Here is a 57,163-nt window from a genome sequence, read left to right as displayed (position 1 = left end):
AAACCTTCTACCAAGGTGAGATCCGGCATTGGCATCAGCTCTTCGATGCGGCGTGCCATGTGCGGCCAGCCATGGGAATCAGTGCGTCTGCATGGGAAGAAGCACAGCGGTTCATGGGTCCGGAGCAAGCGTCGATCGTCGTTGCTGCCATGCTGGAACGCTTCGCCGACATAAGATCGCCTGGTGGATACTTGCGAGCTCTGACTGCCAAAGCTGCGGCAGGCGAGTTTTCCTGTGGCCCAATGGTCATGGCATTGATTGGCCGGCGGAACGCGGCTTAACAGCTGTTAAACTCCGATCTCGTGCGGCTGGCATGGCATAACTTAACAGCTGTTAAGTAGGCTCTCGGCACACAAACGGTGTTCGAGAGAGAAAAGTTAGGGGGTTGAGGTGTGGCGGTATTTGAGATCGTGAAAGTGGCTTTCGCCTTCGTCCCGGCGAAGCTCTGATGACGAGGGAATCCCGATCATCATGGTAAAACCTCAGCTGGTGACCATCGCTGCTAGTAGCGCAAAGGCGGCTAGCCAAGAACATACAGAGCGTTGCGCTGCAGCCAACCTAGCAGTTGCGCGCCTCCGCGGCCCCTGCCCTTTTCGATGTCTGAGATCTGATGATGAATACCCTCAACAATTGGCTCTACGCTATCCGGCGCCTGCTGACGGCGATTTGGGTCTTGGCCTCGGATATTCGCTTGGCCTTCATCGGTGCTAATGCCTGAGAGGTAGGTTGTGGATGTCTGTTGCATGATATCGTGGCTACGGGCCGTAGCGCACAAGGAGCAGACGATCGATGGTTGCCAAAACCGTTTGACCAAGGGCTCGATCCTCGAATTCCCGCGCGCGGGGAAGGGGGAGCCGGTAACTTCTCAGTCACTTCGATAATGGCGACATGGCCAACGAGGCAATCGGTTCCTCAAGCGCAGCAGCTGGTTGCCAGCGGTCCCGCGTTCCGCTGATTTGGTCGTAGTGGACGACGAGGACATCGCAGAACAGCGGTTGCAACTCAATCTCTTGATTTCATGACACCCGAACTCTTCAAAAGAGTGCATTGATGTTGGCTGCGGAATGATCTGATCCGTCAGATGGAGGAAAATGATTTAATAACAATAGGTTATTGCGTTTTTTGGTATTCGCGATGAGAAATCATGCCCATAACAGCCTTCATCGACATGATTTCCCTTTCCAGGGTGCCGATCCGCTACATCGACGGGAAGCCAAAGCATCAGCACGCTTTACGAAGAAGTTGGCAGTTGCGGGCCGATTGAGCGGTCTGGGCTATCTCGTGAAGAAGGAACCGCCACAGGTCTAGCCGATGGGCCCTGTGGAAGTTCTGATCCCGTCGTACCAGTACAGTTCGGTGGCGGTTGGGTGTTTCATGGGTTTGGTCCACGAAAAGTGAAAGTGTTCTTCGGGTTTTGTGACTGACGGATGAGGGCCTTTGGGGTCCCTCAGATGGGTCCGGGCCGGATTCCGGTCTGTCTTTCCTGATGAAGGGCATTCCGATGCAAACAGGTGTCTTGCGCGTGTTGCGCGCGACCGCTGCCTCCTGGTGGCGGCATAGAGAACTACGCCGAACTGGCCAGACGGGGCTGGCGAAGCGGCTCGAAAGCGAGACCGTCATGCGTGATCTCGGCCATCTGAAGCAGGCGGCGTTATTGCCAAACGCGCATGTGATCTGCGGGGAGGGTGGGACGTTCCTTCATCTCGGCTGGACCACAGTGTCGACTTTCGCGCCGATCGAACGCTTTCCCTTGGCCGCTCTTGCGGTCGCACGAGGGACCCCGTTCATCGATATCCGACCCGTCACCGATGTCATCGCATTCGCGAACTTGCCGCGGGTGGCGCGGGACAGATCTGTCGACCCTGACCATTCAGGTGCCGGCCAGTCTGTCTCGCTGACCACCTACATCGACATGGTCGAAGCCCTCGGTGCCAGGATCGCCAACGATCCGCGGCCCTGTCGGTCAATCTGATCCCCAATCTTCTCACCACCACACGAAAGGACGCCCGCCATGGCCCGATCCCGCACGCCCAAATTCGATGCCTCCGAGGTCATCACGAACGAAATCATCCGCATCATCGAGCGCGGCGTCCTGCCGTGGCGCAAGCCCTGGACCGCAGGTGGCAGTTCTCGCCCCCTGCGCGTGGGCGGGGAACCCTACCAGGGGGTCAACAACTTCCTGCTGACCATGCGCACCGTCATGGCGGGCCATAGCTCGCCCTTCTGGATGACGCTGCCGCAGGCCAATGCGTTGGACGCGAAGGTGCGCAAGGGCGAGAAGTCCTCTGTCGTAGTCTACTACGGTCAAAGCCGGAAAGACGCCGGCGGCGAGGACGACCGCAGCGACGGCGATGATCACTCCGAGGAAGCCCGTATCTTCCGCTTCCAGAAATCCTACCGCGTGTTCAACGCTTGCCAGATCGAGGGTCTGCCCGACAGTTTCTACCCCGACCCGGAGCCAGTGCCTGAACATCCACCCTCCGAACCCATCCCGCATATGCAGGTGTTTTTCGACGCCATCGACATCACGACCGTCTTCACGGGGACGGAAGCATACTACCTGCCGCCCGTGGACAAGGTGTTCATGCCGTCGATCGCGCGTTTCGAGAACCCGCGGAATTTCTACGGGGTCTGGGCGCATGAGCTCGCCCATAATGCCGAGGTTCGGATTATGCCGCGCCGGCCCTCGCAAGCCGTTGCGCAATTGGAAGTTCAGAGCCGTATGTCGGCATAATACAAGAACAACAAACAGCGGTCGTTCGCACAGAGCGCAGCGAATTCGAACTAAGAGCCAGCCACGACATTGAGAAATTTTTCGGAATCCCCTTCAGAAGGTGAATTGTTGCAGGTTGCCGCACTGTCAATTGGCAAGGGCGTTGAATACACCGACGGGGTCCATGCCGATCATCTGGGGCGGTTCGGTGCAACGCGCTGCGACTGTATCGCGGTACCTGCGATAGCCGGGAAGATGGCCAAAGGGTTGCGCACCGGTGGCGCTATCGACGAGATGCACGAAACTCAACCCGTCCGCGAGCAGGTAAGCCTCGTAGATGAGGCCGGGCGGACGTTCGATTGCCAACTCTTGGAATAATGCGCGGAGTAGAGCGATATTCTCCTGCACCTCGCCGGGTCGCAGCTTGTAGCGGATCATAACCTTAGGCATGGGCTTTTCCACGAACCTGCAGGAGAGCCGAACTCCAGGAAACGAGTTGATCCAGCATCGCATGCACCTGCTGCGTGTGGACCTCGGCGGGCTTGAAGACGGAGTAATTTTCGAAATCGGTATAAAGCGACATGCCGACCTCTGGAACGACTGTTGCGACCTTCAATTCGGCCAGAGCTAGGCGTAGCTGCGCGGTTGAACGCACGCCGCCGTTCGACCCATAGCTTATGAAGCCAGCCGCCTTGTCGTTCCATTCCGCGTGAAGATAGTCGAGCGCATTCTTAAGGGCGGCGGGAATACCAAAGTTGTATTCGGGTGCGATCAGGACATATCCGTCAAAACGCGAAATCGTATCCGACCATCTTTTGGTATGCGGCTGAGTGTACTCCCTGCCCATCCGCGCCGATGCAAGCGCCGAGAACGGTTCGTCAAGCAGGGGCAGGCCGAAATCGGCAATGTCGATCATCTCGAATGAAGCGTCGGTACGAGACCCCGCAATTTCGGTTGCCCATTTTGCGACCGCCAGTGCGTTCCGACCGGGCCGCGTGCTGCCGACGATGATGCCGATGATGGGGTGTGCTTGGTTCATTGGAGCCTCCGATAAAAACAATACCGTATATCTATCTCTGTTCGCTTTATTGGATTAGTATGGGAAATTTGACATCTTCATCCAAAATATTGGATTATAGGGTATGAATATCGAAGAGCTTAAAGATTTCGTCGCAGTTGTCCGCGCGGGGTCGTTTGCCGCTGCGTCGGAAGAGACGGGTGTACCGAGGTCGACGCTATCGAAACGCGTCCAGATGCTTGAGGCATCATTTGATCTTCGCTTGCTCGAACGCAGCACGCGAAAGTTGCGCCTGACGCCGGATGGCGAATTGCTTCTGCCACGCGCGCTCCAACTAACCGCCGAAGCGGATGAGCTTGAGAGGTTGATGCGGGATCGCAGCTTGGAGCCACGCGGCCGGCTGCGTGTCTCCGTCCCGATGATGTTGGGACAGGAATTGCTGGGCGGGCTTGCGGCTTCTTACACCGCACGCTGGCCCGAGACGGAAATCGATGTTGTCTTCACTGACCAGCGTTCCGATCTGATCGACGACGGGTTCGATTGTGCTGTCCGTATCGGACCCTTGCCGGATTCCGACTGTATCGCCCGACCTCTGGCATGGTCGCACACGATCCTGGTCGCCAGTCCGAATGTTATTGCGGAACGGACTTTGCCGGATGAGCCGGAAAGCCTTTTGGATTGGCGGACGATCTCGTTCGCGCCGCGCGGTGCTCCGGTTCCGTGGTTGCTGGAAAATGGTGACCGGCGGGCTGATCTGAAACCGCGAAGTACAATCACCCTGGGTTCGCTACACGCCGTCCGCGAGGCGGCCATTGCCGGCGGTGGCATCGCGTTGATCCCGGCTCTTGTGGCCGCAGACGCTCTGAACCAAGGGGCGCTGGTTCAAATCATGCACAGATGGCAGGGTCCGGCGTCCGGTATTTTCATCGTCTATCCTTCACGTCGCCACGTCTCCGCTCGCTTGCGCGCATTCATCGACCTGTTGGAGTCCATCCTTACAGAAACAATGCCGAGAGCTTCGGGCGGTGCACAATCCGTAGCGGAAGATGATTAGCCGTCGGCGACAGTCCAAGCAGATGGCAAGCCACGCGGAAGTTGCATAACTTTGGTAATGACTGCTTCGTCCCGCATCCTGTAGTTTAGGCATGGGCCTATGAGCGTCTGCTTTGTTGATCTGCCATAAGCACAACCTTCAACCAATTGAAGGGAATGCTTATGAAATCTCAACCATCTCGCAGAGTCCAACCTCTGCCAAGCCTGATCAACCATGCCGAGCTCTTCGGCGAATGCATCCAAGACGAGGGATATAGCAAGGGCTCAGTCGTCAAGTACAAGTCGAATGCTTTAGCTCTTTGGGAAGCCCTATTGTCGGTCAAGCTCAGTCCTGCTGACCTTACAGATGAAATCATGGACAATCTTGCAGCCCCGATCGTCGAGGCTGCGTCGGCGAAGGACAAGAAGCACTGCCTGTACCGTCTGAACCGGTTCAGGGACTATTTGATCGAGAACGCATCTGCCCCTGTGCGTCCAGTTCCACCGCTCGACATGTCGCCAAGGGCAGTACTGAAACGCGAATACGAAACCTACCTCCGCGATCAACGAGGCCTGTCCACGGACACCATCTACCACTGTCTGCGGTTCTACGACCGGTTCCTGACTGCGAAGTTTGGTCCCGATCTGGGCGATTTGAACAGCATCATGCCCGACGATATCTCGGGCTTCATTCTTCGCTTGCGGGAGGCGCAAAACGCGCCGCGTGACAAAACCGGCCCGTCGCATCTGCGCAATCTCTTCCAGTTCTTGTTCTGGAGCGGCAAAACGGAACGCAATCTAAGCAGTGCTGTGCCGAAGGCAAAACAACCAAAACCGACAGGTGTTCCGAGATACCTTGAGCCAGAGGAGGTAAACCGCCTCATAGAGGTCGTGCGCGACCACAAGAAAACCGGTCGGCGCAACTATGCGATGCTGATGCTAATTGCGCGTCTGGGCCTTCGGGCACCGGAAGTTACGGCCATTGAACTGGACGACATCGACTGGCGCGCCGGTGAAATCCTTATCCGTGGGAAACGGCAGTTGCATGATCGGATGCCCATGTCGGCAGAAGTAGGCGAGGCGATTGTCGATTACATCAAGAATGAACGTCGCGGCCCGGACCGTGCCCTATTCGTATCGGTGAAACCGCCGTTCAAGCGGTTCAAGGATGCCCAAATCCTGCGCTGGATATTGCGCGACGCCTATGACGCAACTGGTATCAGTCCACCACAAGCCTACGTCGGTAGCCACATTCTCAGGCACAGCCTCGCGACTGATATGCTGCGAAAGGGAGCATCACTGGCCGAGATCGGCGACGTTTTGCGTCACCGTTCCCCGCTGACAACGACGATTTACGCGCAACATGATGTGGATGCCTTGCGCTCCATCTCGCGGCCTTGGCCCGTCTCGGGAGACGCACAATGAAGACGCTTACTCAACGACTTGACGAATACCTCGCCCTTCGACGTTCGATGGGGTTTGATCTCTCATTTGACGAGCGCGTGTTGCGCAAGTTCACGAGGTTTGGCGATGAGAACGGGTTCCAATGCATCTCGACGCCCTTGTTCCTCGATTGGAAGGCGAACTACGGCAGTGCGGATAACAACACATGGGCTCATCGCCTTGGTATGGTGCGCAGGTTTGCCTTCTGGCTTGCAGAGCACGATGACCAGACCGAGGTTCCATCCAGTCAGCTTGTCACCGGGCGATATCGAAGGCGGGTGCCATACATTTACGCACCGATCCAGATTGCAGAAATCGTTGCAGAAGCTGGTCAGCTACCGTCACCTTATGGTCTCCGCGGCGCTCTTTGGCAGACCCTGTTCGGTTTGATCGCGGTGACGGGCATGCGCGTGAACGAAGCTTTATCCCTGGAACGACATGACGTCGATCTGGTCCAAACCCTACTCACACTCAGAAACACAAAAAATGGCAAAGACCGGCAACTTCCCATCAACAATGACACGGCCAATCGGCTGGCTGGCTACGCAAAATTGCGAGATCGTTTGGTAACGCAAGAATCGAGCATGTTCTTTATCAAGGAAGATGGTGAACCAGCAGGAGATTGTGGGGCACGTTACAACTTCGCGCAGGTCAGCAAGAACATCGGGCTTCGGTCACCGCAAGCCTTCAACAGACATGGCCACGGGCCACGTATCCATGACTTGCGGCACACATTTGCCGTTCACACCATTTTGGACTGGTTCCGGGATGGCCGGGACATCGAAGCCGAAATGTACAAGCTCAGCACTTACCTCGGCCATTCTGAGCCAAAGCACACATTCTGGTACATCGAGGCGGTGCCCGAACTGATGCAGCTTGCCGCGGCACACGCCGAGCAGCGCGTTCTGGAGGGCACGTCATGATCGCGACCTATCCCTTACCTGCCTACGTGCAGCGGTTCTTCACGGAGCGGCTGTTGACCCAGATGCAGGCGAGTCCGAACACGATTGCCAGCTATCGCGACACCTTCAGGCTCTTGTTGAAATACGCGGCAGCAGAGACCAAACTACCGCCGACTGACCTGCATGTGGCTCATATCGATGCTGATATTGTCGGTCGGTTCTTAACGTTCTGTGAGGATGAACGCGGCAACAGCGCCCGAAGCAGGAACACACGGCTTGCGGCCATTCGCTCGTTCTTCAAATACGTCGCGGGCAGTGAACCCCATTTGCTGCATCACTGCCAGAAGGTGCTGGCTATGCCATCCAAGCGGCACGAAAAACGTGTCGTGGACTTCCTGAACCGAGGCGAAATGGAATTGTTGCTGAAGGCGCCTGACCAGTCGACGTGGTTCGGGTGGCGCGATTGGGTTCTGCTGCTTACACTGCTGCAAACTGGCCTGCGCGTATCGGAACTGATCAGCTTGCGCATCGGCGATGTCGAGCTCGGAACCGGAGCGCATCTCAGATGCATGGGCAAAGGCAGAAAAGAACGCGCGACCCCTCTCCGTGCAGATAGTCGGGAAGCGTTGCGGGCGTGGCTTGCTCAAATTGGCGCCGAGCCAAACGATCCACTGTTCGCGACGATCCGCGGTAAGCCTTTAAGCCGCGATGCAGTCGAAAGGATCGTTCGGAAGCATGCGGCCACCGCTGCCTCTGAAAATGCGACGTTCAGATTGAAGCGCGTTACGCCCCATGTTCTTCGCCACACGGCCGCGATGCAGCTTCTGCAGAGCGGCGTGGATCGAACAATCATCGCGCTTTGGTTGGGCCATGAGTCGATTGAGACGACACAGGTCTACATCCATGCCGATATCGAACTAAAGGAACGGGCGATGGCTCTGACAAAGCCGGTTGATCAGAAGACTGGACGATACCGGCCGGGTGACGAGCTCTTATCGTTCTTGGAAGCGCTCTGAATTATGCCGACACACCGCGCTGATCTTCCCACTGTGCAGCTGTCAGTGAGGATCGGCGCGGCATAATCCGAACCTCGGCATTATGACCCTTATGCCGACATCGGCATAACACTCATGCCACCAAGGCGCGCCATCGACTGAACCGCGACTACGGTCTGTCACGTTTCGGCAACACGGCCTATGCCCGCGAAGAGATCGTCGCCGAGCTGACCTCGGTGTTCCTTGGCCAGACGCTCGGCTTTACCGCCCATACGCTCGAGATGAACGCGGCGTATCTCTACAATTGGCTGCGCGTTCTGCGCTCGGACAAGGGCGCCATCTTCAAGCACGCCGCGGACGCGCAGCGCGCCTGCGACTACCTGATCGCACGGTCGGAGGCGGGAAGGGCAGGGCGCAGCGCCGAGGCCGCCTGACCACAGGGAGAACGGAGAAGCCCATGTCACGCAAGGAGCCCAAGACGCTGCGGGTGGCCTGCTTCGAAGATGGCCGCCGCAAGATCATCACCTTCAAACGCGGTGCCTATTGGTGGAGCCCATCCGAGGGCGCCTATCCACTCTCGGCAGCGCTCGAGACCATCAAGGAACAGGGCGGCTGGATCGAAACCATCCCCAACCCGAATTACAGACCCAAGGGGCTGTTCGGATAGGGCGCCTTCGGCCTCGATTCATCCGCCGTGCGGAAAAGGAAAAGTGAGCTTCGGATTGGGTGTTTCAACTTCTCAAAGGAGAACCCCATGTCCATGACCGCACAACCCCAAACAGACCGCCCTGATCCGAGTGTGATCGCGGCGCAGAACGACGCGTTTCGCAGGCTCGCATGCCTTGGAGTACCGCTCGCGCAGCCCATCCAGGGCCGAATGCATGTCACCCGCGCGCTTATGGAGGCCGGTGACGGCTTCATGGCCGAGGCGGTGAAGGCCACCGGTGAGTTTGCCACGTTCGAGCCTGAGAATGATCCCGAGGGCTGGCACGATTTCGGGGCGGTCGAGATCCGGGGAGAGACCGTGTTCTGGAAGATTGATCTCTATGAAGCAGACTCGGACTTCCGCTACGGGGCTGAGACCCCGGACAATCCTGCCACCACCATGCGCGTTTTGACCATCATGCTGGCGCGCGACTGGTAGAAGGGCAGGGGACGCCTCCCCCTGACATCTCAGACGATGAAGGCCCGCTGCCCCCAAAAAGGCAAAGCGGGCCTTTTGTCGTGGTGATCCCCGAAGCCGGGGATTGGTCACGCGCATGAACGCGCGGGCCGCTCCAAATCCATCGAGAAGGATATCCCATGACCGCAAGCTTCAAACCCGTCTCCGTCGCCATCGGCGATCTGGTCCCGCATCCCGCCAATGTGCGCAGCAATTCGCCGGAAACCTACGACCCCGAGAACATCGCACACCTGAAAGCCAGCATCGCCATGCTGGGACTGCTCCAACCGCTGCTGGTCCAGAAGCTCGACGGCAAATACGCCGTGCTGGCGGGTGGGCGTCGTCACGCCGCGCTGAAGGAGCTGATCTCGGACAAGGCCGCAAAGGGGTTCACCACGAAGACCAAGGTCGATTGCCGCCTCGTGCCGGATGATTGTGACGTCACCACGGCGCTGTCGCTCGCCGAGAACATCACGCAAGCGCCGATGAATGCCATCGACGAGTTCGAGGCCTTCGCGCGGATGATGGAGGTCGACGGCCAGACGCCTGGGACCATCGCGAAGACATTCGGCACGACCGTCGCCGCCGTGAAGGGTCGGTTGCGCTATGGCCTGATTCACCCCGACATCCGCGCGGCTGCCCGGGCCAAGACGATCACGCTCGACACGATGAAGGCCTTTGCGGAGCATCCGAGCCAGGAGGTGCAGCGCGAGGTCTTCGAGGCACTCACCAAAGAAGACAGCTATCTGCAGGCCTATACTGTCCGTCAGGCGCTCAAGTCCCGCGGCGTGCAGGTCAGCGACGATATCGGGGCCTTCGTGCGTGAAGACTACGAGGCGAGGGGCGGCGCTGTCGCAGCTGACCTTCTGGAAGAGCATTCGGTGCTCGAGGATGCGGCGCTGGTCGAGACCATCCTGCTCGAGAAACTTGGGGCTGCCGCTGAGGAGGCCTGCGCAAAACTTGGCTTTGCCTGGGCCGATGCGATGGTCCGCTATGATTACGCGACCATGGCGGACTATGGCCGCGTCTATCCCGGCCCAATCGAGCCGGATGAGGCTGCCCAGAAGCGCATCGACGAGATCACCGCCGCGCTCGAGCAACTCCAGCTCGAGATGGAGGATGAAGGGCTTGAGGACGACGCATACAACGCCCTCTACGACCGTGTGGACACGCTGGAGGAGGAAGCTCGCGACCTGCAAGAGGCCTATAGCGCCGAGGACCTCGCCCGCGCCGGCGTGATCGCGTCCTGGTCGAGTGGGAAGGTGATGCTTCATGTGGGCCTTGTGCGCCCGGAGGACACCGTGAAAGACGAGGGCAAGCGCGGCGCCTCGAGTACCCTGACCGGTGAGGAGACTCCGGACGCCGGCGAGATCAACTACCCGGCCTCGCTGGCCGAGGATCTCAAGACCGAGCGGGCAATGGCCCTTGGCGCCGCGATGGCGCTGCACCCCGAGACCACGCTCGATCTGACGCTCTTCAAGCTGGTCAGTGACGTTCTGGGCACCGGCATGAGCGTCACTCAGGCGATCAAGGTCGAGGCCCGCAAGGAATACCGCAGCCATGCCAAGATGGACGAGATCGACGAGACCTCGCTTGAGCAGGTGGCGGCGGCGCATGATGCGCTGGACCTCTCCTGGCTCGATGACACCCGGTCCCCTGCCGATCAGTTCGCGGCGTTTCGGGCGCTGGACGCCGGCGAGAAGGCCAAGCTCGTGGCCTATGCGACCGCCAGCACGACGCAGTCCTGTTTCGCGCGGGACCGGCAGCGTGACAGCCTGATGCATGACTTCGAGATCGAGATCATGCCCGATATCCGCGCCCACTGGACGCCGAACGCGGCGCTGTTCAATCGCTTCAAGAAGGCCTGGCTCCTGAAGGTCCTCGGCGACGATCTGGGCCTCGCCCAGGAGGCGGTGACGCTGGCCTCATCGAGCAAGAAGGAGATCGTCGCCTTCTGCGACAAGCTCTTCGCCGAGCCTTTCGCCACGCTCACCGACGCACAGCGTGCCGCCGTGGCCGCCTGGTGCCCGCCGATGATGCAGACCGCCGGTGTCGTCTGTGACGAGACGGCGCCCGCTGCGGAAACCGCCGAGCCTGACAGCGAGGTCGCGCAAGCGGCCTGAGCCATCACACGACCCGCGCGTGGATCTTGCACCCGCGCGGGTCGACCCTTCCACACCCAACGGAAAGACATCCCCATGGCTATTCTCAAGTTCTCTGCCTCCGCAGTTGCGGCGCAGATTGCGCATGCGCGCGCCTGCAAAACCTTCCTGCCCAACTGGAACGGGCCCGTGGACAGGCCGGCCCTGATCCTCATCGTCGGCAACGGCGTGCATCTGCGCTCGAACGGCATCGACGGCACAACCACCCGCATCGTCACGACCGAGCAGGCCGATCCCTCCTTCGCCTTCGCCGATGGCATGAACCCGTTTCGGGATACCGACTGGATGGCGCAGCGCCGCATGGCGTTTCGCGATCTGACCGGTCAGTTCTACACCGACATCCTGGATGACGTGCAGGTGCTCATCGACCGAGGGCGGGGTGCGATCCGGCTCGCCACCGATGGCCACAGCATCCGCGTCTTCGTACGCCGGGCCTCGGACTATCTCATCGGCGGGACCTACGAAGTGCCCTCGGGCCTCGGCGGCACCTTCCGGGTCATCCTCAAGGATGCCTGCGACACCTTCGCGATCGTGCAGAACTGCGGCAATTGCGAGGATTTCGACGCCATGCAGCCCTACCGCGTGCCGCTCGATGCCCTGATGGAAATCGATGACCGGAGGGTGGCGTGATGGGTTGGCTCTTCTACACCGATCGCCGCGTCCAGACCTACACGGACGAGAAAGCGGAGATTGCCCGGCTCTGTACCTTTGAGGGCGACACGCGCAAAACCGAACTGGTCAAGGCCTGCAAGGTCGGCTCCACCTGGTATGCGGCGGCAAGGGTCACCAATCTCGACGGCACCCCTGTCGAAGACTCGACCTATATGACCGATGCGGATGGCTCTGTCACTTTCGGGGCTGTCTTCCTCACCCGATACGATGACGGCTGCTGGGGCTACAAGGACATGGAGGAAAGCGCTGGCCCGAACGCGTCGCGCGCGCCCCTTGCGCTGATCGAGCTTCTCTCCGACCTGAAAGACCCGGACAGCTACGCCCAGGACTGGCGCCAGCGCTGCCGGGACTGGGCGTCGATCCCGGACTACGAGGAAGGCGACAAGATCAAGCTCGCAGCGCCTGTGACGCTCACCGATGGTAGCACCTGCCAGATTGTCACCGCGACCCACTACAGGCGCGGGCGTCAAAAGCGCCGCTGCTACCGCATCGAGGAAACCGGCGGCCTCGTGCGCCTGTCGAAAGCCTCGCTTGCCGGCTCGGAGCTGCTCAGCTCTGCAAAGGGCGAGGCCAGTCCTGTGCTGGCGGAGTATCTCGCGGGGCGGGACGCTTAGGGGCGCACTGCGAGGAGTGCGCGTACAGTCTCGATTTCTAGCACCCAGTTGCTGGTCGTTTCGTTGCGCCATCTTATGCAGCGGATGATCCGATCAAAATCATCCTGAAGGGCGCGCGGAAAAACAGGCTCATGGTGTGCGATTCTGTTGCGGAGCCTCCTCACGGCTTCAATGTCAGACCTTAATTCAGATCGGCGCTGGTTGGCAGCGACACCACGAGGCGCGTCCGGAAACACTGCGTAGAAATGATCGTCCCACAGTCTGCCTTGGTGCCTGTTTGTCAGCATCTTCTCCCAAAACACGAACTTCAGTTCGGCGACTACCTTTCCGGCAGTGGGTTGCTGTGCTGCGCAGCCTTCGAGGTCTCGTTTGGGGCTGTATGCCGGACCGCGCGGGTTCGGCAACGAACGGATGAAGCCTTGTGTCCAAGGCCATGTTCCTCCGTGGACAGCTTCGATTGCTTCCACGATCGCGTTTCGCAGCGCAACTTCCAAAACATGGAGTGGAACCATGAACGCGGCTGATACTTGAAGATTCCAGTGGTATAGGTGGAGAGCCCGCGTCCTATCATTGCCGGTTTCGCGCAGATAGGTCGCAAACCTAGGTGCGGATAAGACGTTCGGAAGGTGGTGTTCTTCATCAGCCGTGAACGGTGGATACATTGACAGTAAAGACTTTCGGTGCCATATAGAGCATGAGCTTTGAGACTGCGGGCACTATGCCTCCCCTCATTGCACAAAGAAAGCAAAAGCCCGTCGCATTGCGGCGGGTTTTTCAGTTTTCTAAACCAACTCCGACAAACCGTTTGATTGGCCGGTCGGCGATTGGATGCCTCTTGGTCTGACCTCATCACCCCGAAAAGCGAAAGTGGGCTTTTTGTCCTTTGGAACTCAGACCCTGATCCAAAGGAAAACCCCCATGACCAAGCCCAATCCGGCAAACCCGCCTTTCCCAATCTCCGACGCTGATCTCGCCTCTGCGCTAGCGCAAATCGGCGCGGAGATCGACTACCAACCCCTGCGCAGTTCAGCGCTCGCGCGCATCATGCGCGAGACGTTTCATGGCAGCGATGCCAGCGGCGCGTGGGACTGGCGCATGGCCTACGATCTGATGCAGGCGGCGGCTGTGCAGGCGCTGCTACGTGGCGACAACAGTGAGGATGATTACTCCGCCGCAAAACTCCTTGCGTCACGTCTCCTGACGGAAACGCGCCGGTCAGAGCAACAGATCCGGCTGCAGCAGTTTTCCACGCCGTTGCCTTTCGCGGCAATGGCCGTGCGGGCGGCAGCCATTCGCAAGGGCGAGACCGTTCTGGAACCCTCGGCTGGCACCGGCGCCTTGGCCGCTTTCGCCGCCCGGGCCGGTGCCACGCTTTTGCTCAATGAAATAGACCCCTTTCGCCAGAGCCTATTGCGCGCGGTCTTTGGCGGCGATGTGACGGGCCATGACGGTGAGCATATTGACGATCTGCTGCAGACGCCGGTTCTGCCCGACGTCGTGGTGATGAATCCGCCCTTCGCTTCCTCGGTCGATCGCTCGCGAGACAAGCACATCGCCGCCAAGCATCTCATTGCGGCAGCGAAGCGTCTCGCGCCCGGTGGGCGGCTGGTGGCGATCATGCCGCCAGGATTCACGCCCGAACGCGATACCGCGCATTGGTCCCGCGCCTGCGGTCTCCTGACGCCGCGCTTGGCGCTGACGATGCCGGGGCAGGTCTACCGCAAGCTCGGGACCTCTGTCGAAACTCAGCTGATAGTCTTCGAAAAGGTGCAGGAGGACGGCGAGATGATCCGCGCCAGTGTCCGGGACTTGGATGAAGCCCTTCCTTTTATCGACGCCGTGGCCGCGACCCGGCTCGAGATACGCCCCGGCCAATGGGCTGAAGCAATCCCTCATGCTCGAGCAACCGTTCCATCATCTGCCCCGCGCAAGACCGTCGCTGCGCCTGTCGCCGCCTCCAAACCACGGGCCAATGCCGTCCGCCCGCTCTGCTTCACAAGCTTCGATGTCCCGCGCGACAACACCCCCGTCTCGGACATCTATGCGCGCTACCGCCCGCAACGAATCGAGATTGCAGGCACGCAGGAACATCCCACACCGTTGGTCGAGAGCATCGCCATGGCCTCTGTCGCGCCACCCGTGCCTTCGGGTGGCGCCAGTGCGGAATTGCGCCTGCCCGCGCGACTAATCGAGGAGGGGCACCTCTCGGAGGCGCAGCTCGAGACCATCATCATGGCGCATGATGCCCATGGGCGCGACCTGCCGGGGCGTTTTACGATCGATGACGACCAGACCAAGCTGACGCGCTCCGATGATGACCCGGAGGCCCGAGCCTATCGCCTTGGCTACTTTCTCGGAGACGGCACCGGCTGCGGCAAGGGCCGCGAATGCGCGGGGCTCATTCTCGTGAACTGGCTGGCCGGGCGCAGGAAGGCCATCTGGGTCTCCAAATCCGCCACGCTCATCGAGGATGCCATTCGCGACTGGACCGATCTTGGCGGGTCGCCCGCCGACATCCAGCCGCTTTCCAAATGGAAACCGGACCAGCCCATCACCGTGACCTGTGGCATCCTTTTTGTCACCTACGCCACGCTGCGCTCGGCGGGCAAATGCGGCACCACGCGACTGAGCCAGATCCTCGCCTGGATGGGCGAAGACTTTGAAGGCGTCCTCGCTTTTGATGAGGCCCATGCGATGCAGAACGCTGCCGGGTCAGAGCAGGGCAGGGGGGTCAAACCCTCCCAGCAGGGCCTTGCGGGCCTCCAGCTGCAATTGGCCGCTCCGCGCGCCCGCGTCTTCTATATTTCAGCCACGGGCGCCACGAGCGTCCACAACCTCGCCTATGCCGCACGACTGGGGCTCTGGGGGCAGGGCCCCGAATATCCCTTCCCGAGCCGCGAAGGTTTCGTCTCGGCGATGGAGGCAGGCGGTGTCGCCGCCATGGAGGTGGTCGCGCGCGATCTCAAGACGCTCGGGCTCTACACGGCCCGCGCCCTCAGCTTCGATGGGGTGGAGTATGACGTGCTCGAACACGCGCTCACCCCGGCCCAGATCGAGATCTACGATGCTTATGCGACCGCGTTTCGGACGATCCACCACAATCTCGAGGCCGCGCTGACCGCGACCGGTGTCAACGATGCCTCGGGGGAGACCAATGCCTCGGCCGCACGCGCCTCGGCCAAGTCCCGCTTTGAGAGCACGAAGCAGCGCTTCTTCAACCATCTCCTGATGGGCATGAAAGCCCCGACCATCATCCGTGCCATCGAAGACGACCTGGCAGTGGGCAACGCTTGCGTCATCCAGGTGGTCTCCACAGGCGAAAGCCTTCTGAAACGCCGGCTTGAGACGATGGACCCGGCGGACGAGCTGGTCGAGGGCGCGCTAACGCCGCGCGACTACGTCCTAGGATACCTCGAACAGGCTTTCCCGATCCACGCGCAAAAGCTGGTCGAGATCGACGGCACTATGGTGGCCGAGCCGCTCAGGGACGAGACCGGCGCGCTCGTTGTCTCGCGCGAGGCGCTCGCCCTACGAGATGCGGCCATGATGGAGTTGATGACGCTCGCCCCGATCCCCTCGGCGCTGGACCAGATCCTCTGGGCTTTCGGTGACGATGCCGTGGCGGAAGTGACCGGACGCTCGATCCGACCTCTCAAGGCGGACGATGGCCACCTCTTCATCGAGAAGCGCGCCGCCAGCAGCAATTCCTCCGAGACCCAAGCGTTCATGGACGGCGAGAAGAATATCCTGATCTTTTCCGATGCAGGTGGGACGGGCCGGTCCTACCACGCGGCGCAAACGGCGAAAAACCAGAAACGGCGGCGGCACTACCTCTTGGAGCCAGGCTGGCGTGCGGATGCGGCCATCCAGGGGCTCGGCCGCACGCATCGCTCTGCCCAGGTCAGCGCGCCCTACTTCCGGGTCTGCACCTCGGATGTGCATGGCGAAAAGCGCTTTACCTCGACGATTGCCAAACGCCTCGACCAGCTGGGGGCCTTGACCAAGGGCCAGCGCGAAACCGGCTCGCAAGGCATGTTCCGCGAGGAGGACAATCTCGAAAGCCCGATCGCGCGGGCGGCATTGCGCGGGTATTTCGCCGATCTTGCCGTCGGGCGAGCCGAGGCGATGAGCTACGAGAGCTTCACCGACTGGACGGCCCTGCGGCTGATCGACAAGGACGGGGTGCTGCTCGAAGAGCTTCCGCCGATCCAGCGGTTTCTGAACCGGGTGCTGGCCCTTCCCATCCACATGCAGAACGCGCTCTTTGTCGAGTTCATGCGCCGGATCGCCGATCAGACCGAGCGGGCGCGGGCCGCAGGCACGCTCGATCTCGGCGTCGAAACCCTGCGAGGCGAAAGGATCGAACAGGTCTCCACCGAAGATCTCTGGACCTGCCCGAAATCCGGCGCCGTGACGCGGATCATCGGGCTCGAGGTCACCGACCCGGTCCGTGTGCTGTCAGCGGATGACGCCCTGTCGCGCAATCCCGACAAGCTCCCCATGGTCAATCGCGCCTCCGGCCGCGCGGCGCTCATCTCGGCGCGGCCCATGCAGATGTATGACGAGGACGTCGTCACGCTGATGCGCAAGGCGGTGCGGCCAAACGGGTCGAGCTACCTGGAGGAGGCGCGGTTCGGGTCTTCTGCCTGGGAAGAGATCAGCAAGCCTGAGTTTGCGCGGCTTTGGGATGCCGAGGCTGCGTCCCTGCCAAAAACCACCACGACCAAGCTCTATCTGCTGACCGGGCTTCTGCTACCGATCTGGAAGGACATCCCGACCACCAATGAGCGCATCTATCGGGTCACGCCGGATGGGGCGACCGCCATGATCGGGCGCACGCTGAGCGAAGAAGGGGCGGCCGCGCTGCGCTCCCGCTTCCTCGTCTCCAACCCGCAAACACCGCAGGAGATGATGACCGTCGCTCTTGGCACTACAGCGCCTGTCGATATTGGCCGGGGTCTGACCCTGACCCGTCGCCGTGTCGCAGGCGAGATGCGCCTCGAGCTGGGCGGTGCGGATCGGGGTATGATCGAAAGCCTCAAAGCGCTTGGCTGTTTCACCGAGATCATCGCCTTCCAGTTGCGGGTGTTCCTCCCGCATGGGGACGGTGTCGACACGGTCAGCATTCTGGCACGGATCGTGGGGCAGGGAACCCCCAGAGCGGCGGACCAAGCCGCCTGAAAAGTCAAAGAGGGCTTTGGGTCGGGCGTCGCGGATCGGGATTTGACCGGTCTGCGCGTTCCTGGTGCGCGGGCAGGCCAATGGCACGCCTGCGCGCGCCCCAAATTCAGACAAGAGAACAGACCCATGACCAATCCCCAGATCGACTATGCCGCAATGGCGGCTCAGTGGCGCGCCGAGCGCGAAACCACCCTGAAAGCAACCCGAGTGGAACTGATCGCGCAATTGCGCGCGCTTGGCATCAGCGAGGTCACTGCCGAATACGAAGGTTATGGCGACTCCGGCAATGTCGAGGATGTGACCGTGCAGCCTGCGGAGGTCAAACTGACGGAACCGCTTGCGACAGAGGTGGGCGATTTCGCCTGGTCGCTCGCCTATCACCATCATCCTGGGTTCGAGAACAACGAAGGCGGCTATGGCACGCTGACCTGGGACATCGCAGCCGACAGCATCATGCTCGATCATGCGGACCGCTACGTTGAATGCTCGCACAGCTATGACGAGGGACTGTGAGATGGCACATCCGCTTCATCACGCTGAAAGCTCTGCCCAGAAATTCGGCGGGGTGCCGTCTGACTATCAGGCTGTGCACGATTGGTTTGACGCCTCGAAAGAGCACCTCGCGCTCTTCACGCACCGCGCCTTGCGTCACCATGCCCAAGGCCTGTTCGAAGCGGAGCGTGTCTTCGGCTTGACCCTGACCAATAGCGCGGGTCGGGACATTCCCGTGCGCTGGATCGGCGAGCAGCATGTCCGCGAAGACTGCCAGGGCCGTATCCCGAGCATGGCGGACTGGCTGCGGCGGATCCAGCCCGAGCCATGGATGGCCAATGGCCACATCGACCGACATTCCGGCGATGAGCCCTGCGGCGACCCAAGGGCCGCCTGGGCATCTGAAGTCGCCGCCGGCAGAACGGTTCTTGGTTTGAAAGATTGGATGGCGGCGCGCGCGACACAAGCCACGCAAGGTGCCTGACAGCCTCGGCCGTTTGCCAAACAAATGCTGCAGTGAAGCCCGGTTTGACGACCGGGCTTCCTGCGTAGTTTCCCCACCATTCTTCGTAAGGAGGTTCGCATGACACTCGATGACATCAAGGCGGCCGTCGATGCCGGCCAGACCGTGCACTGGGCCAATACCGGCTACGTTGTCCACAAGGACCGGCTCGGTCAGTACCTGATCAGCTTTCTGCCGAACGGCAGCTGCATCGGTCTGACCGACCGGGAAGGGCACCGGTTGAATGGCAAAGAGGCGGAGTTCTTCATCGCGCAATCGAAGGACGCTGCGGAAAATCCGGGCCGCCAATCAAGATCAGACGGGCAGGAGAGGGGCGCAGCACCCGGGGGCGCGGCGGCACACCTACTCAGACGGCATCGCGAAGCCGGGGGCGGGGCATAAAGGGAAAGCAAGCTTTCTGATTTGTGATCCCTCAAGGGGTCGAGAAAGCAATCCCGGATGCGCTGGCAAGGACGTCAGGCACCGGCCAATCCAAAAGGAACCATCCCATGTTCGCAGGAAACCTCACCCGCAATGCCGAAACCGCAGCCGCCGAGTACACCGGCATGATCCACTCGTCACGCTTTGACATCGCCATCCAGCTTGAGGCACGGGCCAAGATGTCCGCGCGCAGTCCGGATTACGACGTGACAGCAGTCAACAAATCGGGCCGCAAGGTCCGCATCGGCACGGCCTGGAACGAGACGGGCAATACCAGCGGAAACCCCTACATCTCGATGCAGATCGATGTGGGCCTCGGCCCGTTCCGGGTCAACGCGGTGCAGACGAAAGAGGCGCGCGCGGCCCAGAGCGGCGAATTCGAGATCATCCCGTTGGTCTCGAACGGTCTGATGAAATCCGGCTCGATCTCGGGCGAGCTCACCGCCATGGACGCTGACAACGCCTTCACCGGCTACATCGCCAATATGATGTTCGATCTGGAGTTCATGCTGATCGAGAACAGCTACAAGTCCGAGGAGACCCACCCAGACTACCGCATCGAGGTCAGCTCGCCCCGGGGCACGCCGATCCGCGTTGGCTCGGCGTGGATGGCCAAGAGCAGCCGCACGGGCAATGACTACCTTTCGCTGCTGATCAACACGCCCGATGGCGACCTGCGTGTCAACGCCGTCCAGAACGAAGAACAGCGCGGTGGCCAGACTTTCTCGATCATTCCGTTCATCGACAGCGGTGATCAAGCGCAAGACGCGGGCGCGGGGCTGTCGCTGGTTGCCTGATCAGCGCGCGAGGTGAGACGATCTGAACCGAAAGGGGAGCCGTGGAATCACGGTTCCCCTTTTTCCATGTCTGGCTGCACGAAGCACGCATCTGCTTGCGATCTGCTGAATATGATATACGATAATATATTATTGAATGTGCGAGGGTAGGCACATGGTGGCGAGACTGGGAAAAGCTCCGTGGTTCGAGAGCTTTGATGTAGACGCCGAGGTTGGAGGGCTTCTTGCTCATATCGAGCGTTGCACCGGATTTGCGCTGCCTGAACGACAGCGTGATGTCATCATGACCCATGCAAGGGCAAAGCTCGACAGGACAAGGCAGGCATATCTGGAGGCCAAGGCGGCGGGAAAGCCGGTGTCCACATCGCGCCGCGCCTATCTGACCGACCTGCAGGACACGATCTTCATGGCGATCCCGGAAGAGAACCTCGCGCGGATGCCCCTGAGCGATCAGGTTCTCAACGATCCATCATTTTACGCGGACGCCATGCACAATGCCGCCGCAATCAGCGGGGAAGAGCTCTTCATGGCGCTGTCCTCTTCGCTGAAGGACATGACCGTTCAAGACGCCCAGGCCTTTGTCTCAAAGCTCTGGCACGGCGCGATTGACGACAATGCCCGCAAATATGCCGAAGCGTTGAAGCGCCCCGAGCGTGAAATCATGCCGCTGCGGCCTGGGAACACCGTGTAAGATCGGAGCCATTCTCTTGGCTTGAGCCCTACCGAGGTTGGCCGCCGCGAATCCCCTTTCCCGGAGGTGGCACCCTGTGCAGCGCGCGAAAGCCGTTGAAGGCGCTGTGGGGACGACTACTGTCGCCAACATGATGAACCGGGATCACATGCGCGTCTTCTTCCGGCGCACCGCGGCGCTTGCCGCTTTTGTCGCGCTGCTCTGGGCGATCCAAGTCGTCAATTGGATCACCGGCTACGGCCTGAACCCGGCCTTCGGCCTGATCCCCAGGCACGGCAGCGGGTTGGATGGTGTCATCGCTATGCCCCTCCTGCATGGGAGCTTCTCGCACCTGATGGCCAATACGCCGCCGCTTCTGGTGATGGGTGGGCTGCTGGTGGCAACGACCACGCGAGGCTTGCTGTCGGTGAACGCCGTGGTGATCGGCCTAGGGGGCGGTCTCGTGTGGTTGTTCGGCGGCTCGGCGATCCATATCGGTGCGTCGGGGCTGATCTTCGGCTGGTTTGGCTTCCTCATCGCGCGCGGTCTTGTGGATCGCTCTCCGATCACGCTGGGCGCGGCGCTGGTGGTCGGTGTCCTCTATGGCTCTATTCTCTGGGGCCTTCTTCCGGGCCAACCCGGCGTGTCGTGGGAGGCGCATCTCTTCGGCGCTATCGCGGGCGCGGGCGCTGCGTTCCTAATCCGAACGCATGTACATGCGCCGCGCCTCGGCGGCGTCGATCTGGACTGAAGCGGTACGCCAGACGTGGTCGGCCCTCTCCGGACATTCGTTTGAGTGGCTTTTGCCGCGGTGCGGAATCCCCTGTTCTGCCATTCACACTGTTGCTCAACACGGCGGTGCAGCTTCACCCCGACACGAATGGCCGGGAGGTCTTGCAGGTGAAATTATCCACTAACCAGATCGCACTTCGGCCCCGAGGGAGCCCCTGTTCGGTCTATCGTTCGAACGGGGCGCTTCCCCGGGACCCTGCGCATTCCGCGGAAGGCTTCCGCCGGATCAGGGTCATCGGTTTGCTCTCCCACTGAACTCCCTGCGCCCGGTCGGAGGAGACTTCGCTCGCCTCCCCAAAACCCCCTCCATCGAGTGCGACTCGCACGGACAAAAGCGGAGCACTCAACTTGCCCGCCCTCTGGACACCCCAAGGCGCCTCCCGGCGGGGACCTTTGCCCCGAGGCTCAAGGAGGAAATCAACCAGTGAATAATTTGCTGTTGCATTTGTAAATGTCGACCGCTACAAAGTGATCAAACAATCGAGGCTTGAGCATGCCGATCCCCAGTGAAGTTTCAGTCCGTCCCATCTTGAACGAAATCCGCGAACCCATCATCTCAGCCATTCGAAGCGCTTGGGACGATTGGCTGTCCAGCGATTTCAACGGCGTGTGGCGTTGTAAACGTAGCCGCGCCAACTTTGTGTGGGAGCAGATCATTGAACGTGTGAACAGCGACCTGTTGGGACACGACGCGGTACACGTTATTGACGGGCATGAAACGATGAAGTTTCTTGTCCACGACAAAGTGCTTTTCAGATTCAAGAAGGCCGACGAAACGGGCCGCTCGTCAAACGTCGCCACGCAACTCGCTCTGGCATTTCACGATCATGATCAGGATTTGTTCAATCTTCCAGAGGTTCAACGCGTTGAGATTGTATACAAACTCAATCAGCTTGAAACGCAGATCGCGGATATTTGCGTAGTTGCAAGGGATAGCAATCGGGTTGCGTGGGAGTATAGCCTCTTGGATGCGGGTGAAGCGACCATGCCGCTGCCGCTTCCCGATCCGAAGCCAGTTCGCCCGGCCGCCTCCATCGTGAAACTCAAGGGCAGAGCTTCCGACCGCAAGAAAAGCACAGACTAATGACCGACAATTTCAATCAAGACCTGCTGCGGATAGCGCGGCAGGCCCGTGGATGGAGTCAATCAGAACTATCGTCAAAATCAGGTGTGTCGCAGGCCAATCTCTCCAAACTTGAGAACGGCCTGATCGGCCCGACAGATGAGGTTCTGGATAGTGTCAGTAAAGCGTTGGGCTTCCCCATAGAATTCTTTTTTCAACATGATAGGGTCATCGGCCTTCCAATGAGCGTGCAATATCGGAAGCGTGCCAGCGTTGGACAGAAAGCGATTGAACGCCTGGAAGCTGAACTCAACATAAGGATACTGCACCTCAGAAGACTACTGGATGCAGCTGATCTTGAGCCCGAGTTGTCACTGCCACGGATGGATGTAGATGAATTTGGTGGCGATCCAGAGCGGATTGCCGACCTCATCAGGCGTACTTGGCTTGTCCCCTCGGGGCCTATCCGAGATCTTGTCGAGTGGGTGGAGCGAGCAGGCTGCATTGTCGTGCATTGCGACTTTGCTGCCCTCAAAGTCGACGGGTTTACTGTTCAAATCCCGGATATGCCACCGTGCATATTCTTGAACCGCAATATGCCGGCAGATCGGCAACGTTTCAGTCTGGCGCATGAGCTCGGCCACGTCGTTATGCATCAAGTTCCATCTCCTGACATGGAGAATGAAGCAAACGTCTTTGCCTCTGCTTTGCTAATGCCCGCACGAGACCTTCGCCCCCAGCTTTCATCAAGGCGCCTCACGGTTCAAACCCTGGCTGCCTTGAAACCAGTGTGGCGCACATCAATGGCAGCGCTCCTCTACCGAGCGAAGCAAATTGGGGCAATCACCGACAATCAAAGCCAGTATTTATGGCGGCAAATGAGTTCCATGGGCTATCGCAAAGCTGAGCCCCCCGAACTTGATCTCAAAGTTGAAATGCCAACTGTTTTGCCTGAGATCGTGCGCCTCCATATCGAAGAGCTCGGATATGATGTATCTGATTTGGCCCAAGCACTTCGTTCGAGTGAAGAAGATCTTCGCTCACTTCATCCTTTGCCGCAAGCGTCGCAACGCCTGCGGGTGGTCAAATAACTTCACGTTCATCCCGTAAAGGATGTCCCTACACTTCTGAAAAGCAGGAGCGACAGAAAAGATGGCAAGGTGTACCGCTCCCGTTAGGGGGCATAGTTCAGCAGCTGCTGCGGCGAACTGCCCAGCGTGTCGCAACCGTTACGGCGGATATGGTCGCAGAACGAATAGCTACGGTTCGTTCTCGCCACCGTCCCGTATGTCTTTCGCCGCTGGTGGCAGCACAAGTACCGGAAGCGGAACAGGACGCAGCACCAAAAAACCGCGTTGGTCAGGAAGCGCGTCGACGGTTTCCTACACTCAAGCACAAGTACAAGCCCTCACTCCTATAAGGGACAATGTTGAGCAACTTGCGTCCTCCCAGCCAGACCTCCGTGACGCCTTTCTCTGCCATGCTTGGGACGACAGGCAAGGCGCGGCGAAGGAACTTCATGACCTTCTCGAAGCACGGGGTGTACGAGTTTGGTTCAGCGAAAAGGACCTTGGGCTGGGAGTGCCTATGATGCGGGCAATTGACAAGGGCTTGGTCAATTCCAGGGTTGGGATCGTGCTGGTCACGCCAGCAATGTTGCGGCGTCTACCCGCGGAAGGTGTAGCCGACAAAGAACAGTCGGCATTATTGAGGCGCGAACGGCTCATACCAATCGTGCACGAAACGACTTACGAAGAGCTCGAAAAGGTCAGTCTGCTATTGGCGTCACGAGCGGGCCTGAATACAGCTGATGAAAGCATGACCGACGTCGCGATCAAGATTGCCGAACTGGTCAAAGTTTAGCCGTGAGCAACGGTAGCCGGAACCGCTGGCCAACTTCTCCTATCGTTGCATAGTCGTTTTGGCCTCGCCGTCCCTTTGTCAGGTGCGTGTCTTTGTGACACGCACCCTTTCTGCTCATTGCTAACCTTGGCATCCATCGCAGCAAGAGGCTTCAGTTCCGATAGGGTTTGAATGGCTGCTTTCGCCAAGGTGGAGCTTTGGATTCGCAGCCGCCCCGAAAGACGGCTTTCCGCCCATCACGTCGCAAGCTTGGAGACGTAATCCGTATAGTCTAAAGCGTAGCCCCTGCACATTAACCTTGGCCAGAGCCTTGCGGCCTCCCCAGCTCGGCTTCGCGTGTCGCAGGGGAGAACGGCCCTTCGGTCCGTCGCGCATTCGGCCATGCGGCCTCACCGCGGCGTCGTACCCGGCATCCCGGTTTGCCCGCCTCGCGAGCACGTCGCTCCCCGGCCGCTCCGCCGGATTGCGCTCTGGTCTGTTTTGGCCTGAGGCCAAAACGATCCCGCCACTTCATCCGTCTCCCGCGTCCGGTCGGGCCGTTTGCCTGCTCGGGTCGGGCAAACCTACCGTCAAAACACACACACATGAGCGCGGAAGCATATCCTCCGGATGGCCCCCAAATCAGCCCGCGTCAAGGATCGCAAAACTTTTCGGCGAGGGCAGGGGCTGTGGCGCGGGATGGTCCCGTGCGTGAGGGCGCGCATGTGTCCGGTGCTGCGCGCAGAAAACTTTTGCGCCCGGCAAGCCGGCGGCTGCGCCGTCCCTGACCCGGGCAGATTCGGAAACCAGGCATTCGGCCATGCCCCCACACTCACGTGGTGGCCTAGGAACCGAATACTGGAGACCAGACATGGCTTACGACACCGCAAACACCTACGAGACCATCGAGCTTTTCGGACTGACCGAGAAGGACGCACAGCTGCCGATCCCGGAAGATCACATCCTGACCGACCACATCATCCGCGAGAGCTTCGAGGCTCTGCTCGGTCAATTGCGAAATACCGGGCTCGAGGCGGAAATCGAACCGCTGGCCCATGGGCTCGCGACAATCCTGCAGCGCCGCAAGGTAGCGCTTGGCAAGGAGGTCGACCGCACCGCCGACAAGATCGGCGCGCTGGCAAAATCCCACGATGGATCAGAGATCGCCGAGACCGCGCTCGAAGAGGCGCAGGCACGCTTTCTGCAGCTGCGCGAGATTGTCAGCGCCATCGAGGTGATGAGCGAGGCGGCGGCGGAATGCTACGAGGTCGAGACGGGCCACGCCTTCATTCCGGCAGCCGGGTCGCGCGCAAGCGTCCGGGCGAAAGAGACCGGCGCGGTGTTCGAGGCGCGGCAGCTCCTGGAGCAGCACGACCGTGAGACTGCCGCGAAGTCGAAAATCGAGGGGGTTCCCCTGATCGTCTCGGGCGCCACCGACTGGACCGATGTCGATGTCATCTTCAACACGCTCGACAAGGTTCGCGAACGGATCAGGCAGAACCGCAACCAGGAGATCTTCCTCTGCCACAAGGGTGGCAAGCACGGGGCGGAGATGATCGCGGCCCGGTGGGCCCGAGCACGCGGGGTCGCGCAGGCGCGCTTTGATCCTCGCTGGTCTGCGCATGGGCGGGCGGCACCGTTCAAATGCAACGACGAAATGCTGGACGACAAGTTCGCGGCGACGGGGGTTGTGCTCTTCGGCGGCAACGGGGTCGCGCTGAACCTCGGGCAGAAGGCGGAAGCGAAAGGCCTGACGGTCATGCGGGTTGCGGACCCGGCGAAGAAGGCGTCGCAGGATTGAAGAAAGAGGGTCGCCTTCGGGCGGCCCTTTCGTCGTTTCTTATGGGTGTGGACGTTCTCCAAATCACTTTGCCTAGCAATTTCCTGTTTTGATAGGTATATGTGTGCCAAGCAAAACTTGGAAATGATAGGCATGACCCCACTCAGCAGCATCGCGATGAGCGCCTATACCGACCTGGTGCGTCTTCTGAAGGACGACGCCTTGTCCGGTGTCGAAGGCAAGCCCACGCTCAAGGAGCGTGGGGATAAGGCCTATTGGTATGCCGCGCGCCGTGTCGGGACGGAGATGCGGTTCATCTATATCGGCGAAGACAGCGACGAGACGCGCGCGCGCATCGACCGGATCGAAGAGCTGCGCGCAACGGCCAAGGATCGGCAGGCGGAACGGTCGCGGCTTGTTCGGCTCTTGCGTGCGGAAGGCATGACGCCCATCGACCGGGCGACCGGTTCCATCCTGTCGGCCATGGCCGCAGCCGGAACCTTCCGTCTGGGTGGCACCATCGTCGGAACCAATGCATTTCGCCTCTATGAAGGCGAGCTTGGTATCCGTCTGCCAATTGGCGGTATGGCCAATACTGGCGACATCGACATCGCGCAGTTCGAGAAGCTCAGCGTTGCGTTGCAGGATCAGGTCGACCCGGGTCTTGCCGAGACGTTCTCAGCGCTCAAATTCGATCCTCTGCCAGCTCTTGACCAAGGTCGGACATGGCGATGGGCCCAGGGTGGCAGCGGCCAGTTGGTCGAGTTTCTCACACCGGCGTTCGGAGATGAGACCATCCGTGATCTGCCAGCATTGGGCGTGAACGCCCAAGGATTGAACTATCTCAACTTCCTGATCGCTGAGCCGATCCACGCGGCGGCGATCTATAGATCCGGCGTTCTGGTGCAGGTGCCCCGCCCGGAGCGTTATGCAGTCCACAAACTGATCATTGCCGACCGGCGCCGCGATGGGGCAGGGAGCCTGAAATCCGCGAAGGACCGCGAGCAGGCGGCTTTCCTTATCGAAGCGATGGCCGAGGACCGGCCCGATGATCTGGCTCGGGCCTATGCCACCGCAATGGAGGTTGGGCCGCGCTGGCGGGAACACATCGGCAACTCGCTGAAGCGAATGCCTGATACCAGGGGGATGCTCGACAGCTTGGGCGCGTGATGGCCATAACCGGGTCGCCTTCGGGCGGTCCTTTCGTCATATCTCATGGCGCGTGCGATCGGTCACACTTGATCTGCATCTCACGGCGTCCAGCACCGTCATCCCTCTACCCAGCCCGTCAGAGTTCGGCCCATCCGCATCGGTACGGGCTGGGGATGGTGCGCACCTAGCACATCGTCAGCAGCGCAAGACGCGAGGGGTCGAGACGTCGCACTTGAGGCTGAAGCCCTGCTCGACCCTCGGGTGGTGTCGCGGAACATCGCATCCACGCGGGCGGGCGTCATCAGCACCCCGGCCAGGTTCGGCAGGACGTGGACGCGGATGGTGGCGACTGCGTGATGGCACAGGTCAATCGGGTCCCTCCTTTTTGCTATGCATGTGGATCGCACGGGGTCGGCCCGTTCGTGCCCTCAGCTCACGCTTCGGCAAGCACAAATACGGCTTCCACGGCGGGGCCGCGGACCCTCCGCATTTGCGCTTGCGACCGGTCCTCTTGCCCCCGTGCTGGGTGATCCTCATCGCAATAAGGAGTAACCCAAATGACCAACCACTACGTCGCCACCGTTCCCGTCAAGTTCACCGATACCGATGGCCAGGAGCGCACCCGATTCCAACGCGTGGGCGCCATGTTCCGCAACACCCGCAACGGGGACGGCTCGGAGTTCTTCAGCCTCAAGCTCGACTTCCCGGTCGCGGTCTCGGAGCTGGTGATGTTCCCACCGAGCGCGAAAGATCCCCAGGACTAAATCCTCTGGCGAGGATGGGCCGCCCCAGGACGATCTTGGGGCGGCCCGATCCCTGTTCCAGGGATGCCGTGTCCGGCGGTCAGTTCGCCCGAAGTGACCTCCTCTTGGTGCCGGTCGCTGCGCGCGCAACGGACGATCGCCGCTCGGAATGATCCGGCCGCGACAGACCGGCCAGTCAGCCTCAAGGGGGCCATCCACAAAAACAGGCAGGCCAGGGCCTCCCGGTTTTTGCGGCAGAGATTTGGCGGAGCCAAATCTGGCCCTCCTTGACCCTGCCTGTCCGCCCTGTCGGTGGGGTTTGCGCCCGCCCGCGGTTCCGTCCGAACACGTGCGTGTTCGGCCAGACCCTCGGGCGGTGCTGGGGAAGGGGACCCATTGGACAGGTGGTCGCCCGATGGTGAGGGTGGCAGAGCCGCGTCCCTGCGGGCCGCGGCGCGAAGCGGACACCAAGGCTGACTAAGTCTGAATGCGACTTAAGTATATAATTGACAGTAGGGTATATTATCGTAAGGTGGGGTCAGCCTTGGTGGAAGGTGGCAGGAAATAGGAGGTCTTTCTTCGCATGTCGCGCTCAAAACGTCTCACAGGTGCGGACCGTATGGAGATCGTTCGCGAGGCTGCAGAAGGTGTGTCGACGTCTGAGCTTGCTGAACGGTTTGGCGTGTCGTCGCGAGCGATCCAGTACACGCTCAAAGCCGATGCCGAGCGCCAGGCCGATGCCGCCATCCCGGTCTCGGCGGTCAGTGTGAAGGTCACAGCTGCGGAGCTTATGGCGCTCGACGAGGTGTTGGCGAAGGCGGGGATCGAGAGCCGGGCCGAGGGGCTGCGGCGGCTGATCCAGGCGGCAGGCGGGGTGTTTGTGCCCGACGCGCAGATGGCGGCAGAGATGGCACGCTACAGGGGTTCTCTGCATGAGGTAGGCAACGGGGTTGCGCAGATCGCCAAGCAGATGACGCGGGCCAACCAGATGGGGCAGGGGGCTAATGGTGGCACGCGTGCGGAGTTCTCCGAATTGCGCCTCGCGCAGATGCGCGGACTGGCGCGGTTCATCCTCGACTCCGCTGACGAGATCGATCTGCTCCTGCGCCGCCGTCGCGACGCGATGCAGCTCGAGGCCACGGCCGCGCTGAGGGAGTTTGCGCATGCGGCTGAATGATGCTGTCGATGCCGTCACGGGCGAGGTTTTCCGGGACGGCTGGAGCCGGATCCGGGGCTCGATGCAGGGGCTGCATGTCGCCAAGCAGAGCCAGCTTGTGCGCGCGGCGGCAGGGTATCGGCCAGCCGTCTTCAAGGCGATCCGGGGCGGCGGTACGCATACCAAATCACAGCTCACAAACCAGCTCGAGTACCTCACCACCAAGTCCACCCATATCGTGGACAGCAGCGGGTTCTTCGATGGCAAGGTGAAGCTCGAAGCGAAGGACATCAAGGACCTCACCGAGCGTTTTGCCAAGCGGTGGGATGCGGGCTTCAAGCCCAAGCTTGGACAGACGACCCATATGCTCATGTCGTTCCCCATCGGCACGCGCGGGGAGGATGTGCGCGACATCGCGACGGATGTGGCCGAGCGGTTCTTCCAGACCGACGCGGGGCATTTCGACTACATTATCGCGGTGCATGAAGACCGCGATCACCCCCATGCGCATCTGGTGCTGAACCGCCGCTCGCAGGAAGGCGAGTTCTTCTTTCTGGGGCGCAACCACCGCTTCAACTATGACGACTTCCGCCTCGCCATGGTCGAGGAGGCGGAGAAGTACGGCGTGCGCCTGGAAGCCACGCGCCGGGTGGATCGCGGTGTCGTGCATTACCCCGCCACTACCCGCGAGGTCTATGCGGCGAAAGAAGAGGGCCGCGCGCCCCGCGAGCGCGAACGCGTGGGGGCCGACCTGACGCGTACGCTCGCGGAGATCGCCAATACCAGAACCGTCTACCACTCGCTTGCTGCAGAAGCTTCCCGGGAGGCCCGCGAGGATATTGCGGCGGCACTCTTCCGCGCGGGCGAGGTGCTGGCGCGCGGCGGACAGGTGGACCGAACAGGAGATGTGTATATGGCCGAGGATCAAAGCTTCGAGGATCTGAGAAGCCTCTATGCGGAGAAGCTCGCGCGGGTACAGGGCATGATCGCCGAGAAGTCCGATGCGGAGCGTCCCGTGCTGGAAAAGCGCCTCATCGAGATCCAGACGCAGGTCCAGCACATGCAGCCGCTCGGATTGCGTTCGAGCACGTTGTCAGAGGCGCCCTCGGAAGGCGGGATCTATTCTGAGGCCAATATCGACGCCAGCCGGCTGGACCGTCTGGCCGAGCCGGACTTGCGGTCGCGCATAGACACCGCCCTGCGCGGCACCGGGATCAGCACTTCGGAAGTGGTGGCCCGGATCGAGACCGGGGCTTCCAATGCAGCGCTTGAGCATCAATGGATTGCCGATGATCTCTCCAAGGTGGCCGAGGCGCGGGACCTGAACCTCGAACGCCGCGCCGACCTGGAACAGGCGCGTGACATCCTGAATGACGTGCATGTCGAGCTTGGCACGCTTCTGGAACGGGAGAACGTGCTGCGCCGGGATGGGGTCGTGGAGGAGAAAGCGGTCAGCGAGCGGTTCCACTATCACGGGGACGCTGTCCGGGCGATGGAAGGGACAATCCGTCAGGAGATGCGAGCAGACGGCCTGACAGCGCAGCAGATCGAGGACCGGGATTGGCAGGTCGTCTCGCGGGCGGAGCGCCGGATCGAGACGGAGCAGCGCGCGTATCTCGAGGCACACCCGGAGCTGCTCGCACGCCCCGGCGATGTGATCGACCGGTCTGAGCCCTACAGGGAGTCCATCACTGATGCAGCCCGCGCCAGCGAGATCACCCGCGAGGTCGACCGGATCATGGAGGGTCGCGATGTCCGCACCCAAGTTGCGGATGCTGTCGCGGATGACTTGCGCGCGCGCTATCCGGATATGCCCTCCCACCTCGCCCGCGGGCTCGGCGCGACCTATGCCGCTGTCGTCGAGATACGGGACACGGAGGCCATCAATCAGGTTCGCCGCGACAACGAGTTACGCGACGGGCTTGGAGTTGCCACGCGCGACGACCTCCTCGCGACCCGCGATGAAACTGCGCTGCGGACTGACCATACCGACCGCCTCGCTGACGAGATCGCGCGTGTCCTGGATCATGAACGGGCCGGAGAGCTGTCCGCGCCCTTCGAGACCGAGGCGGAGCGGGATGCATTCCGGAACGAGGTCGCGCGGGTGCTGGATGACCGTCAACTCGACCGGCTCACATCCGGCGATGCCGATGCGCTGGACAAGGTTCTCGAGGACCGTCTTGACCGGCTCTATGTCGCCAAGGTCTACCTGCAATCCGATGCCGCGACGGCCAACACGGAAGCCTTGCGCCAGGTGGTCGATGAACTCGCCGACGCCGAATACGAAAAACACCGCGCGACAGACGTGGATGGCGAGACCGAGCGGGGTCAGGTCCATTGAGCGCCGTCATGGGAAAAGCGCGGATCGCCACCGGTGTGCTTCTCGTTACGCTGGTGACTGCCGCCATGGGATACACCATCGCCTCGGCGGTACTGACCTATCAGGACCTTGGTTTCGGGGCGGAGATCGACTTCGCCTATATCGCGCAGAACTATCTGGCGATCCTGGACCGCCGACCGGAGGACGCGCAACTTATTCACTTGATCATCGGCAGCTTCGCCGCCGCCGGCATGATGCTGAGCCTCGCCCTCTCGGGCTCCGCCCTGACACGGTTTGGTCAGACCCATTGGCAGACCTCCCGCGAGATGAAGGCCAATGGCTTCTTCGGGGCGCCGGGGACCGGGTTCATCCTCGGCAAGCTCGGTAATCCAAAATCCCGCGCGAAATACATCTGCTCGAAAGTCTTCCCCCATGCGCTGATCGTAGCCCCCACGGGCCGAGGCAAAACCACGGGTTTTGTCATTCCGAACCTGCTGACCTGGCAGGGCTCCGCCGTCACCCTCGATGTGAAGGGCGAGTGTTTCGAGGCCACGGCCCGGCACCGCGCAGCCCAGGGCGACAAGGTCTATCGCTTTGCCCCCACCGATTGGGAGGGCAAGCGCACGCATCGCTACAACCCGCTCCTGCGCATCTCCGAACTGAAAGATCCAGCACGCCAGCAGATGGAATTGCAGCTTCTCGCGACGCTCTTCCTACAAAGCGACAATGACCGGGTGCAGGGCCTCCTGAAAGGCGGGATCGATCTCTTCGTGGCGGCGGGCCTGCTGGCCTTCCAGCGCAAGCGCCCGACCTTGGGCGAAATCTACCGCATCGCCGCGTCTGGCGGGAACAAGCAGAAGGAGTATTTCGCCCGCGGCCACGAGGTCGACAACAGGGCCGCCAAGCTGATCTTCACGCGGCTCGCTTCGACCAACAACGACACCCTGACCTCCTACGTTTCGCTCCTGATGACCTCGGGGCTCGATCAATGGCAAAACCCGGCCATCGACGAGGCGACGGCGGTGTCGGATTTTGATTTCCGGACGATCCGCAAGAAGCCCTTCTCGGTCTATCTCGTGGTCCAGCCACTGATGGTGAAACCCCTCGCGCCGTTGATCCGTCTCTTCTTCTCGGACCTTCTCTCCGCCATGCAGGAGAAGGACCCCGGGCCGGATGAGCCGTGGCCGGTGATGATCATGCTCGATGAGTTCAATCGTTTGGGCAAAATGCCCATCGTGGTCGAGAGCATCGAGACCCTGCGAACTTATCGCGGCCATTTGGCCGTGGTCACCCAAACCATCCCCGCTCTCGATGAAATCTACGGCGAAAACACCCGCCGTGCCCTGCAGGGCAACGCTGGCGTGAAGCTTTACCTGACGCCCGCGGATGAGAAGACCGTTGAGGAGCTGAGCAAGGCGGTCGGCAAGACCACGAAGACGGTCGTCACGCGGTCGCAATCCATCGGCAAGAACCCCTTCGAGGGCCGCAGCCAGTCCACACGGACCGAAGAAAGCTCCTTGTTGCCTGAAGACGAGGCGCGCCGCCTGCCGCTCGACGAGATTGTCATGGTGATCGATGCGCAAATGCCGGTCTGTGCAAAGCGGATCCAATATTTTGACGATCGGCTGTTCAAGGCAATCCACGCGGCACAGACGGGGGAGTTGCCGTTTCCGAAGCCGGGAGGAGGGGGATCGCAAGGCACGCTGCCGCTGAGTGTGCGCGCCATGCCGATGACGCCGCCGTCGGATGGGCGAGGGGGAACAGAAGCCGATGTGGAGAGGGCAAGCCAGGCTGGCGATGGTCAACCTTCAGGCCAAGCCGACGCCGCTCCAAAGAAGACCGCGCCTGTCGTTCAAGCCGTCATCGCCGAGGAACAGCGCCAGATGGAGATGGATTTTGGCAGCAGCGTCGTGGATTCTGAAGCTGCGAGCGTAGCTGATGAGGCGCAGATGCGCTCTGCAGTCGATGGCTTGGACGACATGGAAGCGATGCTGCGAGAGGAGGATGGTGAAAAGTTGATAGCTCGATAGGGTGGCGGGCATGGCTTGTTTGTAAGGCAGGGTGGAAAGTGAACTTTCTTTTCAGGCGCGAGCGGATAATGCCGTGAAATAGAAAGCCAACATCCGGATGACTCCAAATCGAGAGGGTATTCTGCACCGCCGCAGGTTGGCTTGCAGCCCAAACTACTGAAAGCTGCAATCTTCACCGTGCCTCCAATGCGAATAACTACCGCTGTGAAAAGAGACTGTTGAGCCAGTCCAGTGATGGATGGTGACGATTTTGACGGGATTTCAAGAACTTGCGGAGCGTCGTGTGCGAAATATGTTCATGTTTCGATCGCGTGATTTCGCGTCCCGTCGCGCTCTTTAGCAATCAACCGTCGTATGCGAGTTCCCTGACGATCATATGGTCAACATGCCAGTGAATTGATCTCGCCTTAGCGGTGTGGCTTAGGCCGTGACGGAGGTCTTCGGCGAAGCCTGGCCCAATGATGATCCGGCTACGCTCGTGATCGACGACGCGATGAATGTCTCAGCCTTTGAAGGGTGCAATCGGTTCCGGGGACAGTTGCAGCCATCCGGCCTCGGGCTTGCCTTTCCCGAGAACATGGCTGGGACCATTGTGGCCTGCCCCGATGAGATCGAGGCGCAGGAGCGGCGTTTCCTCGCCGCGCTCGCGCAGGTTTCGGATTATGTGCGCTTTGGTGCGGGCCTTGTGATGGAGGATTTCGACGGGCGCGGCGTCTTGCATTTCGTCGAGACCCCCGAGTGACAGGGTGGCCGTCGCGAAGCGTCGCGGGAGCCGGCCACCTGCGCCATGACGCTCCCGATCACCGCTGACCGGTGGCGCAACCGAGCTGGTAGCCGACGTTGCAATGCGCCTTGAGCCGCTGCGTATCTTCGGGGGTCCAATCCGAGGGCGCCGTGACCTGAACCCAAGGCCCTATATAATCCTGCGCGAAGTAGGCATGGCCGCGGCCGGGCGGCGCGCCGAAGGACAGGGCCATGTCGAGCGCCAGCTGGAACTGCGTCACGACGGGCATGAAGATGAAGTGCTCCGTCATGTCCTCGGCCGGCGGATCCCGCATCCACGGCGGCGCCCGCCAGAGCGACCGCGGGTCATAGAAGACGACCGGGTCGCTGGAATATTGCAGGAAGACGATGCGCATGTTTCCCCAGTCCGCCGCGGCCTCTGACGCATCCGCCGTGTGGGATGCATAGCGGACCAGCGACCCGTCCCCGATCTCGGGCATGACCCAGGCTGTGCCCGGATTGCGCTGGTTCTGCACATGGTTCCAGAAGGCAGAGGGAAAGGGCGGCCCGACCCAGAACGCGCCGTCGATGGGATCGTCGAGCAGTCGGAACATGTTCGTGGCATGCATCGACGACCATGCGCCAAGGCTCAGCCCGTGAACGTATAGACGGGGCCGCGCATCGACGGGCAACGTCTTCCAGTACCCATGCACCACGTCCTGAAGCGCGGTCGCCTGTTCCAGTCCCGTGCGTGTCTCTAGGATTAGCGCCAGCGGTGATTGCAGGTAGGAATACTGCGCGGCGACCGTGGCGATGTTCCCGCCATGCATGTATTCGACCGGATCGTGGGATCCCGGGTCCATCCAGCCGGTGCCGGTGGGGCTTGCCACGACCAGAACGTCGCGCTCGAACGCGCCTTGCCGGATCAGTTCGGCAAGCGCCAGTTCGGCCCGCGCCTCGGGCGTCTCGCCATTGGCGCGCCCGACATAGACGCGTATCGGATTAAGCGCGGGCCGACCGGTGAAGGCCGAGATATCCTCGGATGTTGGGCCGGAGGTGGTGAAGTCCCGCCCGGGCTTGCCCATGGATGCCCAATCGATCAGGGACTCTGCGCTGCCGGTCATGCGTGGGTCGCCGGGCGGCGGCGGGGCATTCTCGAAGAGCTCCTGCGCGGTTTCGTAGCTTTCGTCGAGGCCCGTCACGACCCCGTCGACGATGCCATCACGCGTGACTACGAACAGGATGAGCGCGACCGCGATGAATCCGAGCACATTGGCGCGCCGCGGTGGCATGACGTGATAGAACCTTGACCGGATCAGGCGGAACAGCGCGGCGACAACGCGTCCAAGCGCGAAAGCGACGACAAAGGTCGCAAAGGCGATCAGCAGGATCGTGGCGAGTTGAAGCGCATCCGCTTCTTCCATGCCCATCTTCCCGCGGATGTCGTTCTGCCACCGCAGGCTGGACCCAAGGACCCAGAGAAAGAACGCCACGAGCGGTAGCACGATCACCGTTGTCAGGACCTTTGCCGGCCGCCCGGACAACTGCGGAAGATCGGCCGCCCGCCAGAGCAGCGCAACGATCTGGCCGATCAGATAGCCGATCGCCATGACAAGTCCGCCGAGAATACCTTGCACAGCCGGTCCGCGCGGGATGAGCGACGGGGTCAGCGAGGCCGCGAAGAAGAGCAGCCCGAGAAGCAAGCACGGTACCGAGACCTTGCCGATGATCTTGGCTATTTGCCCGTTGTTCATTTTGCCTCTTTGACTTTGGGTTCGACGTCTCGGTTAAGACCTTGTCACGAGGCCGCCCGATGCGCAAAAGACTTGCGAAGCGACGCAATCATTTATTTTCCCACTGCTGCATTCGAGAATGCCAGTGTGGTGCACCGCCTGTGCGAGAGCCTGTACCTTCATGGTGAAAGTGCATGGTGCAAACGCCAAGGTCCTTTTTCGGCAAGCGCGGCTGAGATACATATCGGGGATGAAAATGTGCGCACCATCCTTCGCCCGCCTGATGGCCGTCTTGCTCTGCCTCGGCGCTTTGTCATGCGCCTTCCCCGTGCCGTCGGCGGCCCAGTCGGAGATCCAGACCTTGGAATTCCCCTATTTCACAATACGCAACAGGACAGGATCGGATGATCCCGCTGGCTTTTACGGAGGAGAGCGCAGCGATCTGAAAGCGGGTGCATGCCGCGTCGAAGAGCTCGGCCTTGGCGTTCTGGCGCCCCTTGCCGAAATGGCTCCGAATTTCTTGCGCGAGGAGCTCCTCCGCGTTCAGACGGTGGAGGAAGCGGACCCGAGCGCCATCCTGGATCGGCTAGAAGGGACGGCCGGCGCACGTGGTCCGGCGCTCTATGTCCACGGATACTATATCAGCTTCGAGAAAGGCTGCCGCCGCGCTGCATTGCTGCAGCAGAACGCCGACCTTGTGGGGCGGTTCCTGTGGTTCAGCTGGCCTTCGGACGGTGCTCCGGCCTACTACACCCATGACGAAGCCGATCTTTACTGGAGCCTGCCGGACATTGCGGACACGATCATAGAGTTGGAGCGGCGCTTCGGCGCCGGGAACGTGGATGTCATCGGGCACAGCCTTGGTGCTCGGGGTGTCGTTCTGGCGCTGGCCGAAGTTGCCAATCGGCATCCCGACATCCGGCTCGGAAATGTTGTGCTGCTGGCGCCGGATATGGATTTCGGGATCTTCGAGCGAATTTTACCCCGGGTGCGTCCCATCGCGGAGAGCATGACAGTCTACGCGACGAGCGGGGACAGACCGCTGGCGCTATCCGCGCAATTGCATGGCTACCCGCGGCTTGGGGAGACGGGAAACGATGTTTCCCGACTTGCAGGCGTCGAGGTGATCGACCTCAGCGACCTTCCCAGCGAGGGTCCAACAGGTCATCTCGATCACATCTACAGCCGAGCCGTCGGCGAGGATCTGCGCCGCCTATTGCATGCGGGAGAACGCGCCGACGCGCGGCAAGGCCTCGTCGCGCAGGGTGAAAACCTTTGGCGCCTTCGACCTGCGACGAATGAATAGCCGCGCAGCAGGTCAGTGTATGACGTATTTGACAATCGACAGCAGCAAGTCGATCCCGCCCCCGAAAGGGGCCCCGAAGATCGCTGGGAATTCGCTGTGGTCCAGAACCCAACCCATTCTGGCACCGGGGACTGGCAGCAAGATCAAGCACGAGATCTGAGACAGCGCAACAGCCGCTTCGGCTCCTGTCTGATCCTGCCAGGCGGCCAGAGAAAGGGCAGAAGGCAACCGAGGAAATCGAGGCTCTGGTTCAACAACGGGTCCTGCATTCGTCCGAGGCCAGAGCGACTCAACCGTGTATGGTGTCCCGTTCGGTGCGGAACATGTGTGACGGGCGGTGTCATGAACCCGCGCGACCCGAGGCGCCCCACGAGTTCTTCGCCAAGATGACCTATTGGCTTTTTCCACTCTGTGGATTGAAGTGTGAAGGCACCCGGAGGAGTTCTCACCGAAGACATCGATGAGAATCCCTCGCAAGAGTAGTGCACGCCTTTTTAAGCGTGCTCTTGCAGATTTTTCCTAATTCGCAACAGTAAACGTTGTGTTCTTGTCGAGAGGGTAGATGGGTTCCGTCAACTGCGTGTGCTCGAAAAGAGTGATATCGCGACTGGTGGCTCCGGGAACATCAACGATCAGCACCTTGTCGGTGAAGTTTTCATAGAACGCTCGGAAGTGGTTTCCGCTTTTGACACCTATAACGTCATATTCTTGGATAGCGATACCATGCGGCCTCGCTTGTGAATCGTCATAGGTCTGGACCAGACCGGATATGACGATGACATCCACTGTATCCGAGATGACCAGCCTGACTGAGGGACCAAAGTTGTAAGGGATACCATAAGCGGTCCCCCCACGAACGAACTCGTAGCCATCCGAAATTGACTTGACATAGGCTTTGGTTTTAATCGGTTCGCCCGCTATTGGCTCAAACTTGCCCCCGAGGTTCACATCGATTGTCGCTCCGACACCGGCAGCGACTGCGGCCTGTGCGGTTTCCGGATCGTGTATGGAAATGAAGGCGACTTTACCCAAGCCTTCTGTTTCCAAAAGGGCGCGCAGCAGGTGCGTCCCCGAGCCGCCCGCCCCACCACCTGGATTATCCGCAGCGTCCCCAATCACAATCGGGGTATGTTCGATGATATCACCCTTCGTCGGCTGCTGACGCTCATAGCGGCCGTCTCTGTCGAGCATGGCTAGTACAGTGCTCATCGTTGAGTCCAAGTCATTCAGTGGATAAAAGGCCTTATCCTTGTGATCCCAAATCCACTGGGACAATTCGTCCACCAGATCTTGTGCCAACTCGGCGTTGTTTTCGGTGGTGACCATCGGGTACACGCCGATAAAATCGGTGTCCTGGTACGGGAAACCATGCATTACAGAGCAATTGAGAACACCGGGACGGTTTTCGATCTCAATACACTTTTCCTTGAGCTGATTTCCAAAAATGCCTTCCTCTTCGGTGTTACTGAGCGGAATCATCAGCGGCACTTTGCGATAGGCCGGGGTGGGATCCGACTCCCCTGCCAGGATCGCAGCCGCACGATACATCGCATCACGTGCAGCTTCATTCATATCCAGATGAGGATATTTTTTGCAGGCACTGAAGAAATTCATATTGTCCTTCATTTTGTCCGTGATCTTGCCATGCAAGTCGCCAGACCAGACAATCATCGTGTCCTTTCCCACAAGTTCCCGGACAGACTCCGCCAGATCTCCTTCAAGATCGGGTGTTTTATCCACAACGCCTGCACCGTGTAGAGCGAGATAAACGATGTCCAATGGCATCTGTGCTTTGAGCGTGTCGAGCATTTCTTTTTTCGCATCGCTCCAGAATTGTGCATTCACCAAACCAAAGCTCGAATCCGGTCCGTATATGAGACCTGGGAGCAACTCCCAGCCGTTTTCCTCGCACACATCTACTGCACCGCCCAAGGCTGTTCCTCTGAGTGCCTTGATTTCATCACCCCGAAAGATACGCATATTGTCCAGCGTAGTTTCACCCATGCCTTCGGTGAGATAAGTGTTGGTTTCATGGAAAAAACCGACACAACAGACACGTAATTTTCCGCTTTTTTTCGTTGACCCAAGCGAAGGTGACGATACTGCGGCAATAGCGGCAGAGGCCGCCAGAGTATTGAATGTTCTACGTTTCATGTTTCGTCCTGTTCTCCCAGAATCCTCAAAAAATGCTGCAGGCATTTTGGCTAAACGCCTGCAGAAAACGGTCAATCGATGGTATTCTTGTAGATCACGCCGTCCTTCATAATAAGGACGAAGTTCTTCCGCGGATCGGCAACCAGGTCGATATTTTCGAGCGGATTTCCTTCTACTAGAATCAAGTCAGCCAATGCGCCCGCCTTCACTACCCCTAGCTCCCCCGGATAGGGGTCGCGTGGACCGGACAGCTTTAATAACTGAGCATTGTCGTGTGTTGCCATTTTCAGCACTTCAAAGGGCGTGAACCAGCGCTTCATCTTGGCCAATAACTTGCCTTGTTTTTCCGCAAGTCCCGCATCGAAAAGCACGTCTGTACCCCAGGCGATTTTTGCGCCGTGTTTCTTGGCATATCCGTAAACGATGTCTGTGCCCGCAGTCACAGTTACAAATTTTTCCCTATTGAGCGAGCCCTCAGGAAAGGGAATGGCATCCTCATCATCGAGAATGGGTTGCATGCTGAGCCATGCACCTTTTTCAGCCAAGAGTTTGATTACGTCTTCACCCAACAGGTGTCCATGTTCAATGCTCTTCACACCTGCTTCCAAGGCCTGTTTGACGGCCGTGTCCGTAAAGGCATGTACCGCGATGTAGGTATTCCAGGTGTTGGCGACCTCCACGAGGGCGCTCATTTCAGCAAACGTGTATTGGGTTACATCTAATGGGTCGAAGTCTGATGACACCCCGCCGCCGGCCATCACTTTGAGCTGGGACGCGCCCTGGCGCAAGATTTCTCGCGACCGCTTAATTACCTCGGGCACCCCGTCCGCTATTATCCCTATACCTGCTTGCTGAAGATAATCCAGAGGTTGCCCAGGGTTCTCGGGCACAGCCAAAGGTGCACGATAGTCCCCATGACCCGAAGTCTGGGAAATCACCGCCCCGGAAGGGTAGATGCGTGGTCCGTTTATAAGCCCTTCATCAGTCGCCTTCTTGATTGAAAAGACATTTCCACCAATATCGCGAACAGTGGTAAACCCTCTCATTAAGGCGCCCTCGTTCGCTATAGCCCCTTTAAAACTCATGTAGGCCAGATCATTTGTCATCAACTCAGCCACAGAAAGCGTCGCAAACAACGAGTGCCAATGGGCGTCGATCAGCCCTGGCATCAGCGTGCGGCCGCCTCCGTCGATGACCGTGCCACCCGCGATCGCCAACGGTTCGGTCGACACTGCGGTAATCAGGTTATCCGTGACCACGACATTGGCGTTCATGATCAGGGCTTCATTGACGCCGTCAAAGACGTTCACATTAGTGAACAGGATCGGCCCATCGGCCTCCTGAGCCGCCGCCGGCAGGGCGACGCTCATGGCGACGGCAAGCGTCGCGGCCAAGGTCTTTAGATTTAGTTTCCTCATCGGACTTCTCCTGTTGTCGATGCAGCGCGTTCGGTGGAGAGTTCGATCTGCGCTGTGCGGGATCGACCCTCCACCGAATTCGTGGCTCTTACTTAGCCGGTTTGTCGAACACTCACTCGGAGAGGTCGAATTCGTCAACCGCCCTGTCGGACCGAATGAAGATCCGGTGGATGAATCGCACGTAGTTGAGTTCGCCAGAATGTTCTGCGCTTCATAAGCTTTACTCAATCTCGAGCAGGGCGACGGCACGCGTCGCGGTCAAGTGCTTCGGGTTTCAGTTTTGCATTCTCGACCGTACCTCTGTGGAGTCGATTCGAGCCTGGAAATGAGGGTCAGATCCTACTCTGGTGGTAAGGTGGGCCCAGAATCGAGGGTCAAATCCTACGCTGCCGGCGGCTACGAGTTCACTTAGGAGTTGACTGCGTTAGGTCTTGCGAGGCGCAAGCGGGGAGGGAGAGGTGTTATGAATGTCGGCCAACCGAAGCACTTGTCGCGCTTTCCCGCGAAGACAGACCTGACGCATCAAGAATTCTGGCGCGGCTTGCCCACCCTTCAAGCCGAATCGGCGCTACTCGGGCCGGGACGCCTGGAGTACAAGATGCTGCAAGTCACTGGACGGGATCTGCTCATCTTTCGTAGCAAGGTCACGCCGAAAATGACCAGCACCATCGTGCCTCACCCGGATTGGATGGTCTTGATGGCACCAGTAGACTGGCTCGGCGGCTATGTTTTCAATGGTCAAGTAGCAAGACCGTTCGATGTTTTTGTTTCTGGCGGTCCTGACGGCTATTCCACCACTGGCGAAAAAAGACACAATTTGGCATTGGGTGTGCGAAAATCTAGACTCAAGGATGCATGTGCCAATTTGAGTGGTCGCTATATCGAAGATGTCGCCCTCGACGATCAACAGATAGCCCTTGGTGCGGCTGTGGGCACAAGGTTTCACAGGCGGATTCTGGAGACGATAGCAGCGTCACTGGAAAAGCCTCTGGGCTCCGGTAAGTTTGCACTCGACGCTGTCGCTGAAAATGATCTGTTTTCTGAGATTGCAAACCTCGTCATGGCAGAGACAATCGAACAAAATTCTGTATCTAGTATTAATCTTGACCCGGTACGAGTTGTCAGGCGCGCAGAAGAACTGTTTGAAGACCGCACGACCAATCCACCAAGCATAGCTGACCTTTGCAAGGCGGCTAACGTCGGAACAACAACATTGCACTTGTGTTTCAATGAAGTTTACGGCGTTTCGCCAATTGCGTACTTGCAAGCGAAGAGAATTACCCAAGCGCGCTGTATATTCCTTGCGGCGGAAAGGGTACCACCTTCGGTCAAAGATGTTGCCCTGTCGCTTGGCTTCACCCACAGCGGTCGTTTTGCCAAACGATATCGCTACTTTTTTGGGGAATACCCCTCAGAGACCCTCAACAAGCGATGAATTTGCCGGAATCTCAGATTTGCCTTCTTTAAGACTTAGCCTTAAAATATTTTGTGGGTGAATTTGAACACCACCGCCCTGGTGTATGCCGACCGGTCGCATCAGCATCCTGCAGGAAGCAAGCGCTGGGGATACTCTTCGTTTCGGAAATGGTTTTAGATTTTCACGCATCATCAGACTTAGTCAGTTGCTTTTGGGAGGGCGGCTCTTTGTTATCGCCCTCCACCTTCAACAAGGCGCGCGCGAATTGAGCGAACAGCGCGACGAAAACGCCAACGCCAACGAAGATATAGATGATCGTGAAGAGCTTGCCTAAATCGGTACGCGGCGACAAATCACCAAGACCCACAGTCGAAATTGTCGTTACGCTGAAATACAATGCGTCGATCCACGACCATCCTTCCACAGAGTGGTAGAACAGAGTTGCAGAAAGCAAGATAAGCACGGCCAGCGCGAAATTGGCCCGAAACATCGGAGCACTCCAAGAGTGCACGATCGCTTTGAGAAGTCTTACGAATGTGATGGCGAAAGACAGCATAGAAGACACTCCACATTAACGCGGCTTGGGTTGGCTGGCCTGCCCCTACCGGGTGGTCCGGTTTCAATCTTAGTGCAGGACGGGTCTTGGCGCTACGCTCGGGGTGGTCAGCGAAACGGGGCCGGATGGCGAAGCCGGCCACTTCAGGACCTCCGGGGTCGGTGGCCCAGCGATGAGTGCGGGCGTTTGGTGGTGTAGTGCCGGCGCCAGCTCTCGATGGCGATGTTAGCCTCGGCGCGGCTGAAGAAGAACTCTCCGTTCAGGAGTTCGTCGCGGATCTTCTCGGTGAAGCTCCCGCAGTAGCCGTTCTCCCACGGACTGCCAGGCTCGATTTCGGCGGTTTTTGAGTCGATGGCAGCCATCAACTCTCTCACGGCCTTGGCGATGAACTCCGGACCGTTTTCGGGACTGATATGATCGGGCACGCCCTGCAGGATGAAAAGGTCGGACAGCACGTCGATGACATCCGTTGAGCGGAGCTTCCTTTCAATGCGGATATCCGTAACGTCTGTATTCAGAGGCAAGTGCGATGATGTCCGCGGTTAGCGTGCCATCATTGGCGCGGCCTTGCCGCACCTTCCGCAGGGTTGACCGATGCTGACCGAGAACTCGACAGGCGAGCCGAACGGTACCCGACCACGATGCCAAACGCACCTGGCGGATTTCGCCAGCGTAGGAATTGGATCTTGTTTCCCGGCTGCAGCGCGTCAAAATTTTGCCTACTATAGTCTGTCAGCCGCTGTTAGTCGTGGCTTGGATCTATACATTCTTTGCCGTTCCAAAGGCATTCGGGGGGCGTGGTGTGAACATAACTGTACTACAACGACGTCATAAGTTGCTGCGAATCAGCAGCTCTTGATGTCGGGCGACGCAAAAGCGGCGGTGAAACGGGTTTAACTTCAGGAGGATCCAGTCATGACACAATCGAAAGCTTTGGTCCTCTGTCTGGCGGTTTTACCGATGCTTGCCACGACCGCGTGCAACGCGCAAATCCAGTCGGATCAAGCCCAGAGCGAGCGCGAAATGTCTTCCTCGACGCCAACCGATGATTGCCCTGTGATCGAAAGCAGCAACTGGGTCGTAAAGCTCACCCCGGCTCCGCATGATGGGGCATCGCCCCTCCTTTTCGTGAGCGGCGATCTCACGCTGCCCACACCAGGATATACTGTCGACTTGAAAATCGGAAAGGCAGATCGTTCTGCAGTGCCAACGGTCTTCGCGGTGATTTCCGCGACACCGCCGGACGGAATGGTTGCACAGGTGCTGGATACCCAGACGGTTTCAATGACAGCAGATGCACCAGCCTCGCGCCTGCGGTCCGTCATCGTGATCTGTGGCAACACGCGCGTTTTCGAAATAAGCGACGTCATGTTGGCAAAAGACGGAGAGTGAAATCGCTCTTTTGTCTTGGTCGCGTGCTCCCTGGTGATGTCCAATGACTAAACAAGCACGAATTCAGGTTCTTACGTTGGAAGATGCTATATCGCAATCCTTGTGCTTAAGAATCGACGCAGAGTGCCCCAAGGTTTCATTATTCAGGCACAGAACTTGCTTTGGTCACTGAGCCAACGTCGCTGCGGTGACTGTAATTGGCAGCCTCAGCACCGATGACAGCAGCGACTCCGAATCGTTCCTAGATCCCACGCCATCGATGCTCAGTCTCTTGCCAATCAACTGCACTATCTCGGGCGAGCTTGCGAACCTTGAGTGGCTTGAACCCTCCGCGTGGACCTCAGACAGATCTAAGACTATCACGCCAAGTTCTGCCAGATCTTCAACGTCATCATTGCCGACCCGCGGCACGCCTCGCGCAAGAAGCCGGGAAAAACTCAAAGCCCGGTCGTCGCGAGAGATAAGAATGTAAAACTGCCGTTCATTGTCGGCAAACGGTGCCAGCTGCTGCCGGAACAGATCGGCGTCAATGTCGGGTGCCGCCAAAATGACATGACGAAGCCGACCTGTCCGATTCAAGGTGCCGTTAAGCTTTGCCTGTCGCATTGCTTCGACCGTGAGCAGATTGCCCATGGAATGCGATAGGACATCAACGGCCTTTGCGTTGGTTTTCGAAATGAGATTAGCACCGAGCAACAGGTCGTCCCGCGCGATCAGGACGCTGTTCATGTCATAAACGTAGTCCAACAAATGGCCACCGGAGGCCCAGCTGAACAAAACTGGAACGCCCTCAAAGCCGGAATCCTCGACGAATTGACCCATCCGAAGAACTGCTTCTGACAAGGTTGTGTTGTAGCCATGCACAAAGACCAAAACGTTTCGGTTATGGACAGAGCGCCGGTTCAATTCCGCCTGCAAGGCGGAGACGAAATCGCTTTCGGACGCAAAGATTGCTGGATCAGTTGCGGTGAAATGTTCCGCTGGACGTGGGATGCCGGCGCGGGGTATCTCTATCTTGCCGGGTGTGTGGTTCGGGGGCACACTGACCGTCAGTTTCGCCAACCCAATTTCGGACGATCGTTTTCCCGAAAACAAAATGGTTGGATCACTTTCCGGAGCACGTGACGTCAGGATGAAGATCTCGTGTTTTCTGAGACCTTTGACCGCATCACCATCCTGAGGCTCGGCTGCCAGGCCGATCATACCACGTTCCGCCTGACCGCAGCCGACAATCGCAAAACTTGTGACGATCAATAGAAGAAAGGCCTTGAACTTCACCTCATCTACGCCAAAAAACAACGGAAGATTTCTCCCCAGTTTATAGGTTGAGCGTAAACACGCGACGCGACCTCCCGCCCACTGGTCCCTCAGTGATAATGAAGGTCTGCAAGTTGGGTCTGGGTATACGGGTTGCCCGTCTTGCGCAAGCGCCGGGCGCAAAGACTTCAGATTGCTCAAGCGTCCGGCACACTTACAGCGGTGTCTGGTTGCCCAGCGATGATTGCGGTCTGACCGTGTTGTAGTCATAACGCCAGAAACGGCTCTTCCGCATTCGTCTGCTCCTTCAGGTGCACTTAACATACATCACCGTGAGGGATTTTTGCGGGGGCAGATTAAACCTGTTCGGGCTTCGATTCTGCCCTGAATTGTGTCGGCGTCATACCGGTCCACCGCCTGAATGCCCGATCCAGGGCGGCGGGGCCTGAGAGGCCAACTTGCAAGGTGATTTCCGTGATCGGCAGTGTCGTGTTCGACAAGAGGTCTTTGGTAATGCTCTGGCGCACGTCGTCCTTCATCTGACTGTAAGAGGTGCCCTGTGCCCACAATATGCGCTGGATCCGTCGTGGATGCTGGCGGCAGATCGAGGCAAAATCGTTTAGTGTCAGATCCTGATAGGCGATGTTGTCCCTCAGAATGCCGCGAAGATAGGAAAGGGTCGCTTCGCTGGCGCCATCTGTGGTAAACTCCCCTCGTGACGTCGTCACCAAGTCCCAGTCCAGCGAGAATGGTGCCCAAAGCCAGTGCGGCGGAAATGAAATCCGCATTCCGTCGATCTGGGATGTCACGAGCGCCTGTTTCGGAAGAAAACCCGGCAGAAGCCCCTGGGTAGTCGGTACAGTGATAAGAATATCTTTTGGGTCGAAGGCTTCTCCGATCCCTTTCTTTATCAAAGTCACATAAAGTGCGACGCCGACTGCATCCAACTGTTTTGACGGCTTGGTAACCTTCACTGTGCGGTGAATGTCGAAGTTTACAATGCCGGGTGTGATGGAAACGGAGTACCGCACGTTATCTACCTGCTTTGAGACTTCCACCACCAGTCGGGACAGAAAGTCTCCCAAATTGAGAGCATGGGTCGCTGAGTCCCGGAACGCGGGCGTTCCTTTCCTCGCTGTTTCGATTGCCACCTTTGCGCCAAAATACGGATCGCCGAGAGTGTCCGCCATATCCTCTATCGCGGAATAACAGGCAGACGCGTCAACCAGCATCGCAGGGTCGGTCAGCGTGCCGACGGGAATGCCGTTTCGGACCAGGAGCGCTTCAATATCGCCGCCCCGCAAGGTGAAGGCCTTTGCGAACGGGGGCAAAATCAACATCCCGCGCGTGAATCTCGGGCTAGATTTCTTGCTCATTCTTGCTGCTCCCTCAACGTCCTGAGGTTAACCTTGTGGCACAAGTTTATGACAAAGGTGGCATGAGCTGCAAATAGGTTGCGGCTCGGTCATGTTAATCAACAAGCCGTAAACCATGAGACTCGGGCGATGGCCACGCGGCCCTGGCGATCTCGGAAAGCATTGGAGCCTGAAAATGTCGAGGAAAAACACCGGAAAACCCAAAAAACCCCTTTTGGTAGCAATACTTATTGCCGGGCTGATGACAGTCTCGGCGGCGACCTTCGGCCCGGCATACGCCCAGACAGCGGACGGACAGTCCGTTGGAGCCGCGATCGAGCGGGTCGCGGCGAAACTTGCCGGGCGCATCGGCTTCGCGGCACAGGAAATCGGCGGCGACGACGTCATCGCTTTCAATGGCGATGAGGCCTTTGTCATGGCCAGCACCTACAAGGTTGCGATCGCGGCTGCCGTACTGGATCGCGTGGACAGGGGGGAACTCAGCCTCGAGCAGATGGTCGACGTCACACCCGACATGATGATGATCGGGGATGCGGCGCTGAGCGACACATTCGTGCACCCCGGGCTCCAGCTTTCGGTGGCGAACCTGATCGAGATCATGATCACGGAGAGCGACAACACGGCGACCGACATCTCGATGGGACTGGCCGGCGGACCCGCGGCAGTGACCGAATATCTGCGCAAGCTCGGGATCACCGGCATCAGGGTCGATCGGACGACTGGCGAGATCATCGGGGATTTCTATGGCCTGCCGGGACCGGCCACGATGAAAGTCGCCACTGAGGCCTTTGTGACCCGACCGGAGCTCATGACGATCATGGGTGACCGCAATCTGGACTTCGAGGCGGATCCGCGCGACCAAGCAACGCCGCTTGCGATGCTGCAACTCCTGCTTGCCATCGACAGCGGCGCGGCGACAAGCGCAGATAGCCGCGACTTCCTGATTGACGTCATGTCGCGCACGCGCACCGGCGCTGGCCGGCTCAAGGGCCTGCTGCCCCGTGGAACGCCCGTGGCGAACAAGACCGGAACCATCGGGGGCGTGGCCAACGACGTCGGCTATATCACGCTCCCCGACGGTCGTCGGTTTGCAATCGCCGTATTCACCAAGAGCAGCGAGACATCCGAGGCGGACAGGGATCGGGCAATTGCCGAGGTCGCCCGGTCTCTGTTCGACTACTTCCACGTCGGGCAAATGGCGAAGCAGTAAACGGGGAAACTTCGCCGTGCAGACTCTGCCAGCGCGATCCTGCCCGGCGAAGACAGAATTCTCTGGGAAGAGCCTTCGTTATCCCGTCAGAAGAAATCCAGTGAAACATCCAATGCAAAGGAAAAACCCGGTGAAGAACCTAATGAAACCACTACCTGCTCTGCTTGTTTCGTCGCTACTGTGCGTCACACCGGCACTCGCACAGCAGGCCATGACACAGGAAGAGGGCCAGGCGACCTTTGATGCGGTCCTCGCCGAAACTGCTGAGCTGATCAAGGAAATGAACATCCCGGGGCTTGGTGTCGGGGTCATCCATGGGCCCAACACCTACAGCGCCGGCCTCGGCATCACCAAGGTAGGCACCGACGAGGCCGTTACCCCTGATACGCAATTTCAAATTGGCTCGGTGACCAAAACCTTCCTGTCGACGGTGGCCCTGCAGCTGTCCGAACGGGGCGAGCTGGATTTGAACGCGCGTGTCGTCGACCTCCTGCCTTGGTTCAGGGTCGCGGATCCGGACGCAACGGCGAAAGCCCGGGTCGTTGACCTGTTCCACCATCGCGCTGGCTGGTATGGCGACCATGGGTTCCTTCGTGTTCCTCCGGGTGGATCGATCAGCGAGAAGGTCATGCTCCAGGCGTCTTACGTCGAGCAGATCTATCCGTTCGACCAAACCTGGATGTACAACAACACTAGTATCACCTTCGCCACCCATGTGGTGTCGCATGCCGGCGGAGAGCCGATCGAGACCCTGATCGATGAGAACCTGTTGGCTCCACTCGGCATGGAGTCGTCATCCTTTAACTACGACCCCACCCCGCCGGCGGAAAACTACGCATGGGGTCACCCGCCGATCTATGGCGAAGGTAACATCAGCGATCTCAAGCCGTACTACATTCCGTTGATCAGAGAGTCCGCAGCCTCCGGCGCGCTCCGGTCGACGATTAACGACATGCTGAAATACGCCCGCTTTCAGCTGGACGGCAAGGACGCCGCCGGGGACCAGCTGCTGTCCAAAGAAGCGCTGGACTATGCCCACGCTCCGGCAGTGGAGGCTGCGGCCGGCGACTTTACCGGGTTGACATGGTTCATCCACGATTACGACGGGGTCACCAGCCCCAGCCACGGCGGGAATTGGCCCGGCACGCGTTCCTTTCTGCAGCTGATCCCGGATCGCGAATTTGCCGTGGTGGTTTTGGTCCACAGCGATCGCGGATCCGAGGCCTACAAAAAAGTTGCGAATGCAATGGTCAAAGCCTTCACGGGAATCGAGGCCGACTCTCCTGTCGCAGCGGGTGTTGATCCGGCTGTGCTCGAACCCTTCGTCGGCGTCTTCAAGGGTAATTCCCAAAACATCGAGATCCGCAAAGAGGGCGACAAATATGTGTTTGTGCAGTTCTCCGCATTGACAAGCGGATCGGATCCCGCGCCGGCCAATGTGGCCAACACGGCTGATGGCTATTTTATAATCACCGAAGGCCCGAACGAGGGCGCTATTGGCGAATTGCTCGAAGATCCTTCCGGCGAACTCAACTACGTGCGCTTCAACCACCGGATCTTCATTCGGGGCGAAGGGGCCGTCGATGAATTCGACCTCTCCGGATCGGTCTTCGAATAACCGGGGCGATCCCAGCCACGGATCAGGTGGAGGGTCGATCCTGCACAGTGCAGATCGAAGCCTCCACCGAACCCGCTGCATCGACACCATGAGGCGTCCAATGCAGCAACTAAACCTAAAGAACCTGACTGCGGCGCGTGGCGTCGCCGTCAGCATCGCACAACCGAAATGGGGAGGAGAGAACAACATGAGCGAGAACGAGATCACCCGCAGGGAGTTCAACCTTGGTGTTGCCGCGGGTGCGGCCGCCATTGGGTCCGCCGGTAGAGCCTTGGCGCAGACGAGGGAGCCATTCGACCTCGTGATCCTTGGCGGGCGGGTGATGGACCCCGAGACCGGGTTTGACCAGGTCGCAAATGTCGGCGTGCGCGCAGGTCGGATCGCCGCTATCACAGTCGAACCGCTCGAGGGTGGCCGCCAGATTGACGCCGGCGGCCATGTCGTTGCGCCCGGCTTCATCGACACGCATTTTCACTGGCCCCGGCCCATGGGCAACAAGCTCGCACTGCTCGACGGGCGAACGACGGTTATGGACCTCGAGATCGGGACGCTCGGGACGATGGTGGATGACTGGTACGCAGAGCGCGCCGGGACCAACCAGATCAACTACGGCTGCGCCAGCTGCCACGAGTTCGCGCGTACCTTGGTGCTCGACGGCATCACGACGATCGATGCGCCCGAGGCCATGAACCATCGCGGCTCGGACAAGTCTGGCTGGTCCCATACCCGCCCGGACCTCGAGAAGGGCAACGAGATCCTGCGCGTGCTCGATACAGGTCTCGCCGCGGGCGCGGTCGGCATCGGCTCGACGCTCGGCTACATGCGCGACGGCGCATCGGCACGCGAGGTCTTCGAGATCCAGCGCATCGCCGCGGCTTATGGAAGGCCCTGCGCCTTCCACTTCCGCTACACGCCCGGCACGGACACGAGCGAAGCGAACGGTATCCAGGAGATGCTGGCCAACGCCGCCGCGCTCGGCGCGCCCGCCATCGCCTGTCACTTCAACAACCCCGGTTACAACCTCGTGCACGAGCTGCTGGTGCGGATGCGCGCGCAAGGCCACAACATGTGGGGCGAGCTCTACCCCTACGCGGCGGGCTCGACGGCGCTGAACGCCGTCTTCCTCGAACCGGAGATCTGGGTAGATCAACTCGGCTACAAGTACGAGGAGACCATCCAGGATGCGCTGACCGGGGAGTGGTACACGCAGGAGAGCCGCACGGAGATGATGGCGCGTGAGCCCGCGCGGCTGGTGCTGGCCTACAAGATGCCTGAGAGCGCCATCCTCGACTGGCTGCGGCTGCCTGACGTGGCGATCGCGTCAGACGGAATGCCGATCCTCGACGACAGCATCACATGGGATACGCCCTTCGAGGATCTGCCCAACAGCCACCCACGCGGGGCCGGCAGCTGCGCGCGGACGTTGCGCATGGGGCGCGAGAACGGCATCCCCCTGATGCAGAGCGTCGCCCAGCTCAGCTGGAACTCGGCGCGCCCGCTCGGTCTTACGGGGCTGAAGGCGATGCAGGAGCGCGGGCGGATGCAGGAGGACATGATCGCCGACATCACGATTTTCGACCCGGAGACGGTGAGCGACAACGCCACCTACGCACAGGGCAATCTGCCGTCCTCCGGCATTCCCTTCGTGATCGTCAACGGCGTGGTGGTGGTCGATAGCGGCGAGGTGCTGCGCGGCGTGAACCCAGGCCAGCCGATCCGCAACGAGCCGCAGGAAAGCTTGTTCGAGCCACTGGACGTCGATGCATGGACACAGGCCTTCTACGCTGTTCCGCAGGACTTCGGTGGCGGCGTGCCGAACTCGCAACCGGCCTACGACCCGCGCGTGATCCCGTGCTGCGAGTGACGCTGCATAGGGCGAATTGCTCGAAGATCCGTCTGGCGAACTCAACTACGTGCGATTCATCCACCGGATCTTCATTCGGTCCGACGGGGCGGTCGACGAATTCTCGCTCTCCGGAACTGTCTTCGATTAACCGGGGCGACAACAGCCACGGATCAGGTGGAGGGTCGATCCTGCGCTGTGCAGGATCGAACTCTCCACCGAACCCCAAGACCGTGACAGCGGCGGCTTTGCCGCCGGCGTCGGATTGCGCGTTCGGATGTCCCGGAAATTCGGCCTCGATTATGCGACCGACTGCGCGCGAAACGACGACCAAGAGGATTTCCTTTACGTCACATTGGGCCAGCGTTTCTGATCGCAGGGATCAGGACCATTCCAACCGGCGCGTGGCACAGTTCGATACTTGCTGAATGCAAGACGGTGATGCAGAACCTCAAGAGATGAGCCAGCTCGAAGGGATAGAGGAATGACTCAGACACCCATCAACAGTCTCGGTTCTCCGGCGAAAATCCATCGCCGCGGATTTATTGCACTTGTCTTGGCTTTTCCATTGGCGGCTCGCGCAGATTCGTCGTTGGGGGAGGGTTGGATCCTGCTTGGAGAGAGCAGGGTCAACCTTATCAAGAATTTCAGCATTGTTCCGGTCACGTTGGCAAAAGGGCTCTTTACGGGCCTTGTTGTCGAAGCCGTAGACAAGCCGATCTTCATCGAAAGCATAGAGGTGACGTTCACCAACGGGGAAACATCCGAGCTTCGTGTCCGGTCGATCATTGCGGCCGGAAGCCGGACCCGCAAGATGCTCCTGCCCGGCCTGGTGCGCGGCATTCGGACCGTGAAGATCATCTACAAGCGCATTCCGACGGGTGGCAGCGCAACGGTCCGAATCTACGGACGAAGCAGCGGCGCCTGATCTCGATGAGAGTAATCAATAAGCAACTGCTCACACTTCGCGCGCTTTTCGCCGCGATGGCCTCGATCCAGTTGGTCACGGCAGCGTCCGGAACGCTTGTGGCCCTCGACTTCGCAGAGTCCGGCGCCTCTCAGGAAGCTGCGGCGCTCGCGCCGGCATTCTACTCGCTCGGCTTCCTGGTCGGCTGTTTTCGTACGTCCAAGTGGATCACACGGATCGGCCACATCCGATCGTTCGCTGCCGGCGCGGCGATCTGCATAGCGTCGGCATTGATCTTCGCCTTGACCGAATTCGTTCCGGTTCTGCTTGGCGTGCGATTCACCACTGGCCTTGCGACGGCTGCGCTATTCGCCATCGGAGACGCCTGGGTCAGCCAATCGGCGGATGGAAACAGCCGAGGGCGCTTGCTGGCCATCTATGCAATGCTGCTCGGCGCCCTTTCCGTCGGCAGCCAGATCATGATCCCTGTCCTTCCCGACGATATCAATGTCGCGTTTGTGGTGGTTTCGTTACTGTACTGCCTTGCGATCGTCATTCTGACAGCCGCCCGGACTGATCCGCCATCGGCGCACGCTGATGCCTCGGTTCGTCTCAAGGCGGTGTTCCGGGATTCCCCGACCGCCTGGCTCGGTTCGTTCACGGTCGGCATGGTCGCAACCACTCTTCTCAATGTTGGTCCCTATCGAGCGGCCACCCAAGGTATCGACGCCGAGGAGATCGCGCTGGCCATAGGGGCTCTTTATCTGGGTCGCATCGTTTTCATGTATCCGTTGGGATGGGCGTCAGACTTCTACGATCGACGCAGGATAATCGTAGCGAACGGCTGCGTGGCATCTGCCGTGTTGTTGTACCTTTCAATCGCCGGTTCCGGAGACGGCTCGGGTTACAGGGCCGTCTTGGGGACTAACCTGCAATTGGTGCTTCTTGGCTTGCTCTTTGTCCTCGGAGGCGCACTTCTTACTGCATACTCTTTGCTTGTTGCTCATGCCATGGATCGCACAGTTCCAGTTTACGTTGCGTCGACCACAGTCACCTTGCTGTTCGTCTGGACAATGGGCGCCGTCGCCGGACCCCTGCTGGCGAGCCTGGTTTCGGCTGCATTCGGAGACGAAGCCGCGAGTTGGCTGCTCACTTTTCTGATGGTGAGCTACACGAGCTACGTCCTCTTCAGGCTCAAAAGAGCGAAGGCCTCGGACAGAGCCGAGAAGACCGCCTTCGTATCGACCGAGACGAGCAGTCTGGAAGTTGCACCGAGCCAGAAGAAAAAGGCTAAGACATGAGCCTGCGGGCCCCGCCTTCGATCTCGTTCGGGCTCACATCAAGGGGTCTTGGCGGTCGGAGCCACCGTGATGCCTGGCGGATGTGGCGTCTCAATGTGGAGAAGGTTCGACGCCAGACCTATCCCCTTCAACAGTCGCCTGTCAAACCTCTGTTTGTAGGGAGCTCTCGGATTTCTTCTGGAGGAACGGTCAGACAGTCCTACGAAATCAGGCCTATAACCAGTGAGAATGTGCAAATCGTGTGCAATTCGAATTCAAGGATCGCAAAGCGTTATGAACCGGACATTGGTGCAAGTGCAGCAAAATAGTAGTTTCTCACACGTTGTGGCCATTAGACACGTCACCGTCGTCCAAGCCGTCCCAATCTCGCCAGCTGCGCCAACATTTTTGACCCTGAGTCTGCGGACCCTGTGCCGCCTGCGGAACTCGTCTGCCCCATGCCTTGCCTTGCAGGCATCTGCTGCACGCCAAAGAACTGCCGCGCCCTGAGGGCTGCGTATTCTGCGCCGCTCGCACCGCCGATCAGATAGCGGTTGTAGGCTTGCTGGCTGCCTATCGCTGCGCGAGCGAAGCTGTATCCGCCACCAAGGCCTCCGGAGAGGGCAGGCATCATGATGTTGCCGGAGATCGCGCGGACGATGAAGGGTGTTGCGATTATGAACCCTTTGGCCATGAGCACCATCATAAAGAAGGGTATGAGCGCGCCGATGTTGGAAGCCCCTTCCGGATCACCCAACTCCCCGATGAGAGCCGAGGCCACCCCGGTGATGGTCGCGAAGACCCCTGCGATCACGATAGGGTAGATCGCGAAGGAGATGAGTGCGGATAACCAGCGCGCGAAATAATCCTTGGTCACCTCGAAGAGGGTCAGGAAAATCATCACCGGGGCAATCCCGATCAGAAGCGCGATCATCAGTCGGGAGGCCACGAGGATGAAAGCGGCCAGTCCGCCGAGGATCGAGAGCAGAAGCACACCGACGATGTCGAGCATGGCGCCAGCCATCCAGTTCAGCTCGGACCCGGCGGCATTCAGGTAATCGCCGAGCTCGGCGATCAGCCGGTCGAATTCTTCAGCGAAAGTTCCAGAAGGCCCCGGGCTGCCGCCGCCGACGGAGGCCACGAGCGCGCCCGCGATACTGTCGATCCCATAGAGAATGGCAGACGAGAAGGCGTTGAACTGCATCCAATTGGTCGCGAATATCCCGATGAGCCCGATCTTGACCGCGAGCCAGAAGGCTGTGTGCCCATCCATGGCCCGATATTGATAGATCATGTTGATGCCAACGAGGATCACCACCAGCGTTGTTCCCAAAACCAGGAGCGTGCCGACCGTTGCCGCAACCGCACCAAACTGGGTCTCAGCAGCGGTGTCGAGATATGCTTGGGAGGTTTCAACGAAGTAGGTGATGACACTCATCGCGGCGCTGCCTTACCAATTGCCTGCGGCGTCGCAGATGGCCTTGGCGGCAGTTCGGGCGGCGTTGGCGCGGCGGTTGTAGCTATCCGAGGCTTCGAGCATCTCCCATCGTTCGTCGCTCGCGTGGCGCTCATGAAACACGGCCTCGGCCGCGTCCCAGGACGGGAACCGGGTCGCGCAGTCGCAGTTGCCGATCTCGACGACCCGCTCGAGATTCTGGGCGCGATAGATGTCCTGAACCAGAACCCGCTGATAGGCTTGGCGCCGGGGGATCTCCTGCATCCACACGGGTTCAGCGGGCCGGTCCGGACAGACGTCGAAACTGCGATCGAGGGTCGGCACGAGATTGCGCTCAGCGAAGCCGGGTGCCGGCGTCAGGCCCAAAACCAGCGCGGTCAGTACGAGGGTACAGCCCGCATGCCTCATGCCGTGGCTCCAGCGGGTGTGGTTTCGCGCTTCAGGAAAACGGTGTGCCCGATATTGGCGAATTCCGAAGTGCTGATCGACACCACCTCCCACCCGTCTGCGCCCTTCTCGTTCAGGCTGGCCTGCATGTCGGAGAGGCTGGTCTTACGGGTCATGGGAAAGGACAGGATATTGTATTCAAACGTCTTCATGGGGAAGTTCCAATCTCGGTTGCGCCGGGGAGGTAGAATTCCGTGATGCCGCGTTTGCCGTCATGCCGACCGGCCTGGATGATCACGTCGATGGAATTCTCGATGTACTGGATCATGTCGGCATAGGTCATCGGGATCTCGGTCTTTAGTGCTGCGATCGCGAGGCGCTGCACGGCCAATTGCGGGGTTTCGGCATGGAGCGTGGTCATGGAGCCGCCATGGCCGGTGTTGATCGCCTCGAGGAAGGTCATGGCCTCCTTGCCGCGCACCTCGCCCAGGATGATCCGGTCGGGGCGCATGCGCAGCGTGGCGGTGAGAAGCACATCGGCGGTCTGGAATTCCGCGTCGCGATTGGCGATGAGGGTCACGGCATTTGGCTGGGTCGGAAGAAGCTCGGCCGCTTCTTCGATGGTCACGATGCGTTCCTCGGCCGGTACGTGAGAGAGGATCTTGCGCGCGGCGACGGTCTTGCCGGTGGAGGTGCCACCCGAGACGATCATGTTGAGTTTGTTCTCGACGCAGAAGGCCAGCGCATCATCGATCAAACCCGCGGCCACCACGGCGCGCAAGGCGCGCTTTTTTTCGACGCGCAGGTCTTCGAGCTTGCGCTCTTTTCCGTAGAGGAAATCGAGCGCAATGCCCTCGAGTGGCAGGCTTGAGAAGAACCGCAGGCTGATCGACATGGCCGAGAGCACGGCGGGCGGGGTGATGACCTGTGCGCGGATCGGGCGCCCCTTGTAGGTGATCGAAACCGAGACGATGGGGCGGTCCTTGCTCATCGTGGTATTTGCGGATGAGGCGATCTGGTTGCCGAGGTCCCTGACCTGAACGCCGGTCAGCCTCTGGTCCAGCGCGCGCATGAAATGATCGCCCTGGAATTCGCCCCAACAGGTGCCATCAGGGTTGATGCAGATCTCGATGACATCGTCGCGAGCGGCGGCGTTGATCCGGTCGAGCGAGGTTTCGAGATAGCTCAGCGACATGGGCTCAGAATATCTCCAGATCGCGGTCGACCATGACCGTGACGCGGGCGCCCTGGTCGACATAGATGACGGGGCCGATGGAGAGGTAATCGCCGATGACGCTGTCCGTGGCATCTGCCAGATCATCGCCAACGTCTTCGAGAGCCTCGGCGGCAGTCTCATCCTGGGCTTCGGAGGCGGCGGCACTGGGTGCTGCGGAGATCAGCGAGATCAGGGCGGCCGACCCGAAACGCTCGGCGAAGCGTGTGTCCACGAAACCGG

51 protein-coding genes and 4 pseudogenes (2 of these 55 running past the window's edge) are annotated in these 57,163 nt (G+C 59.8%); 38 read left to right on the top strand and 17 right to left on the bottom strand.

The features are described from left to right. The 3 genes and pseudogenes from repC to AC2FMY_RS14375 form a co-directional block, all read left to right on the top strand. On the top strand, positions 1-281 hold the 3' portion of the coding sequence (gene repC, locus AC2FMY_RS14385; RefSeq protein WP_496807617.1) for a plasmid replication protein RepC. The gene continues 931 nt to the left of window position 1, outside the view; 281 of the gene's 1,212 nt are visible here — the last part of the coding sequence; the start codon falls outside the window, past its left edge; it ends in the stop codon at positions 279-281. Positions 282-1,486: 1,205 nt separating this feature from the next. Further along, positions 1,487-1,972: a hypothetical protein gene (locus tag AC2FMY_RS14380; RefSeq protein ID WP_040610017.1), complete on the top strand. Its 486-nt coding sequence runs from the start codon at positions 1,487-1,489 to the stop codon at positions 1,970-1,972. A 39-nt stretch (positions 1,973-2,011) separates the two neighbouring features. Next, positions 2,012-2,653: pseudogene (locus tag AC2FMY_RS14375) on the top strand (ArdC family protein); the annotation flags it as partial. Between the two features lie 207 nt (positions 2,654-2,860). Here the strand turns inward: AC2FMY_RS14375 and AC2FMY_RS14370 are convergent. Both AC2FMY_RS14370 and AC2FMY_RS14365 read right to left on the bottom strand, forming a co-directional pair. Further along, positions 2,861-3,163 carry a hypothetical protein gene (locus tag AC2FMY_RS14370; protein WP_496807616.1) on the bottom strand — a complete coding sequence of 101 codons (303 nt, stop codon included), beginning with the start codon at positions 3,161-3,163 and terminating at the stop codon, positions 2,861-2,863. Beyond that, complete coding sequence (locus tag AC2FMY_RS14365; RefSeq protein WP_496807615.1) at positions 3,156-3,752, bottom strand: NADPH-dependent FMN reductase; 597 nt, start codon at positions 3,750-3,752, stop codon at positions 3,156-3,158. The genes AC2FMY_RS14370 and AC2FMY_RS14365 overlap by 8 nt, the downstream gene beginning before the upstream one ends. Positions 3,753-3,855: 103 nt before the next feature. Between AC2FMY_RS14365 and AC2FMY_RS14360 the strand changes: the two genes are divergently transcribed. From AC2FMY_RS14360 to AC2FMY_RS14315, 10 genes and pseudogenes are all read left to right on the top strand, one after another. Next, positions 3,856-4,785 (top strand): LysR family transcriptional regulator, encoded by a 930-nt coding sequence (locus AC2FMY_RS14360; RefSeq protein ID WP_152453463.1) that lies wholly within the window; start codon positions 3,856-3,858, stop codon positions 4,783-4,785. 353 nt (positions 4,786-5,138) lie between these two features. Beyond that, positions 5,139-6,188, top strand: a complete 1,050-nt coding sequence (locus AC2FMY_RS14355) for a tyrosine-type recombinase/integrase (RefSeq protein ID WP_496807614.1) — start codon at positions 5,139-5,141, stop codon at positions 6,186-6,188. Positions 6,189-6,391: 203 nt separating this feature from the next. Then, the gene (locus tag AC2FMY_RS14350) at positions 6,392-7,129 is read left to right on the top strand and encodes a tyrosine-type recombinase/integrase (RefSeq protein ID WP_371417791.1); all 738 of its coding nucleotides are present in this window, start codon (positions 6,392-6,394) and stop codon (positions 7,127-7,129) included. Beyond that, positions 7,126-8,124: a tyrosine-type recombinase/integrase gene (locus tag AC2FMY_RS14345; protein ID WP_496807613.1), complete on the top strand. Its 999-nt coding sequence runs from the start codon at positions 7,126-7,128 to the stop codon at positions 8,122-8,124. Before AC2FMY_RS14350 ends, AC2FMY_RS14345 begins: the two co-directional genes overlap by 4 nt. 113 nt (positions 8,125-8,237) lie before the next feature. Then, a pseudogene (locus tag AC2FMY_RS14340) lies at positions 8,238-8,537 on the top strand (zincin-like metallopeptidase domain-containing protein); the annotation flags it as partial. Between the two features lie 23 nt (positions 8,538-8,560). Continuing rightward, the gene (locus AC2FMY_RS14335) at positions 8,561-8,770 is read left to right on the top strand and encodes a DUF6330 family protein (protein ID WP_496807612.1); all 210 of its coding nucleotides are present in this window, start codon (positions 8,561-8,563) and stop codon (positions 8,768-8,770) included. An 87-nt stretch (positions 8,771-8,857) separates the two neighbouring features. Next, complete coding sequence (locus tag AC2FMY_RS14330; protein ID WP_496807611.1) at positions 8,858-9,247, top strand: DUF3768 domain-containing protein; 390 nt, start codon at positions 8,858-8,860, stop codon at positions 9,245-9,247. Between the two features lie 158 nt (positions 9,248-9,405). Then, positions 9,406-11,388: a ParB/RepB/Spo0J family partition protein gene (locus AC2FMY_RS14325; RefSeq protein WP_496807610.1), complete on the top strand. Its 1,983-nt coding sequence runs from the start codon at positions 9,406-9,408 to the stop codon at positions 11,386-11,388. Positions 11,389-11,463: 75 nt separating this feature from the next. Further along, positions 11,464-12,057 carry a hypothetical protein gene (locus tag AC2FMY_RS14320; RefSeq protein WP_037911611.1) on the top strand — a complete coding sequence of 198 codons (594 nt, stop codon included), beginning with the start codon at positions 11,464-11,466 and terminating at the stop codon, positions 12,055-12,057. After that, entirely contained in the window at positions 12,057-12,713 is a 657-nt protein-coding gene (locus AC2FMY_RS14315; RefSeq protein ID WP_496807609.1) for a DUF6927 domain-containing protein, read from the top strand. Before AC2FMY_RS14320 ends, AC2FMY_RS14315 begins: the two co-directional genes overlap by 1 nt. Here AC2FMY_RS14315 and AC2FMY_RS14310 read toward each other — a convergent pair. Next, positions 12,710-13,375: a hypothetical protein gene (locus tag AC2FMY_RS14310; RefSeq protein WP_009807536.1), complete on the bottom strand. Its 666-nt coding sequence runs from the start codon at positions 13,373-13,375 to the stop codon at positions 12,710-12,712. The genes AC2FMY_RS14315 and AC2FMY_RS14310 overlap by 4 nt on opposite strands. 256 nt (positions 13,376-13,631) lie before the next feature. Here AC2FMY_RS14310 and AC2FMY_RS14305 point away from each other — a divergent pair, with 256 nt between their 5' ends. The 17 genes from AC2FMY_RS14305 (at position 13,632) to AC2FMY_RS14225 (ending at position 34,416) form a co-directional block, all read left to right on the top strand. Beyond that, a complete protein-coding gene (locus AC2FMY_RS14305; RefSeq protein WP_496807625.1) occupies positions 13,632-17,894 on the top strand; it encodes a strawberry notch-like NTP hydrolase domain-containing protein in 4,263 nt (1,420 codons plus the stop codon). A gap of 126 nt (positions 17,895-18,020) precedes the next feature. Continuing rightward, positions 18,021-18,407 carry a DUF6878 family protein gene (locus AC2FMY_RS14300; RefSeq protein WP_496807608.1) on the top strand — a complete coding sequence of 129 codons (387 nt, stop codon included), beginning with the start codon at positions 18,021-18,023 and terminating at the stop codon, positions 18,405-18,407. A 1-nt stretch (position 18,408) separates the two neighbouring features. Continuing rightward, on the top strand, positions 18,409-18,870 hold the full coding sequence (locus AC2FMY_RS14295) for a DUF6915 family protein (RefSeq protein WP_496807607.1): 462 nt from the start codon (positions 18,409-18,411) through the stop codon (positions 18,868-18,870). Between the two features lie 99 nt (positions 18,871-18,969). Continuing rightward, entirely contained in the window at positions 18,970-19,290 is a 321-nt protein-coding gene (locus AC2FMY_RS14290; RefSeq protein WP_496807606.1) for a hypothetical protein, read from the top strand. Positions 19,291-19,397: 107 nt separating this feature from the next. Further along, the gene (locus AC2FMY_RS14285) at positions 19,398-20,126 is read left to right on the top strand and encodes a DUF736 family protein (protein ID WP_496807605.1); all 729 of its coding nucleotides are present in this window, start codon (positions 19,398-19,400) and stop codon (positions 20,124-20,126) included. A gap of 154 nt (positions 20,127-20,280) precedes the next feature. After that, the gene (locus AC2FMY_RS14280; RefSeq protein WP_496807604.1) at positions 20,281-20,817 is read left to right on the top strand and encodes a hypothetical protein; all 537 of its coding nucleotides are present in this window, start codon (positions 20,281-20,283) and stop codon (positions 20,815-20,817) included. A 148-nt stretch (positions 20,818-20,965) separates the two neighbouring features. After that, complete coding sequence (locus AC2FMY_RS14275; protein ID WP_496807624.1) at positions 20,966-21,547, top strand: rhomboid family intramembrane serine protease; 582 nt, start codon at positions 20,966-20,968, stop codon at positions 21,545-21,547. Between the two features lie 528 nt (positions 21,548-22,075). Beyond that, positions 22,076-22,672, top strand: coding sequence for a hypothetical protein (locus AC2FMY_RS14270; protein WP_288960401.1), 597 nt, complete (start codon positions 22,076-22,078; stop codon positions 22,670-22,672). Next, a complete protein-coding gene (locus AC2FMY_RS14265; RefSeq protein ID WP_288960400.1) occupies positions 22,672-23,742 on the top strand; it encodes a helix-turn-helix domain-containing protein in 1,071 nt (356 codons plus the stop codon). The genes AC2FMY_RS14270 and AC2FMY_RS14265 overlap by 1 nt, the downstream gene beginning before the upstream one ends. 196 nt (positions 23,743-23,938) lie before the next feature. Continuing rightward, positions 23,939-24,514 carry a toll/interleukin-1 receptor domain-containing protein gene (locus AC2FMY_RS14260; RefSeq protein WP_496807603.1) on the top strand — a complete coding sequence of 192 codons (576 nt, stop codon included), beginning with the start codon at positions 23,939-23,941 and terminating at the stop codon, positions 24,512-24,514. An 850-nt stretch (positions 24,515-25,364) separates the two neighbouring features. Continuing rightward, positions 25,365-26,294 carry a DUF2493 domain-containing protein gene (locus AC2FMY_RS14255; protein ID WP_496807602.1) on the top strand — a complete coding sequence of 310 codons (930 nt, stop codon included), beginning with the start codon at positions 25,365-25,367 and terminating at the stop codon, positions 26,292-26,294. A 132-nt stretch (positions 26,295-26,426) separates the two neighbouring features. After that, positions 26,427-27,443 carry a nucleotidyltransferase family protein gene (locus tag AC2FMY_RS14250; protein WP_241389327.1) on the top strand — a complete coding sequence of 339 codons (1,017 nt, stop codon included), beginning with the start codon at positions 26,427-26,429 and terminating at the stop codon, positions 27,441-27,443. Positions 27,444-27,982: 539 nt separating this feature from the next. Next, the gene (locus AC2FMY_RS14245) at positions 27,983-28,189 is read left to right on the top strand and encodes a hypothetical protein (RefSeq protein WP_007120662.1); all 207 of its coding nucleotides are present in this window, start codon (positions 27,983-27,985) and stop codon (positions 28,187-28,189) included. A 562-nt stretch (positions 28,190-28,751) separates the two neighbouring features. Next, complete coding sequence (locus AC2FMY_RS14240) at positions 28,752-29,345, top strand: helix-turn-helix domain-containing protein (protein ID WP_496807601.1); 594 nt, start codon at positions 28,752-28,754, stop codon at positions 29,343-29,345. Beyond that, on the top strand, positions 29,332-31,665 hold the full coding sequence (locus AC2FMY_RS14235) for a relaxase/mobilization nuclease domain-containing protein (RefSeq protein ID WP_496807600.1): 2,334 nt from the start codon (positions 29,332-29,334) through the stop codon (positions 31,663-31,665). The genes AC2FMY_RS14240 and AC2FMY_RS14235 overlap by 14 nt, the downstream gene beginning before the upstream one ends. Positions 31,666-31,673: 8 nt before the next feature. Further along, the gene (locus AC2FMY_RS14230; RefSeq protein ID WP_496807623.1) at positions 31,674-33,674 is read left to right on the top strand and encodes a type IV secretory system conjugative DNA transfer family protein; all 2,001 of its coding nucleotides are present in this window, start codon (positions 31,674-31,676) and stop codon (positions 33,672-33,674) included. A gap of 427 nt (positions 33,675-34,101) precedes the next feature. Beyond that, a complete protein-coding gene (locus tag AC2FMY_RS14225; protein ID WP_496807599.1) occupies positions 34,102-34,416 on the top strand; it encodes an META domain-containing protein in 315 nt (104 codons plus the stop codon). 58 nt (positions 34,417-34,474) lie between these two features. Here the strand turns inward: AC2FMY_RS14225 and AC2FMY_RS14220 are convergent, their stop codons facing one another. Further along, the gene (locus tag AC2FMY_RS14220) at positions 34,475-36,151 is read right to left on the bottom strand and encodes an alpha/beta hydrolase (protein WP_496807598.1); all 1,677 of its coding nucleotides are present in this window, start codon (positions 36,149-36,151) and stop codon (positions 34,475-34,477) included. A 235-nt stretch (positions 36,152-36,386) separates the two neighbouring features. On the opposite strand from AC2FMY_RS14220, the gene AC2FMY_RS14215 reads away from it, so the two are divergent. Continuing rightward, a complete protein-coding gene (locus AC2FMY_RS14215; protein WP_496807597.1) occupies positions 36,387-37,436 on the top strand; it encodes an alpha/beta hydrolase in 1,050 nt (349 codons plus the stop codon). Between the two features lie 12 nt (positions 37,437-37,448). Here AC2FMY_RS14215 and AC2FMY_RS14210 read toward each other — a convergent pair whose 3' ends face one another. From AC2FMY_RS14210 to AC2FMY_RS14200, 3 genes are all read right to left on the bottom strand, one after another. Further along, positions 37,449-37,664 carry a hypothetical protein gene (locus tag AC2FMY_RS14210; RefSeq protein WP_496807596.1) on the bottom strand — a complete coding sequence of 72 codons (216 nt, stop codon included), beginning with the start codon at positions 37,662-37,664 and terminating at the stop codon, positions 37,449-37,451. 291 nt (positions 37,665-37,955) lie between these two features. Beyond that, the gene (locus tag AC2FMY_RS14205) at positions 37,956-39,590 is read right to left on the bottom strand and encodes a M81 family metallopeptidase (protein WP_496807595.1); all 1,635 of its coding nucleotides are present in this window, start codon (positions 39,588-39,590) and stop codon (positions 37,956-37,958) included. 71 nt (positions 39,591-39,661) lie between these two features. Then, complete coding sequence (locus AC2FMY_RS14200) at positions 39,662-41,008, bottom strand: metal-dependent hydrolase family protein (RefSeq protein WP_496807594.1); 1,347 nt, start codon at positions 41,006-41,008, stop codon at positions 39,662-39,664. Between the two features lie 463 nt (positions 41,009-41,471). Here AC2FMY_RS14200 and AC2FMY_RS14195 point away from each other — a divergent pair, with 463 nt between their 5' ends. Next, positions 41,472-42,443, top strand: a complete 972-nt coding sequence (locus AC2FMY_RS14195; RefSeq protein ID WP_496807593.1) for a helix-turn-helix domain-containing protein — start codon at positions 41,472-41,474, stop codon at positions 42,441-42,443. Between the two features lie 163 nt (positions 42,444-42,606). On the opposite strand, the gene AC2FMY_RS14190 is transcribed toward AC2FMY_RS14195, so the two are convergent. After that, positions 42,607-42,981: a potassium channel family protein gene (locus AC2FMY_RS14190; protein WP_137702221.1), complete on the bottom strand. Its 375-nt coding sequence runs from the start codon at positions 42,979-42,981 to the stop codon at positions 42,607-42,609. A gap of 69 nt (positions 42,982-43,050) precedes the next feature. After that, positions 43,051-43,605, bottom strand: a pseudogene (locus tag AC2FMY_RS14185) (integrase core domain-containing protein); the annotation flags it as partial. A gap of 291 nt (positions 43,606-43,896) precedes the next feature. Here AC2FMY_RS14185 and AC2FMY_RS14180 point away from each other — a divergent pair. Beyond that, positions 43,897-44,373, top strand: a complete 477-nt coding sequence (locus tag AC2FMY_RS14180) for a hypothetical protein (RefSeq protein ID WP_496807592.1) — start codon at positions 43,897-43,899, stop codon at positions 44,371-44,373. 165 nt (positions 44,374-44,538) lie between these two features. Here AC2FMY_RS14180 and AC2FMY_RS14175 read toward each other — a convergent pair whose 3' ends face one another. The 3 genes and pseudogenes from AC2FMY_RS14175 to AC2FMY_RS14165 all read right to left on the bottom strand — a co-directional run bounded on the left by AC2FMY_RS14175 (position 44,539) and on the right by AC2FMY_RS14165 (position 47,006). Continuing rightward, entirely contained in the window at positions 44,539-45,576 is a 1,038-nt protein-coding gene (locus tag AC2FMY_RS14175) for an alpha/beta hydrolase (RefSeq protein ID WP_496807622.1), read from the bottom strand. A 171-nt stretch (positions 45,577-45,747) separates the two neighbouring features. Next, positions 45,748-45,922 (bottom strand): annotated as a pseudogene (locus tag AC2FMY_RS14170) (IS3 family transposase); the annotation flags it as partial. A 64-nt stretch (positions 45,923-45,986) separates the two neighbouring features. After that, on the bottom strand, positions 45,987-47,006 hold the full coding sequence (locus AC2FMY_RS14165) for an AraC family transcriptional regulator (RefSeq protein WP_274837732.1): 1,020 nt from the start codon (positions 47,004-47,006) through the stop codon (positions 45,987-45,989). A gap of 175 nt (positions 47,007-47,181) precedes the next feature. On the opposite strand from AC2FMY_RS14165, the gene bla reads away from it, so the two are divergent. From bla to AC2FMY_RS14140, 5 genes are all read left to right on the top strand, one after another. Continuing rightward, positions 47,182-48,216, top strand: a complete 1,035-nt coding sequence (bla, locus tag AC2FMY_RS14160) for a class A beta-lactamase (protein WP_274837731.1) — start codon at positions 47,182-47,184, stop codon at positions 48,214-48,216. Positions 48,217-48,427: 211 nt separating this feature from the next. Continuing rightward, positions 48,428-49,834: a serine hydrolase domain-containing protein gene (locus AC2FMY_RS14155; protein WP_496807591.1), complete on the top strand. Its 1,407-nt coding sequence runs from the start codon at positions 48,428-48,430 to the stop codon at positions 49,832-49,834. Between the two features lie 100 nt (positions 49,835-49,934). Beyond that, entirely contained in the window at positions 49,935-51,698 is a 1,764-nt protein-coding gene (locus AC2FMY_RS14150; RefSeq protein ID WP_496807590.1) for an amidohydrolase family protein, read from the top strand. A gap of 463 nt (positions 51,699-52,161) precedes the next feature. Beyond that, a complete protein-coding gene (locus AC2FMY_RS14145) occupies positions 52,162-52,605 on the top strand; it encodes a DUF2541 family protein (RefSeq protein WP_496807589.1) in 444 nt (147 codons plus the stop codon). A gap of 5 nt (positions 52,606-52,610) precedes the next feature. Continuing rightward, positions 52,611-53,885, top strand: a complete 1,275-nt coding sequence (locus tag AC2FMY_RS14140; protein ID WP_496807588.1) for an MFS transporter — start codon at positions 52,611-52,613, stop codon at positions 53,883-53,885. 340 nt (positions 53,886-54,225) lie between these two features. Here AC2FMY_RS14140 and AC2FMY_RS14135 read toward each other — a convergent pair whose 3' ends face one another. The 5 genes in view from AC2FMY_RS14135 to AC2FMY_RS14115 are tightly spaced (at most 12 nt apart) and all read right to left on the bottom strand, a layout consistent with a single transcriptional unit that may run on beyond the window. Beyond that, the gene (locus AC2FMY_RS14135) at positions 54,226-55,302 is read right to left on the bottom strand and encodes a TrbL/VirB6 family protein (protein WP_496807587.1); all 1,077 of its coding nucleotides are present in this window, start codon (positions 55,300-55,302) and stop codon (positions 54,226-54,228) included. Positions 55,303-55,314: 12 nt separating this feature from the next. After that, the gene (locus AC2FMY_RS14130) at positions 55,315-55,728 is read right to left on the bottom strand and encodes a hypothetical protein (protein WP_496807586.1); all 414 of its coding nucleotides are present in this window, start codon (positions 55,726-55,728) and stop codon (positions 55,315-55,317) included. Continuing rightward, positions 55,725-55,919, bottom strand: a complete 195-nt coding sequence (locus AC2FMY_RS14125) for a DUF4177 domain-containing protein (RefSeq protein WP_012187154.1) — start codon at positions 55,917-55,919, stop codon at positions 55,725-55,727. The genes AC2FMY_RS14130 and AC2FMY_RS14125 overlap by 4 nt, the downstream gene beginning before the upstream one ends. Then, positions 55,916-56,902 carry an ATPase, T2SS/T4P/T4SS family gene (locus AC2FMY_RS14120; RefSeq protein WP_138578398.1) on the bottom strand — a complete coding sequence of 329 codons (987 nt, stop codon included), beginning with the start codon at positions 56,900-56,902 and terminating at the stop codon, positions 55,916-55,918. Before AC2FMY_RS14120 ends, AC2FMY_RS14125 begins: the two co-directional genes overlap by 4 nt. A gap of 4 nt (positions 56,903-56,906) precedes the next feature. Further along, positions 56,907-57,163 carry the final stretch of a TraB/TrbI/VirB10 family type IV secretion system protein gene (locus AC2FMY_RS14115; RefSeq protein ID WP_496807621.1) on the bottom strand. Its footprint extends 1,123 nt past the window's final position, so the window shows 257 of its 1,380 coding nt (coding positions 1,124-1,380); the start codon falls outside the window, past its right edge; it ends in the stop codon at positions 56,907-56,909.

The sequence above is a fragment of the Ruegeria sp. YKSE079 genome (assembly GCF_059612845.1).
The sequence above is the reverse complement of the archived record's forward strand: the minus strand, read 5'-3'. Positions and strand labels throughout refer to the sequence as shown.

Bases quoted from the DNA above. Each gene is read 5' to 3' on its own strand.
- AC2FMY_RS14380 (WP_040610017.1), top strand. From the start codon at position 1,487: ATGAAGGGCATTCCGATGCAAACAGGTGTCTTGCGCGTGTTGCGCGCG.
- AC2FMY_RS14370 (WP_496807616.1), bottom strand. From the start codon at position 3,163: ATGCCTAAGGTTATGATCCGCTACAAGCTGCGACCCGGCGAGGTGCAG.
- AC2FMY_RS14365 (WP_496807615.1), bottom strand. From the start codon at position 3,752: ATGAACCAAGCACACCCCATCATCGGCATCATCGTCGGCAGCACGCGG.
- AC2FMY_RS14360 (WP_152453463.1), top strand. From the start codon at position 3,856: ATGAATATCGAAGAGCTTAAAGATTTCGTCGCAGTTGTCCGCGCGGGG.
- AC2FMY_RS14355 (WP_496807614.1), top strand. From the start codon at position 5,139: ATGGACAATCTTGCAGCCCCGATCGTCGAGGCTGCGTCGGCGAAGGAC.
- AC2FMY_RS14350 (WP_371417791.1), top strand. From the start codon at position 6,392: ATGGTGCGCAGGTTTGCCTTCTGGCTTGCAGAGCACGATGACCAGACC.
- AC2FMY_RS14345 (WP_496807613.1), top strand. From the start codon at position 7,126: ATGATCGCGACCTATCCCTTACCTGCCTACGTGCAGCGGTTCTTCACG.
- AC2FMY_RS14335 (WP_496807612.1), top strand. From the start codon at position 8,561: ATGTCACGCAAGGAGCCCAAGACGCTGCGGGTGGCCTGCTTCGAAGAT.
- AC2FMY_RS14330 (WP_496807611.1), top strand. From the start codon at position 8,858: ATGTCCATGACCGCACAACCCCAAACAGACCGCCCTGATCCGAGTGTG.
- AC2FMY_RS14325 (WP_496807610.1), top strand. From the start codon at position 9,406: ATGACCGCAAGCTTCAAACCCGTCTCCGTCGCCATCGGCGATCTGGTC.
- AC2FMY_RS14320 (WP_037911611.1), top strand. From the start codon at position 11,464: ATGGCTATTCTCAAGTTCTCTGCCTCCGCAGTTGCGGCGCAGATTGCG.
- AC2FMY_RS14315 (WP_496807609.1), top strand. From the start codon at position 12,057: ATGGGTTGGCTCTTCTACACCGATCGCCGCGTCCAGACCTACACGGAC.
- AC2FMY_RS14310 (WP_009807536.1), bottom strand. From the start codon at position 13,375: ATGTATCCACCGTTCACGGCTGATGAAGAACACCACCTTCCGAACGTC.
- AC2FMY_RS14305 (WP_496807625.1), top strand. From the start codon at position 13,632: ATGACCAAGCCCAATCCGGCAAACCCGCCTTTCCCAATCTCCGACGCT.
- AC2FMY_RS14300 (WP_496807608.1), top strand. From the start codon at position 18,021: ATGACCAATCCCCAGATCGACTATGCCGCAATGGCGGCTCAGTGGCGC.
- AC2FMY_RS14295 (WP_496807607.1), top strand. From the start codon at position 18,409: ATGGCACATCCGCTTCATCACGCTGAAAGCTCTGCCCAGAAATTCGGC.
- AC2FMY_RS14290 (WP_496807606.1), top strand. From the start codon at position 18,970: ATGACACTCGATGACATCAAGGCGGCCGTCGATGCCGGCCAGACCGTG.
- AC2FMY_RS14285 (WP_496807605.1), top strand. From the start codon at position 19,398: ATGTTCGCAGGAAACCTCACCCGCAATGCCGAAACCGCAGCCGCCGAG.
- AC2FMY_RS14280 (WP_496807604.1), top strand. From the start codon at position 20,281: ATGGTGGCGAGACTGGGAAAAGCTCCGTGGTTCGAGAGCTTTGATGTA.
- AC2FMY_RS14275 (WP_496807624.1), top strand. From the start codon at position 20,966: ATGCGCGTCTTCTTCCGGCGCACCGCGGCGCTTGCCGCTTTTGTCGCG.
- AC2FMY_RS14265 (WP_288960400.1), top strand. From the start codon at position 22,672: ATGACCGACAATTTCAATCAAGACCTGCTGCGGATAGCGCGGCAGGCC.
- AC2FMY_RS14260 (WP_496807603.1), top strand. From the start codon at position 23,939: ATGTCTTTCGCCGCTGGTGGCAGCACAAGTACCGGAAGCGGAACAGGA.
- AC2FMY_RS14255 (WP_496807602.1), top strand. From the start codon at position 25,365: ATGGCTTACGACACCGCAAACACCTACGAGACCATCGAGCTTTTCGGA.
- AC2FMY_RS14250 (WP_241389327.1), top strand. From the start codon at position 26,427: ATGACCCCACTCAGCAGCATCGCGATGAGCGCCTATACCGACCTGGTG.
- AC2FMY_RS14245 (WP_007120662.1), top strand. From the start codon at position 27,983: ATGACCAACCACTACGTCGCCACCGTTCCCGTCAAGTTCACCGATACC.
- AC2FMY_RS14240 (WP_496807601.1), top strand. From the start codon at position 28,752: ATGTCGCGCTCAAAACGTCTCACAGGTGCGGACCGTATGGAGATCGTT.
- AC2FMY_RS14235 (WP_496807600.1), top strand. From the start codon at position 29,332: ATGCGGCTGAATGATGCTGTCGATGCCGTCACGGGCGAGGTTTTCCGG.
- AC2FMY_RS14230 (WP_496807623.1), top strand. From the start codon at position 31,674: ATGGGAAAAGCGCGGATCGCCACCGGTGTGCTTCTCGTTACGCTGGTG.
- AC2FMY_RS14220 (WP_496807598.1), bottom strand. From the start codon at position 36,151: ATGAACAACGGGCAAATAGCCAAGATCATCGGCAAGGTCTCGGTACCG.
- AC2FMY_RS14215 (WP_496807597.1), top strand. From the start codon at position 36,387: ATGTGCGCACCATCCTTCGCCCGCCTGATGGCCGTCTTGCTCTGCCTC.
- AC2FMY_RS14205 (WP_496807595.1), bottom strand. From the start codon at position 39,590: ATGAAACGTAGAACATTCAATACTCTGGCGGCCTCTGCCGCTATTGCC.
- AC2FMY_RS14200 (WP_496807594.1), bottom strand. From the start codon at position 41,008: ATGAGGAAACTAAATCTAAAGACCTTGGCCGCGACGCTTGCCGTCGCC.
- AC2FMY_RS14195 (WP_496807593.1), top strand. From the start codon at position 41,472: ATGAATGTCGGCCAACCGAAGCACTTGTCGCGCTTTCCCGCGAAGACA.
- AC2FMY_RS14190 (WP_137702221.1), bottom strand. From the start codon at position 42,981: ATGCTGTCTTTCGCCATCACATTCGTAAGACTTCTCAAAGCGATCGTG.
- AC2FMY_RS14180 (WP_496807592.1), top strand. From the start codon at position 43,897: ATGACACAATCGAAAGCTTTGGTCCTCTGTCTGGCGGTTTTACCGATG.
- AC2FMY_RS14175 (WP_496807622.1), bottom strand. From the start codon at position 45,576: ATGATCGGCCTGGCAGCCGAGCCTCAGGATGGTGATGCGGTCAAAGGT.
- AC2FMY_RS14165 (WP_274837732.1), bottom strand. From the start codon at position 47,006: ATGAGCAAGAAATCTAGCCCGAGATTCACGCGCGGGATGTTGATTTTG.
- bla (WP_274837731.1), top strand. From the start codon at position 47,182: ATGTCGAGGAAAAACACCGGAAAACCCAAAAAACCCCTTTTGGTAGCA.
- AC2FMY_RS14155 (WP_496807591.1), top strand. From the start codon at position 48,428: ATGACACAGGAAGAGGGCCAGGCGACCTTTGATGCGGTCCTCGCCGAA.
- AC2FMY_RS14150 (WP_496807590.1), top strand. From the start codon at position 49,935: ATGCAGCAACTAAACCTAAAGAACCTGACTGCGGCGCGTGGCGTCGCC.
- AC2FMY_RS14145 (WP_496807589.1), top strand. From the start codon at position 52,162: ATGACTCAGACACCCATCAACAGTCTCGGTTCTCCGGCGAAAATCCAT.
- AC2FMY_RS14140 (WP_496807588.1), top strand. From the start codon at position 52,611: ATGAGAGTAATCAATAAGCAACTGCTCACACTTCGCGCGCTTTTCGCC.
- AC2FMY_RS14135 (WP_496807587.1), bottom strand. From the start codon at position 55,302: ATGAGTGTCATCACCTACTTCGTTGAAACCTCCCAAGCATATCTCGAC.
- AC2FMY_RS14130 (WP_496807586.1), bottom strand. From the start codon at position 55,728: ATGAGGCATGCGGGCTGTACCCTCGTACTGACCGCGCTGGTTTTGGGC.
- AC2FMY_RS14125 (WP_012187154.1), bottom strand. From the start codon at position 55,919: ATGAAGACGTTTGAATACAATATCCTGTCCTTTCCCATGACCCGTAAG.
- AC2FMY_RS14120 (WP_138578398.1), bottom strand. From the start codon at position 56,902: ATGTCGCTGAGCTATCTCGAAACCTCGCTCGACCGGATCAACGCCGCC.